Genomic DNA, 55628 nt, shown 5'->3' on the forward strand with positions numbered 1-55628 from the left:
CGCCGCGTCAGCACGACCAGCACCAGCACTCCGCCCAGGGTGGAGCAGACCTCCAGCATGAAGAAGCCCACGGAAAGCAGGGCGTAACCGGGCGTGCCCAGGTCGAGCGTGGCGACCATGCGCCATGTCATGTAGATCAGGATCGATCCGATCGCGGCGCCGCTGACGATCAGCCGATGCAGCGGGTTGGCCGGCCTGAGTTTGGGAAAGATCAGCAGGCAGAGGCCAAGGGTGGCGAGGCCCCAGAAATAGGACGGGATCTCGGCGGGGTTCATGGCCGCGTTACAGCACCACCCGGCCCGCCGTGCCGACCGGGCACTGCTTCTTGCCCTTCGCGTCCAGCATGATCCGCGCGCCGATCAGATATTCGCCTGCGGCGGGATTGGGGACATGGCTGGTGACGCGGAGCTGGGACGGATCGCTGACCCCCATGTTGACGACGGTTCCCGGCCAGCGATCGCCGTTCGAAAAGGCGATGAACGTCACGGGCGAACCGATGGTGAGCCTGCTATAGGCGCTGCGGCCCACGGTGAAATAGGCGAAGAAGGACGAACAGTCGGCCAGCATGTAGATCGGATCGCCTTCACGCAGCGACTCCCCGGGGGCGGCGACCTTCGCCCAGACCCGGCCGTCGATGCTCGCCTGCAACGGAAGCTGCAGCCGCCGCATGGCGCCGGCCTTGCCATCGCCGCTCAGCTTTTGCGCCTTGGCCAGCGCTGCGGTCAGGTTCTCCCTTTCGCCCCGCAATTCGCTCAACGCCAGATTGAGATCGCTCAGTCGCTGGGTCGAATATTGGACATTGCTGTAGCCGTTGTTGAGGAACAGCCCTTGGCCCGCGGCATGCGCCTCGATCAGGTTCGTGCGTCGGCGTGCCATCGCCGCATTCCTGTCCGCCAGGGCGGCGCGCTGATCCTGTTCCGCCTTCTCAAGTCCGGCTGCGCTGATGAAGCCGCGGCCAGCGAGGGCGCGGGTGCGGTCCAACTGTTTCTGCGCAAAGGCCAATCGAGCCTGCGCGGCCGACAGTTGGGCGGAGCTTTCGTCCGCGACGGCATCCATCTGCACCAGCTTTTCAGATCGGTAGACGCCCGATTCGCGGCGGATATGGTCGGCGTCAGCCCTGAGGGCCGCCATCCGGCCGTCGATACTGGCCAGCTTCGCCTTGAGCTGGTCCACATCTTCCGATCCGGCGCGGACGGCCGCCGACAGGCCCACCGGCGCGGCGAAGCTCCCCAGCAATTGGTTCCGCGTCACGCGGTCGCCGACGTTCGCGCCCAGCCGGTCGACTTCGCCGGAGATCGGCGCCCTGACCAGGCCCATGTCCGCCACCAAAGTGGTATTGTAACCCGCCGTGAAGATAAAGCTGCGCACCAGCACTGCGAAGGCCATGATCAGCAGAAGGCCGCCGACCAGCATTCGCCGCGGAAGGTGGAACCATTGCCGCCCGTCGCCCTCGGCCAGCCGCAATTCCTTTGCACCATCGGATGGAAATTTGGCTTCTACGCTCATTTCGCCCCCAATCTGATGGGCGAATCATATATGGACATGGTTAAGAAAGGTTGGAGGCGCCGCCCGCCGGCTTCATGCCCCGGCCGGCGCCGGGCCGGAACTATCGCGCTGCACCAGCCTGAAGGTGAAGTGCGGCGCATCGGCGGAGCCGCCCGCGAGCGCGTCGATCACGGCGCTGCCCATCGCCTCCAGCGGCTGGCTGACGGTGGTGAGGGGCGGCCAGGCCGTGAGGCCGGCGGGTGTGTCGTCGAAACCGACAACAGACAGGTCCTCCGGCACGCGCAGCTTCAGCCGGTGCGCGACGGTCAGCGTGCCCAGCGCCATGTCGTCATTGGTCGCGAAGATCGCGGTGGGGCGCTTGCCTCGGGACAGCAGATGCTCACCAGCCTTTATGCCTGACTCGAAATCGAAGGCGCCTTCGACGAACAGGGACTCCTCCAGCGGCAGGTTCGCCGCGGCCATGCCGTCGCGAAAGCCCTCGACGCGCTGCATCGCCGCCTTGTGGCTGGCGGGTGGGGTGATCACGCCGATGCGGCGATGGCCAAGGCCGATCAGATGATCCGCGATCATCCGACCGGCCGCGCGCTCCGGCGTGGGGATGTTGAAGCTTTCCGCCATCACCGATCCGGCGATGCGGGCGCAGGGCAGCTTCAGTTCGGACAGCCGCTGGAGCAATTGCGCGTCGTCCGACAGGGGCGGCACCAGGAAGACGCCATCGGGCCGCAATGCTGCGACCAGGCGGTCGAGAATGGCGAACCGTTCTTCCCCTGTCAGCGGCATCGGCTCCACCACCAGATGATAGCCCAGATCCCGGCACCGGTTCGCCGCACCCGACTGTATGCCGCCATTATAGGAGGGCGCGGGGTTGTTGTAGAGGAAGGCGATCATGAAGGATCGCCCGCCAGCCAGCCGCCGCGCGGACTGGTTGGGCCGGTATCCAAGCTGGCGGATCGCCGCCGTCACCCTTTCGCGCAGCTCCTCGCTGACATTGGGCGCCTGGTTGACCACCCGGGAGACGGTCTTGATCGATACGCGAGCCAGTGCCGCAACGTCATGGATGCTGGGCATCAGCGGGGTTGAGCGAAAGAAAGGACGGTCATGCACCGGTCTTGCCATGGAAGGCCGATGGAGGAAACAACGTTTACCCGGATAACGGCACCGCCAGACGCCGATATTCATGCCGGAATCGTAAATATGGTGCGTAAATCAGGGGAAATGGTCGCGGGATCCGTGAAAATTGTCCTTGATCCGGCATCGGTAACGGTCTAGAGCGGCAAGACAACGTTGTCATACTCTCCAAGCAAGGCAACGGCTGTCATCCCGGGCGGCGGTCGGATGAACTGCACGCTTCAGGCCGTTGCCCGGGATGCGCTTTTCACGGTCGGCGCAGGGTCAGCAGGACTTTGAGGCCGGGACCGTTATCCGCCAGCGTCACCATGCCATGATGCAGCCGCGCCACCGCTTCCACCAGGGACAGGCCTAACCCCGATCCCGGCTTGCCGCGCGCCGGGTCGAGCCGGCCGAAGCGCTTCAAGGCTGCGGGACGGCTTTCCGCCGGGATACCCGGGCCATTGTCCGCCACGGCGATGAGAAGGTCGCCACCCTCGATCGCCGCACTCAGTTCGATGCGGTCGCCGTTTTCCGCATAATAGAGCGCGTTTTCGATGAGATTGGCGAGCGACTGGCTCACCAGTTCGCGATGGAGCGGAAAGGTCAGCGCGTCAGGCGCGGAAATGGCCAGCGCAAAGCCGCTATCCTCCACCAGCGGGCCATAGATTTCGCCCACGTCGCGCAGCAATTCCGCAACATGGGTGTCGCGCCGCTGGTCGCCCCCGAAGCCCGCCTCGGTCCGGCTGATGAGCAGCGCCGTGGTCAACATGGAACGGAGCGTCTGCGCTTCATGATGCACCTTTTCCAAGGCATCGAGCGCGGTGTCGTCCCGCGTCTGGGCGCTGGCCTGCTCGACCACGGAGATCAGCCGCGTCACCGGGGATTTAAGGTCGTGGGCAAGGCCGTCTGTCATCATGCGAAGCTGCGTCACCAGCGCGTCGATCCGTTCCAGCATGGCGTTGATCGACTGGCCGAGCCGGTCGAAGGCGTCGCCGCTGCCATCGGTCGGCACCCGCCGGTCCAGCGCGCCCACGGCGACGTCGTTGGCGGTTTCCGCTATGTCGGAAACCTGCCGCGCCAATATGCGGCCCAGCATGATCGCGATGCCCAGCGCCAGCACCAGGCTCATGACGAAGGCGACGGTCAGCGCCTCCTCATAGATGCGGGTAAGTTGCAGGCTGTTGGAAACGACCATGCCGGTCAGCAATTGCCCGCCGCCGCGCAGCTTCACGGGAATGACGCCCATCGGTTCCGGCGCGTCGCGGCCGATGCGGTAGAGCGACATGATCTGCCAGCGCCCGTCTGCCGCCAGCCCGGCGGGCCAGGCGCCCAGATTGCCGCTGACGGGCCGTCCCGCCCTGTCGGTCAGCAGCAGCACGGCGCGCTCCCCCTCTATGGCGCGGAAACGCCGGGCGATCTCTGACCGCAGAGCCGCCGTACCGCCGCTGCGATGGAGCGCGAGCAGGTCGTCGCGGGCGTCCTCCACCGCCTGCCGGTCGGCGGCCACAACGGTGCGCTGGCTCGCCTGCTGCACGAACAGCAGCACGCCGCCGGTCACCAGGAACTGGCAGAGGAAGGCCAGCCCGACGAAGCGCCCGATGGTCGAACGGGCAAAGCCGAACCAGCGGCGGGAGGGGAGGGTCTTAGGATGGCCGGAAGCAGTCATGGATGCCATCCCGCACGCCCTGGAGCCAATCGGCATTCAGCCCTGACGGCCTGCAAATGACGCTTTTCCGTGCTTCCGGTGCTCACATACCTTGAGTACGCTGCGCTCCGGGTCACGGAAAACCACCATTTTCGGCTCGTCATCATCTGAATGTCGATTGGCTCTAACTCTCCGGTCCCAGCCGATAGCCCATGCCGCGCACCGTATGCAGCAAGGGCTTGTCCCCGCCTTCGTCCAGCTTGCGGCGCAGGCGGCTGACATGCACGTCGATGACGTTGGTGCCCGGATCGAAATGATAGTCCCAGACGCCCTCCAGCAGCATGGTCCGCGTCACCACCTGATCGGGATGGCGCAGGAAATATTCCAGCAGGCGGAACTCGCGCGGTTGCAGGTCGATGGTGCGCGATCCCCGCTTCACCCGGCGGGAAAGCAGGTCCATCTCCAGGTCCCCGTGCCGCAAATGGGTGACGACCGCGCTGCCGCCGCCGCCCCGGCGCAGCAGCAACTGGACGCGGGCCATCAGCTCGGCAAAGGCGAAGGGCTTCACCAGATAATCGTCCGCGCCGCTGGTCAGCCCTTCCACCCGGTCCTCCGGCGTGCCGAGGGCGGAAAGGATGATGACCGGCGTCTCGATCGCCGCCGCGCGCAGGGCCTTCAGCATCGCCATGCCGTCCATCGCCGGCATCATCCGGTCGAGGATGATCGCGCCATAGCTGCCGTCGCTCGCCAGGAACAGGCCGTCGCGGCCATTGTCCGCCCGGTCGACGGTGAAGCCCGCCTCGCCCATGCCCTTGGCCACATAGGCGGCGGTCGCCGCGTCGTCCTCCACCACCAATATCTTGTGGCTCATCTTTCCCCTTCCGGCCGGTCCAGCATCACCACGCGCATATGGTCTGCATGTTTCAGCCCCAGCATGATCCTCGGCTGGGGATGGTGTAGCAGATAGGCGCTGGCCTGATCCAGCGAGCGGATCGGCATGCCGTCCAGGCTGACGACGCCGTCCCCGACGCGGATGCCCAGGCGCGCCGCCTGGCCGTCGGTTTCCATGCTGGTGACGACCACGCCCGATCCCGCCGGCATGCCGTTGCTGAGGGTGATGCCGGGCAGGGCGCGGGCCTGCGCGGCCGCCACCTCCATCCGGTCGTCGCCGGCATGGCGCACGTGCAGGAAAAAGGCGCCGCTCATGACCAGCGCGCAGAGCGCCAGCGCCGCCAGAAGGACGCCCGATGCCGCGTGGCTCAGCCTCTGCCTGTCCATGCACCCGCTTTCATGGGCGGAAGGATGATCCATGGGCGCCGCCATGTCATGTTAAGCTTTGTTCATGCCGGGGCCGCGCCTTCGTGGACGGCGACGCGTCCCGTCCGCTCCAGCTTGCCCCAGCCGACGACCCAGCCGCCAATGGCCGATGCGATGGCGCGCACCACGACCCAATACATGATCTGGCGATAGACGAAGCGCTGCGCCACCAGCAGATGCGGCGGATAGCGCATGTCCCGGTTGTCGAGCGCATAGGCGGCCCAGCCGCAGAGGATGTCGACGCCGGTGAAGGCCAGCCAGTATAGCGCCATGGTCCACACATCGTTGCTGGTCTGCGCCCAGCCATGCTGGTTCACCCGGACGATGGTGCCCAGGATCGAGGTGACGAGCGCCAGGTCGATCAGCGGGGAGATGGCGGCGAACAGGATCTGGAACAGCCAGGCCTGCGGCAATCCGACCAATGCCAGCCCCGTCGGCCGCCGTTCGCGCAGGATGCGGCCATGTTTCCACAGGCATTGCAGCGTGCCGAAGGCCCAGCGGTAGCGCTGCCGGGCGAGCGCCCGGAAGCTTTCGGGCGCTTCGGTCCAGGCGACGGCTTCGGGATCGTAGGTGACGCGCCAGCCTGACCGCTGGATCGCGATGGTGAGGTCCTGATCCTCCGCCAGCGTGTCTTCGGGATAGCCGCCCACCGCGTCCAGCGCGGCGCGGCGCCACGCGCCGACCGCGCCGGGCACCACGGTCATGGCGTCGAAGCCGGCGAGCGCCCGCCGCTCCAGATTCTGCGCGGTGATATATTCGACTGCCTGCCAGCGGGTGACGAGGTTCACGCGATTGCCCACCCGCGCATCCCCCGCCACCGCGCCGAGCGCGGGATCGGCGAACCAGCGGGCGAGGCGGCGGATCGTCTGCGGCTCGAACTGGGTGTCGGCGTCGAGCGCGATGATGACTTCCCCCGTCGCATCGCGCAGCGCCCGGTTCAGCGCCGCCGCCTTGCCGCCATTCCGAAGCGTCAGCAGCGTCACGCGCGGATCGTCGGCAAAGGCCCGCGCCACGATGGCGCTGGTCGCGTCCTTAGACCCATCATCCGCGACGATCAGTTGCAGGCCCGGATAGTCGCTGGCCAGCACGCGGCGCACCGACGCCTCGATCACGCGGGCTTCGTTATAGGCGGGGATGATGACCGACACGCTGGGCCGATAGTCCGGCGGTGTGGGACGTCCCCGCCGCGCCTGGAACCAGGCGAGCAGCGTCATCAGCACCGCCCGCGCTAGCCCCAGCGCAATCGCGACATAGAATATCCAGCCGAGCAGCGCCGAAAGCGTCGCCAGCGCCACGAAGGCGGCGACGTCGACGCGCACCGCCAGCAGGTCGCCGGCCTTCACCGGCGGCATGGCGGCCTGCTGCGGCAGCCCGGCAAGCTGCGACACCGGCACGAAGCGATAGCCCTCCGCCCTCAGTCCAGCGATGATGCGGGGCAGCGCCGCCACGGTCTGCGACCGGTCGCCCCCGCCATCGTGCAGCAGGATGATGTTGCCGGAGCGGTCGGTGCTGGCCGCATGCACCTGATCGATCACCTGCCGCACTATGGCGTCGGTGCCCGGCTGCTGCCAGTCATTGGGATCGACGTGCAGGCCGACCACCGTATAGCCCAGCTTCTGCGCCGCCAGCGCGGGGCCCAGCTCGTCCGCCGTGGTCGGCTCCGCATCCCCGAAATAGGGCGCGCGGAACAGCCGCATGCTGCGCCCGGTATAGGCCTGCACCAGCCGCTGCGTGGCGTTGAGCTGCAACCGCGTCGGCTCCTCCGACCAGGTGGCGAGGTTGGGATGGTCGTAGGTGTGATTGCCGATCTCGTCCCCGTCAGCGACGATCCGTTGAAGCAGCCCCGGATGCTCCAGCGCATTTTCCCCGATGACGAAGAAGGTCGCCGGCGTGCGGGTCCGTTCCAGCACCTTCAATATCTTCGGCGTCCATACCGCATCCGGCCCATCGTCGAAGGTCAGGGCCAGCATCTTGCGGTTCTGCCCGCCGGTGCGCTCCACCTGATAGGGGGTGGGCAGCGCGCCATAGCTTTCCTGTTCAATCGTTCCCAGCGGCTCGAAGGCGACGGCGCGATGGCCCTGCGTCGGCGTGGCGGTGATGCGCAGGATCTCGCCCGACCCCTCGACATCGGTGTTGAGCGTGCTCGCCACGGTGCCGAGCCTGGGCCGGCCGCCGGTGCGCCAGGCGGTCAGATCCGCCCAGATGCCGGGGTCCTCGCTGCCCAGCCGCCACAGCGCGACGCTCTGGACGCCCAGGCGCTTCAGCACCAGCAGCTCGTTCCAGCTCGCGGCGGCATCCAGCATCCAGACCTGATGCCGCTGCCGCGCCTCGTCATAGGCGAAGCCCGCATTGCCGCTCGCCGCGTCGTAGAGCGGGCGCGCGGCGCTGTCATGCGCGGCGAGCCAGGCTTCATCGAGCGACAGCGCGTCGGCGGTCCCGCCATGCCAGTCATAGGCATAGCTGCCGAGCGCGACGATGATATGGTCCGCACCGATGGCGCGCAGCGCGACCTCCGCCTGCCGCGCGAACCAGTCCTGGGCGGCGATGGGACCGGGCTGGCCGCCCTGCCAATGCTGGTCGTAATCCATCAGGATCACCCGGTCCGCCACGGCGGCGAAGCGGGCCAGCGGCCAGCCCTGTTCCCCGGCGGGAACGGTGAGCGCGATCTTCGCGCCGTGCGGCAGGGTGGCGCGCAATATGCGGAGGAAGCGCAGATAGCCGGGCATGGCGCTGTCCGGCAGGGATTCCAGGTCCATGACCAGCCCCGCCTCATGGCGGCGGGCGACATAGCCGCTCAGCTGCCGGGCAAGCGCCAGCGCCGCTGCGGGATCGCGCAACAGCCGCGCCGCGCCCGCGCCGTCCCAGCTTTCGCTGCCGATATTCTGCACCATGGGCAGCACCCTGGGTGGACGGGGCATGGCGGCGATCATGCGGTCGAACGCCGCGTCCGTCGCGACATGGATCGGCTTGCCGGGACCGGGCACGGTGATCAAGGCCGGCACCACCCAGTCGAGCTGTCCGACATGGCGGCGCAGGGAGGCGATGCTGCTTTCATCGCCCGGAATATAGAAACCGACGTTCAGCGGACGGGCCTGCACGCGATGCTTGCCCCAATGCGGCAGCCATTTGGCGATGTCGCGCCGCAGCGAGGAGATGCCCGACAGGCGGGCCGCATGCGGCTGGGGCAGGGGCAGGGCGAGGTCGCCTTCCGACGGCACGGCGACCAATGTGGTGGCGAAGGCGATGGCGGCGAGCAGGATCAACAGCAGCGCGCCCGCCAGCAGGCGCCGCGCCCAAAGTCCCCTGCGGCCGGTGGGATCGAAGAATATGGGTCTGGTCATCGTTCGCGCTGTCGCCCTGTTTCGGGCCAGCCTTTACGCGTCCGGCCTTGCCGGGCCGATGGGCCATGCATGAACTATTGGTCATGATTGAACGGGCTGAACGAGGTCGCCCCGTCGCGCTGCCTCTCGCGCTGCCTTCCACGCTGCTCCTGCCAGGTCCGTCATCCCGCCTTCCCGGGAAGCAGGGCGGCAAACAGGCTTCCCCCTCGGTCAAGCTTTTCTACCCCGCCGATCAGCAAAGCTTGAAAGACAAATCTCTACCGGCAAACTAGATAACGGCCCGTCTCGATTCGGCAGGGAGAGGACATATGGAGTGGCGATCGGCGATCGGCCGGCACTGGGGTCGCTGGAGCGACGCCGTGAAACGCGAATTGCTGCGGGAGCCGGATCGCATCCTCATCGACCGTGGGCCCGAAGCGGTCGCGCCGCCCGCGGAACAGGCCGAACGGCTGGAACGCTCGCTCGAACTGCGGTGAACATGCCGGGCGGGGCTTGCCCTTTCCGTCCCTGCCTCCAATATTCCGGCCGCTTCTTGTTCTGGAGATCATATGTCAGCCACCGCCCGCGTCGCCACCCGTGCCGTCGAACCGCTTTTCCTCGACCGCTGGTCACCGCGCGCCTTCGATTCCTCCCTCATCCCGCAGGAGGATCTGGACACGATCTTCGAAGGCGCGCGCTGGGCGCCCTCCGCCTTCAACTATCAGCCCTGGCGCCTGCTGTACGCCACGCGGGGCAGCGCCGACTGGAGCCGCTTCCTGGGCGTGCTGCTGCCCTTCAACCAGAGCTGGGTGCAAAATGCATCGGTGCTGCTCTACATCCTGTCGGACACGCTGATCGCCGCGCCCGGATCGGAAGATTTCAAGCCGTCGCACAGCCACAGCTTCGATGCCGGCGCGGCCTGGGCGCTGCTGGCGTTGCAGGCGACGCGGCTGGGCTATCATGCCCATGCGATGTCGGGCGTGGATTTCGACAAGGCGCGCGTGGAACTGGCCGTGCCCGACCGTTTCCGTATCGAGGCCGCCGTCGCGATCGGCCGCATCGCGGACAAGTCCATCCTGTCCGAATCGCTCCAGGCGCGCGAGGTGCCGAGCGGCCGCAAGGATATTTCGGAATTCGTCACGGCTGGCAATTTCCCGGCTTGAGGCGGGAAGGGAATGGCCTTCTCCTGTTCCGTCATGCTGAAACAGGTGGGCATGACGGTTCCCGAATGACGCCCGCCGGTCCGCCCCGAATTCAGGTCCGAGCCAGCGCCTCCGCCGTGGCGTCCATCGTTCCCGGCTCCTGGTCGCCGGTCAGGGCATAGGACATGTCGCCGCGCCGCCAATAGGCCACGGATTGTTCCCCTTCGCGCACCGCGTCGGGATGTTCGGGCGCGGCGGTCTTCTCATGCACGGCGAAGATCGTCATCCTGTGCCCCGTATCGGTGCGCACCGCCATCAGCAGCGCGGGGGCCTTGTCGGTCGGGAAGAGCTGGACGTCGGTCACATGCCAGTCGTCGGGCAGTTGCGGCATGGCGATGCGGGTGTTGAGCGCGACTTCCCGCGCATCGAAGCGGGGCGCCTCGATCTGCGAATTCATGTCGGCGCGCAGCATCGCGATCCGGTGCGAGGCGACCGCGTAGCTGACATAGGCGGGCGGACGCTCGAACCCCACCAACCAGACCGCCAGCGCCGCCGCCAGTCCCGATGTCGCCAGCCCCGCCGGCATCAACCGGCGCCACCGGCTTTTCTGCGGTTGCGCCAATCGTTCGGCCCTGTCGGCCAGCCCGGCGGGCACCGGCCGCCTGTCCTGCGTCAACATGCGGAGCGCACTGCGGACGCTGAGGTCGCCCATCACCCGGGCAGCCAGTTCGGGCTGGCGCGAAAGGCGGGTTTCGACGACGAAACGCCGCTCCACATCCAGTTCGCCGTCAATATAGGCGTCAATCTCCAGATCGGTAATTTCCGGATCGGTCGGACGATCAGTCATCGCTTCCTCCTATCAGCCGGAGGCCCGTTGCCCCCTGCTGCCCCTGTTCCCGCTCCCTCAATGCAGCCCGCGCCCGCGCCAGCCGCGACATCACCGTCCCCACCGGCACCCCCAATGTCTCCGCCGCCTGCTGATAGCTGAGGCCCTCTATCGCCGTCAGGTGCAGCACGGCGCGATGATGCTCCGGCAAGGCCGCGAATTGCCGCGCGATCTGGACCAGCCGGGCATGTTCCTCCTGCCCCGGTTCCAGCCGGTCGGCCAGCGTCTCGGCAAAGCGGCTGTTGCGCCGCGCCTCCGACGCCTCGCGCCGCTTGGCGGAGAAGAAGACATTGTGGACGATCGCCAGCAGCCAGCGGCGGCGGTCGCGGTCGGGCTGGAACGTCTCCTGCCGCTCTATGGCGCGGACGATCGCGTCCTGCACGACATCGTCGGCGTCCTGATCGTCGCGGGTCAGCGACCGGGCATAGCGCCGCATCGCGACCAGATCGTCCCTGATGCCGGAACCCTCGTCCATCATCGCCATGTCATGCCGCCTGCGCGGCGGGCGTGGCAAGCGGGATGTGCAGCGCCCCGGCATAGCTGCGCGCCACATCCTCCAGCACATCGTCCCAGGCGAAGCGCGCCGCCGCCTCCGCCGCCGCAGCGCCCAGCGCGGCGCGGCGGGCGGGCTGGCGGATCAACCCCGCCACCGCCGCCGCATAGGCCCCGACATCCTTGGGCGGCACCAGCAGGCCGGTGCGCCCGTCAGCGATCAGGGCCGACGCGCTGGGCACATTGGCGGAGACGATGGCGAGGCCCGATGCCATCGCCTCCAGATTGACATTGCCGAACGCCTCCGTGACGGAGGGGTTGATGAGGATGTCGGCGCTGGCGACGGCGCGGCCCAGCATTTCTCCCGACAAATGGCCCATGAAGGTGGCGTTGGGCAGCCGCTCGGCCAGCCAGTTCCGCGCCGGTCCTTCGCCCACGATCAGCGGGCGGACGGCCAGGCCCTGGGCGCGGACGGCGCCGATGGTCTCGGCAAAGACGCGCAGCCCCTTTTCCAGCACCAGCCGACCGAAGAACAGCGGCACCATGTCCGCCGCATCATAGCCAAGCCCGGACCGGAAGGCCGGGTCGCGCAGCGTCGGACGGAAGCAGGCGGGGTCGATGCCGCGCCCCCAAATGGCGATCCGCTCTCCGCCAAGCCGCGCCGCCATATCCCGCGCTATGGGCAGGGTAGGGCAGAGGATGCGGTCGCAATCGCCGTAGAAGCGGTCGAGATAGCGTTCCACCGGCCCGCGCAGGAGGGACAGGCGATAATAGTCGAGATAGGTCTCGAAGCGGGTGTGCAGGCTGGCGACCACCGGAATGCCCAGCGCGCGGGCATGGTTCTGCGCCTGCCGCCCCAGCAGGTCCGGGGCGGAGAGGTGGACGATGTCGGGCGCGAAATCCTCGAAATCCTGACGGGCGGCGCGGGTGAAGCCCAGGGCGATGCGATATTCCGGGCGGCCGGGAATGCTGATCGATCGGACGGAGCGCACCTCGCCCACCGACGCGAACGCCTTGCGCGGCGCGGTGGGCGAATAGATCCGCACCTCCGCCCGCACGCGATGCAGCAGATAGGCGACCAGCCGGTTGAGCGCCTGGTTGGCGCCGTCGCGCACGCAATCATAATTGCCGGAAAACAGCGCGACCCGCAGCGGACGGCCCAGCGCCGCCGCCAGCGCAAGGCGGGATTGGGAAAGGCGCATGGGGTCGGCACGAAGGTCGGCGGCATGGTTCATGCCTGGTATACGCGGGGGGAGGATGGTCTATTCCCTCCGTTTACAGCAGGCGGGTCGGCGCTAGATTGAAGAGGTGACTCCCGCCCCCCAACCATCGCCGCGACCACTCGTCATGCTGAACTTGTTTCAGCATCCATTTGTCCCCACGAACCGCGGTCTCCGAAGGCGCGATGGATGCTGAAACAAGTTCAGCATGACGGAAGGAGGCGGGCTTCACGCCGACTTCGCACAACCCTGATACTAGCCTTCCTCGCGGCGCTCAGCGCAGGCGCCGCCGGCTATTGCCATTATCTGGGCTATCCCAACGGGCGAATCTTCACCCCGGTCCCCGCTGCCGCACCCAGGGAAGACGGCACCGTCGCGGTCTTCTTTTCCGGCGACATGGGGTTCAACGCAGGCATGGGCCCGGTGATCGCCCACCACATGGCGCAAGGCGGCGTCCCGGTGCTGGGCGTCAATTCGCTGGCCGCCTTCGCCCGCCGCCAATCGCCGGAGGAAAGCGGCAGACTGGTGGAGACGGCGGCCAGGCGCGCCCTGGCTCAGCCCGGCGCGCGCAGGCTGGTGCTGGCCGGGCAATCCTTCGGCGCGAACATGCTGCTCGCCGGGCTGGAGCGCCTGCCGCCCAGCCTGCGCGCCCGCGTCGCCATGGTCGCGCTGATCGTCCCCGCCGACACCATGCTGTTCCGCGCCACGCCCGGCGGCCTGTTCGACTTCGGGGACGACGGCCCGGCCGCGCCCGCAGCCCGTGCGCTCGACTGGGCCCCGGTACTATGCATCCATGGCGTCAAGGAAAGCGGCAGCCTCTGCCCCGGCTGGCGCCAGCCCAATGTCCGCGTCGTCGGCCTGCCCGGCGGCCATTTCCTGGAGGATGATTCGGAACGGATGGCGAAGACCCTGTTGCGCGCCTTGCCGGACCCGGCCCCGAACATTGCCAAAAATTCAGACAGCGCAGAGCCTCCCGCAATCTGAACGGGCCTAGAAGCCGTGATCGTTCCGGGAAAGGATGGGTCATATGGCGATAGGGAGGCTTTGGGCGGCGCTGGCGCTTCTGGTTGCAGCCGCCCCCGTCCTCGCGGCCAAGGTGCCCGTCGCGCAGCCAGAAGGATTGTGGCTCAGCCCGCACAATAATGTCGCCGTGCGCACCGGAGCGTGCGGCGACCGGCTGTGCGGCTGGATCGTCTGGGCCGACCGCGAGGCGCAGGCCGACGCCCGCGACGGCGGCACCCCCCGGCTGGTCGGCACCGAATTGCTAGAGGATTATCGCGCCGAGGGTAAAGGGCAATGGCGCGGCACCGTCTTCGTCCCCGATCTGGGCCGCCGCTTCAGCTCGCAGATCAGCCAGCTTTCGCCGGGCCAGTTGCGGGTCAAGGGCTGCATATTGGGCGGCCTCATCTGCAAGTCGCAGCTCTGGACCCGGATAGACCGGTTGCCGGGGCAGTCATGATCCGGTTCCGCCGCGTCCGTCTCTGGCTGATACCCGGCCTGCTCGCGGCGGCAGCGCTGCTGCTGTCGACCTCCAACGCCAGCAATCCGGCGCGGGCAGCGGCCGATCCGGTGCCCGGCGCGACCGGTCCGGTCGCGGAAAGCCAATATAGCCTCCCGCCGCTGGGCCGGATCGCCGTTTACCGGCCCGCAGGCGCGCCGAGCGGCGTCGTGCTGGCGCTGTCCGACCGCCATGGCTGGGACGATGACAGCGCCGACACCGCGCGCCTGTTGGCGGCCCGCGGCGCGCTGGTGGCGGGTATCTCCACGCCCGCCTTCCTGCGGGCGTTGCAGGCTTCGCGCCGCTGCATCAACCCCAATTACGGCATCATCGCGCTGGCCCGCGACCTGCAGCACCGGCTGGCGCTGCCCATGTACGACAAGCCGGTCCTGATCGGCCGGGGCGAGGGGGCGGCGCTGGCCTATGCGACGCTCGCCGCCGGACCCAATGGCGCGTACAAGGCAGTGGTCTCGCGGGACTTCACGCCATTTCTCGACGGCAGGCGGCCCTGGTGCCGGTCAGGCAGCCTGAAGGCCGCACCCGTGCATCATGGCTTGGCCTTCGCTCCCAGCCGCAAGCTCCCTTCGCCGTGGATCGTGCTGTCCGACGTCCGCCCCCGCCCGGCCCTGCAACGCTTCGTCGCCCGCACCGGCAGCGGCAGGCTGGTGACGGCCGCCAAGGGGCAGGGGGAAGTCGCGCTGCTCTCCCAGCTAAGGCCTTTCCTGGCCGCGCCGCCCGCCGACGCCGCTTTGCCCAGCGGGTTGCCGCTCAACATCGTCACCGACGCCGCCGCGCCGCGCACCGGCATGATGGCGGTCCTCTATTCGGGGGACGGCGGCTGGGTCGGGCTGGACAAGGATGTCGCGGGCCAACTCGCCCATGCGGGCATCCCGGTCGTCGGCATGGACAGCCTGTCCTATTTCTGGAGCCAGCGCACGCCCCAGGGCGCGGCCCGGGACCTGAGCGCGATCATCCGCGGCTATTCGCGCCATTGGCATCGCCCCCGCGTCCTGCTGGTGGGCTACAGCTTCGGCGCGGACGTGCTGCCCTATATCGTCGGCGGCCTGCCCGCCCCCCAGCGCACCCAGGTGCAGCGCCTGTCGCTGCTGGGCCTCAGCCCCAGCGCCGATTTCCAGTTCCACATGAGCAGTTGGCTGAACATGGATTCGAACCGTCAATATCCGACCATTCCCGCCATAAAGCGGCTGCGCGGCCTGCCGATGCTCTGCGTGCGCGGAACGCTGGAAGATGACAGCGCCTGCCCCTCCATCCCCCAAGGGTTGGCGCAGATGGTGGTCGTGCCCGGCGGCCATCATTTCGACCGCAACGCCCCGCTGTTGGTGACTCATATGCTGAAGGGGCTGACGATATGATCCTGGTCGAGCGGATCAAGGCCTGGAAAGCGCCGCTGACGGTCGCCGTCATGCTGGCGGTGGCGGCGCTGGGGCTGGTGGCGCTGCACGGCCTGTTGGCGGAAGTGCGGCTGAAGGACATCCGCCATGCCGTGCATCTGATCGCCGGCTGGCGGCTGGCGGCGGCGCTGGCGCTGACGGCGGCGAGCTACATTGCGCTCACCTTCTACGACTATGTCGCGCTGCGGATCGTCGGGCGGCCCCTGCCGTGGCGGACGGCGGCGCTGGCGTCCTTCTGCAGCTACACGCTCAGCCACAATCTCGGCCTCTCGCTGCTGACCGGCGGGTCGGCGCGCTACCGCATCTACACCGCCGCCGGGCTGGAGGGCGGCGACATCGCCCGCATCATCGCCTCGGCGGGCCTGTCCTTCTGGGGCGGGGTGTTCGTGCTGGCGGGCGCGCTGATGCTGGTCCATCCGGCCGGCATCGGCATCATGGGATGGACGATCGGCATGCCGTGGCAAAGGCTGGCGGGGGGCGCGATCCTGCTGACGGCGGCGGCGGTCCTGCTCCTCCTCGCCCGCCCCGCCCGCGCCCCGCGCCTGTTCGGCTGGCGGCTGGCCCTGCCGACCCAGGGGCAGGCGCTCGCCCAGATCGGCGTCGCCTGCATCGACCTTGCCGCCGCCAGCGCCGCGCTGTTCATCCTGGTGCCCGGCATCGCCCCGGCGCTCTATCCCACTTTGTTCCTGGCCTACGGGCTGGCGGTCATCGTCACTCTGGTCAGCCATGTGCCCGGCGGCCTGGGCATATTCGAGGCGGTGATCGTCGCCACCCTGCCCGATGTGGACAGGCCCAGCCTGCTCGCCGCGCTGATCGCCTATCGCCTGATCTATTATCTGATCCCGCTGCTGCTGGGCGTCGTCGCCATCGCCCTGCACGAAGGCAATGGCTGGCGCCATCCGGTCAGCCGGGTGCTGGACGGCGCGCAGGCCGCCGCGTCCGGCATGGCGCCGGTCATGCTGTCGCTGCTGGTGGCGGTGGGCGGCGTGATCCTGCTGATCTCTGGCGCGCTGCCCGCGATCCAGCACCGCATGCGCATCGTCACCGGCTGGCTGCCGCTGACCTTCATCGAAGCGTCCCATTTCGCCGCCAGCGTCATCGGCACGCTGCTGATCCTGCTGGCATCGGGCCTCTATCGCAGGCTGGACGCCGCCTTCTGGATGACGCGGGCGCTGCTGCTGGCGGGCGCGCTCTTCTCGCTGATCAAGGGGCTGGATTATGAGGAGGCGAGCGCGCTGCTGTTGATCGCCGCGCTGCTGCAATGGACGCGGGGCGCCTTCTACCGCCGCACCAGCTTCACCGCCGAAGCGCTGACCCCCGCCTGGATCGCGACGCTGGCCGTGGCGGTCGGCCTGTCGATCTGGATCGGCTTCTTCGCCTATAAGCATGTCGATTATCAGAACGACCTGTGGTGGCATTTCGGCCCGCACGCCAACGCCGCCCGCTTCCTGCGCGCCGGCCTTGCGACCGCGGTGCTGGCGGTCGGCGCCGCCTTCTGGCGCATGTTCCGCCCCGCGACCGCGCCGCGTCCCGCCGACCGCCGGTCCATCACGGCCAGCGCGGACGCACTGGCGCTGGCCCAACGGACCGACGCGCTGCTCGCGACTACCGGCGACAAGCTGTTCCTGATCTCCGGCACCGGCCGCGCCTTCGTCATGTACCAGGTGCAGGGACATAGCTGGATCGTGATGGGCGACCCCGTGGGCGACCAGTCGGAATGGCCCGACCTGCTGTGGCAGTTGCGCGAAAGGGCGGATGCAGAACAGGGCCGCCTGCTGCTCTACCAACTGAGCCTCGACGCCCTGCCGCTGGCGATCGACCTTGGCCTCGCCATCGTCAAATATGGCGAGGAAGCCCGCGTCGACCTGCATCATTTCACGCTCGACGGGCCGGACGCCAAGCCGCTGCGCTATGCCGAACGCCGCGCCATGCGCGAAGGGGCGACGTTCGAGATCGTGCCGGCGGGCCGGGTGCCGATGCTGCTGGCGGAATTGAAGGCGATCTCCGACCAATGGCTCGCCGCCAAGGGCCATGGCGAAAAGGCGTTCAGCGTCGGCCGCTTCGACCCCGCCTATATCGCCGCCTGCGACTGCGCCCTCGTCCGGCAGGAGGGACGGATCGTCGCCTTTGCCAATATCTGGGCCACCGCCAATCGCCGCGAACTGTCGGTCGACCTGATGCGCCATGCGGATGAGATGCCCTATGGCACGATGGATTTCCTGTTCATCCGCCTGATGCAATGGGGCCGCGAACAGGGCTATGACTGGTTCACCCTGGGCCTCGCGCCGCTGTCGGGCATAGAGGCGCGCCGTCTGTCGCCCTTCTGGGCCAAGGCGGGCGCCTTCTTCTTCCGCCATGGCGAAAGCTTCTACGGTTTCGAGGGGCTGCGCGCCTATAAGGACAAATATGCCCCGCGCTGGGAACCGCGCTTCATCGCCGGGCCAAGCGGCATATCCCTGTCTCGCGCGATGATCGACCTGCAAAAGCTGGTCGGCGGCGGACCGGGCAGCGCAGCGACAAGGACGCGGCGGCGCAGGACGCATGCACCGCCGGCGGCGGGCCTGGATGATGAGGGAGGCCAGTCATCGGGACGGCTGGCAGGGGCGGATGTGGGTTGAGATTTTCGGCTTGCCGGCTCGGAAGCGGGTGACGCAGAGGGGATGGCCGACGGTCTGAACGCTGCCCTTTCCGGAAGGAGCGCTGCGCGGCCTGATGGCGACGCTCGACCAAAACATCTTCCGCACATATCGCAAAAATCACGTGATGATATGTTGTAACTTTGCTCGGCCTCGCTTATGTAGCACGCACCATGCCGATCAGCCTTCGCCAGCATCTGCTCAACGGCCGGATCGATCGCATCGCGATCGCTCTGTCGGGCGTGTGCGTGGCGCATTGCTTCGGTACGGCCGTGCTGCTCGGCGTGCTCGCCTCCGCCGGAGGGATTTTCGAAAGCCCGATCTTCCATGAGGCCGGCTTGGTGCTGGCGATCCTGCTGGGCGCGGTAGCGCTCGGCCATGGCGCGGTGGCGCATGGCTTCATGATGCCGGCCGCCATCGGATCGCTGGGCCTGGGAATCATGGCGGGCGCGCTCACCATGGATCATGGCTGGCAGGAAAGCGCCTATACGCTGCTGGGCGTCGCGATCCTGGCGCTTGGCCACGATCTCAATCACCGCGCGGGGCGATAGCCGCTCCAACATCCCGCATGAAAAAAGGGGGCCGGCAAGCCCCCTTTTGCCTGGCCGCTGATTCCGGCTCAGATCGGTTTACGGTCCAGCCGATGTTCGCCCTTCACCCAGCGCACCGTGCCGGTGCTGGCGCGCATCACGACGCTGTCGGTGGTGAGCTTGCCGCCCGGCAGCCGCTTGACGCCGGCCAGCAACGATCCGTCGGTGACGCCGGTCGCCGCGAAGATGCAGTCGCCCTTGGCCAGTTCGTTGAGGTCATAGACCTTGTCCAGGTCGGCAATGCCCCATTTGCGGGCGCGTGCGCGCTCGTCATCGTTGCGGAACAGCAGCTTGCCCTTGAACTGCCCGCCGACGCAGCGGAGCGCCGCGCAGGCCAGAACGCCCTCCGGCGCGCCGCCCGATCCCATGTACATGTCGATATTGGTTTCGGGATTGGTGGTGGCGATCACGCCCGCCACGTCCCCGTCCGGGATCAGCATGATGCCGCAGCCGATGGCGCGCAGCTCCGCGATCAGCTTCTCATGGCGCGGCCGGTCCAGCACGCAGACGATGATCTCATGCGCGTCGACGCCCTTGGCGCGGGCGACCGCCTCGACATTCTCCTTCACCGACCTGTTGAGGTCGATGACGCCGTCGGGCAGGCCCGGGCCGACCGCCAGCTTCTCCATATAGACGTCGGGCGCGTTGAGCAGGCCGCCCTCTTCGGAAATCGCCAGCACGGCCAGCGCGTTGGGACCGGCCTTGGCGGTGATGGTGGTGCCCTCCAGCGGATCGAGCGCGATGTCGATCCGCGGGCCGGTGCCGATCGCGTTGCCGACCTTCTCCCCGATATAGAGCATCGGCGCTTCGTCGCGTTCGCCTTCACCGATGACGACGGTGCCGTCCATATAGAGGTCGTTGAAGGCCAGGCGCATCGCTTCGACCGCGGCGGCATCGGCGGCCTTCTCATCGCCGCGGCCGATCAGCTTCGACGCGGCGATCGCGGCCGCTTCGGTCACGCGCACCATCTCCAGCACCAGCACACGATCGAGTATCGAGCTTGCCTGCACCATGTCGTTTCCTCTTCAGCCGCTATTTTGGAGAGCGCGATAGGATGTCGCTCGAACATTGTCGAGGGTGCGCTTTTCGCGAGGGGGATGCAACGGAAGCGCGTTTGTGGCGTTCGCAGCAGGACAAGACCAAGGGCCGCTCCGATGATCCTTCTGCTGATTGCCGCCAGCCTCGCCGCGCAGCCCGATGGCGCGCCGCGCCGGATCGCCAGGGTTCGGCCTGCGCCATGCCAGGCCGTGCCGGCGCTGTGCCTGACCGAAACGGTCGCGCAGGAACCGCGTCTGGGACGAAGCGCGGCTTCAGCGGGCGACGGGAAGATGAGCGCCTACCGCTTCGATGCGCGGCCATGCCGGATCGTGGGCAATATGGGCTGCCCCAAGCGCGCCAATCGGCAGATATTCCGGCTGGGCGAACCCATCGGCCAGACGCTGGCCCGCAGTTTCGGGCTGGATTGAGCGTGCGGAACGAAGAGGGGTGTCGAAGCCCTGCCCCTCCCGCCTGTGGAAGGGATAAGGGGGGGGCGCAAGCGGCGAGCTTACAAGCTGGCTGTTGAAAACCGCCGCCGATGTCGCGCCAGCCACCCCTCTGTCGAAGGTCCTGGATGGGCCAATACCAGCGCCATGCCTTACACCTGCATTTCAATCCAGGATATGCATCACCATCGGCGTTTGCAGCAGGCTGTCCGACCCCGCCAGCCGGTCCAGCGTCTCCCTTACGCAGCGTTCCTCGCCTGCATGGGTGACGATCGCCACCAGCACGCCGTCCGTCTGGCTGGCGCCGCGCTGGATCATGCTCTCGATGGACACGCCGGCGTCGCGGGTCGCCGCCGCGATCTCCGCCAGCACGCCGGGCCGGTCCTGCACCTTGAAGCGCAGATAGGCGCGACCCACGCGCTTGCCCGCATCGGCCGGCTTCTGCTGGGCCAGGGCGGCCACGGGCATGGCGAGCGCGTCGCCATATTCGTCACGCGCCACGTCGATCAGGTCGGCGACCACCGCCGATGCGGTCGGCCCGTCGCCCGCGCCGCGTCCCTGGAAGAAAAGGCGGCCGACGAAATTGCCCTCCGCCACCACGGCGTTCAGCGACCCGTCGACATGGGCCAGCGGATGGTCGAGCGGCACCAGCATCGGGTGGACGCGCTGGAACAGGCCGTCGGGGCCATTTTCCGCCATGCCGACCAGCCGGATGCGATAGCCGAGCGCTGCCGCCTCCGCGATGTCCGCGGCGATGACATGGCGGATGCCGGTGGTCGCGACCGCATCGAAATCCAGTTCCGTGCCGAAGGCGAGGCTGGCGAGGATGGTCAGCTTGTGCGCGGCGTCGACACCGTCGATGTCGAAGCTGGGATCGGCCTCGGCATAGCCCAGTTCCTGCGCTTCCTTCAGCACCTCGTCGAAGCCGCGCCCTTCTTTCTCCATCGTGGTCAGGATGTAGTTGCAGGTGCCGTTGAGGATGCCGTAGACACGCGCAATCTCGTTCGCGGCCGCGCCTTCGCGCATGCCCTTGATGACCGGGATGCCGCCCGCGACCGCTGCTTCATATTTGAGGGCGACGCCCGCCTTCTCCGCCAGCCCGGCAAGGTCGAGGCCATGATGGGCCAGCATCGCCTTGTTCGCGGTGACGAAGGGCTTGCCGACGCTCAGGCACTGGCGGGCGAGGGTGAGGGCAGGGCCGTCCGCCCCGCCGATCAGTTCCACCACCACGTCGATGTCGTCGCGGGTCGCCAGCGTGGTCATGTCGTCGACCCATTCATAGGGGGAGAGGTCGACGCCGCGATCCTTGTTGCGGTCGCGCGCGGAGATGGCGACGATCTGGATCGGGCAACCGGCGCGGCGGGCGATCAGGTCGGCATTGGTCTGGAGCAGCCGAATGACCCCACCGCCCACCGTGCCGAGGCCGACCAGCGCGACGCGCAGCGGGGCATGGCGGTGCAGATTGGTCATGGCTTCCGTTCATCCTTCCTGATCACGAGACGCCGCGCTGATAGCGGCGTCTGCGCTTCTGTCCAAGAAAAAGGAGCCGGCCGCGGAACCGGAAGGCTGCCGCCATCGCGCAATCAGCGCGCCGTCCTTGTCCGCCCGCAGGGGCCCAGGGCGTCCAGGACCATCTGATAATCCGCGCGCGCCAGCTCGGCGTCCTGGGGCGAAAGCGCCCGCACGGACCGGGCCGGCAGCGCGTTGGGCAGGCCGCAGGCCAGGCGGTACCAGAGCAGGCTGCCCGGCGCCGGGGGCCGGGCAGCCTCATCCACGATCTCGCCCAGCGCCACGGCCCAGCGCGGTTGTTGCCCGGGCCGGCGCAGGATGGACAGCGAGACGGGGTCGCCATTTTCCGTGCGCAGGAAAATCTGCGTCTCCCCTTCGCCGGCGATCGTGCCCGCGACATGGAAGGCATCGCCCAGTCCGATGATGCGGGGCGGCGCATCGACGGCGACCAGTTCGGACAGGATCGCCTTCACCCGCTCGGTCTCCGCAGGGGATGCGACGATCTGCGCATCGCGTGCGACGAGCTGGATTTCGCCGGGGCGCCCGCCGGGACGCGCGAACAGGATGACCTGCGCTTTCTTCAGCTTGGGCATCTTGCCCCGCGCATTGAGCGGCGCGTCGTAGAGGTAACGGACGATGGGGCTGATTCCCCCCTCGCCGCGAATCAGATTGGCGACATTCGCCTCCACATAGACCCTTTGATACCCTGCCGGGACGGTGCCGGCCTGCGCGGGTTTCAATTTGATGATGTTGCCAATCCGCGCCTGTGCCACCAGCGGCGCGGCGTCCGCGAGGTCCGCGATGTCCGCATAGGAGAGTCCCGCCACGCGTTCCGATGGTTGCGTTACCATCCGGCCCGAACCCGTCTGAGCCACGGAAATCTGCGATTGTACGGCGGAAATGAGGCAGAGCAGGGCGAGCTTCCGCAGGGGCATGGTGGATTTCTTTTTCATCTTCGTCCTAATGATGGCAGTCCGTGACATGTTTGTCACATGCAAGTCTTTCCGGTGTGTAATGGCGGTCGCAAATGATCATATCGATAAAGCGTTTGCGTGCCACGATGCGCCGCGATAGGAGTTCGCACGGTAGCAAATGGACGGATAGGGGCCAAGATGACCGGGGTAGCCCGGCCAGCTCGGGCCGTTTTTGGCTTATTTGCCGATAATCAACTGGTAAGCTGAGTTAAGGAGTGTCGTTGCCGAATGGCCTATGCTGACCACTCGCAAGGATCGAGTCGCACGATCTCGATCATTATCGTCGCCCTGATTCACGCTGTTCTGGGTTATGCCTTCGTCACCGGTCTTGGCATGAAATATGTCAAAAAGGCGGCGGAACAGCTGAACGTGATCGACGTCAAGGAGGAACCGCCGCCACCGGACGAGGAGCCGCCGCCGCCGCCGCCAGACCAGCCGGTCGAACCGCCGCCGGTCGTCGCACCGCCGCCGATCGTTCAGACCCCGGCCCCCGCACCGCCGATCCAGACGGTCCGGACTCCGCCGCCGGTCTTCAACCCGGTTCCGGTTGCCGCTCCGCCGCCGCCGCCGGCTCCCCCGCCGCCGGAGGTGCCCGCATCCCGTGCGTCGCCGCGCAGCAGCCCGGGCAGCTGGCTCAGCGATGCCGACTATCCGAGCCGCGCGCAGCGTGAAGAACGCTCGGGTACGGCCGGGTTCCGGCTGGAAATCGGCCCGGACGGTCGCGTGACCAACTGCACCATCACCTCTTCGACCGGCCATGCCGACCTCGACGAGGCGACGTGCCGCCTGCTTCCGAAGCGTGCGAGGTTCAAGCCCGCGACGGCAGCCGGAGGTGGTCCGATGTCGGACACGTACAATGGCCGGATCACCTGGCGTCTGCCGGAATGATTTTGAAAAGGGCGGGCGAGCGCCTCCGGATGACTGGACGCCGCCTACCCTTGTTTATTGATCCTTTGAGAGGGAAGTCTTGAACATGTTGATGTATCTCGCAGCAGCTGCCGCGCCCAAGGCGGAGAACCCGTATGGCCTGATGGAGGCCCTTGAGCAGGGCGGCACCATCGCCTGGACCGTCTTCATCATCCTTTGCGGTATGTCGATCGGCACCTTCTACATTCTGTTCACCAAGCTGATCGAACAGCAGAAGGTGATCAACCAGGGCAAGAAGGTTCGTGCGACCTTCTGGCGCGCCGCCACCCTGAAGGAAGGCACCGCCAAGCTGGAAAAGAACTCGGCCTACAAGCAGATCGTCGACGACGGCATCAAGGCCCAGGAAGAACACACCAAGCTGACCGACCCGGTCGAAGCCCATGACTGGCTGCACGGCTCGCTCGCCCGTTCGGAAGCCTCGATCAATTCGAAGCTCGGCGGCGGCCTGGCGTTCCTCGCCACCGTCGGTTCGACCTCGCCGTTCATCGGTCTGTTCGGTACGGTTATCGGTATCTACCGCGCGCTCATCAAGATCGGTGCTGCCGGTCAGGCCTCGATCGACGCCGTCGCCGGCCCGGTCGGTGAAGCTCTGATCATGACCGCCCTGGGTCTGGCCGTGGCCGTTCCCGCGGTGCTGGCCTACAACTTCCTGCAGCGCCGCAACAAGTCGATCGCGGAACAGCTCAACGGCTTCACCGTCGACCTGCTGGCTCACCTGGTGTCGAACGGCGCCGTGAAGCCGACGATCGCCGCTGCCCCGGCCGCTCCGGCCGCCAAGCCGGCCGCTGCGCCGACCAAGGCCTGATAGGCTGAGATGCCGGCAAGGGGGCCGGCGGCGGCTGCGACGCCCGGTCCCCTTATCGGACGTGGGTCCCGGAATGCCGGGGCGCCATCGACAAGCATGTTAGGAAATAATCAATGGCAATGAGTGTTGGCTCTGACGGCGGTGAAGACAAGCCGATGTCCGACATCAACACGACGCCGCTCGTCGACGTCATGCTGGTGTTGCTCATCATCTTCCTCATCGCGGTCCCGGTCGTCGTCCAGACGGTTCAGCTGCAGCTCCCCAAGGTCGCGTTCGAGCCGACGACGACGAAACCGGAAAACGTCTCCCTGTCGATCACGCAGGGCTCCGACGGTAGCTGTGCGGTCTACTGGAACCTGACCCGCGTCTCCTCCGACGAGCTGCTCGACCGTGCGGTCGCGAAGCTGGAGGCGGACATCAAGAAGGCGGGCGGCGTTGAGAATCTGACGCCCGAGGATCTGCCCGAAGTGCATATCCGCGGCGACATCAACGTTCCCTATCGGTGCATCGGCGGTACCATCTACACGATGCAGCGCGCCGGTTTCCCGAAGGTCGGCTTCATATCCGAGCCCGAGCCGGGTTCGCATACGCAGCGGCTTTAAGTTACAGCCCTTTGTGCCGCATTTTCAGACCTGATGGCCGGTCCACGTCCATCGATGAAAATGCTCTAGGAGTATCGCCATGGCAATGAGTGCCGGAAGAGACGATGGCGAACCGATGGTGGAAATGAACACGACGCCGTTGATCGACGTCATGCTCGTTCTCCTCATCATGTTCATCATCACCATCCCGATCCAGACCCACGCGGTCAAGATCGACCTGCCGCAGAACGCGCCGCCGACCGACAGCGTCATCGACCCTGTCAAGAACAAGGTGGCGATCGATCCCAGCGGCGTCATCACCTGGAACGGTTCGGCCATCGACCTGCTGACCCTGCGTCAGTATCTGCAGCAGTCGCTGCGGTTGCCGGTCGAACCCGAATTGCAGTTCCAGCCCAATGCCGCCACCCGCTACGTCGTCGTCGACGAAGTGCTGGCGGAGATCAAGCGCGCTGGCGTGACGAAGCTGGGCTTCGTCGGCAACGAACAGTACGGCAATTTCTAAGGCCGTCAGAACCGGAGCCGGCATAACGCCGGAACCGGTTCGGTAGGATTTGCGCATCGAAAGGGGCGCAGGACGGGCGTTCGCTGGATCATCGGACGTCCGTGCGCCCCCAGGGCACGAATACGCCGCCGCCGTCTGGCCGGGAATGTTCGACTTCCCGTTTCCGGGCGCGGGCTGGGGTGACGCAATCGGGCGCGTGATGCGCGGACCTGCATGGGGGCTGCTTCGGCGGCCCCTTATTTTTGCCCGGCCAGGTTCGGCTTAATGCTTTCTTCACCGCGACGGGCGATGATGCGGCCGGTCAAATCGGCATGGGATCATGGGCGCCAAAGTTCAGACAAACCCGTATCACGGCAATAATCGTCTGGCGGATCGCCGCACGGCTGTGATCGGCGTTCGGGTCCGACGCCCGGGCGAGACCTGGTTCAAGAGCCACATCACCGATGTCTCCGAAGTCGGCTTCCGCTTGAAAAGCTTCATGAAACTGGCGGCGGACGATGATCTGTGGATCATGCTGCCGGGCTTCGAAGGCCGCCGGGCGCGTGTGTTGTGGAGCCGGTCGCATGAATCGGGCTGCGTCTTCGAACGCCCGCTGCATCCGGCGATTCTCGATCACATCATCCAGATCAGCCAGTAAACCGGCGGCGATTCGCTTGCTGGCGCGCTTAGTTCAAAGGCCGCCATCACGCCGATGATTGGCGCCGATGGGGACGCCGGCCCATCGTCTCCTCCACGGCTGCGGTTACCCGCTGACGGTGCCGCTGGCCCGCTCCGGACCATCCCATCCGCGTCTCCATCCGCGTCGTCCTCGACCGGCGCGATGAACTTCGCTGCCGTCCATGCGATCTTCGCCTTGTTTTGGCAGCGGCCGCAGCATTGCCGATGCCGGGCGGTGATGGGCGCGGCGTCGCATCGGACTGGAGAGCATGATGACGCGACAAGCCTTCATGTCCACGGCCTCAACCCTCCCGTCCATGGCGGCTTCGAGTGTATTGGCGGCGCTCCGACGCAGCCGGGTGGCACTATATCCTGCTCGTCATGAATGGTGCTTCGACCGCCTGTTCTGCGCCTGCCGAAGCGTCATTCCGATCCATCGCGCATCGCCATCAATCCGTCAGAAGAACAGCTTGCGGAAGCTGATCGTCACCGCGCGCCCCAGCGGGTCCAGATAACCCGGCTGGTACCGGACCGGCGTGGTCCCGTTCGCATCGGTCACGCTGCGCCGCTGGTTGAAGAGATTGTCGATGCCGATCGATATGCGCGCCCCGCGCAGGAACGGATGGTTCTTCACCAGCGAAGGCATCTGCCCCAGATTGGCGAACAGGCGCAGGTCCACCGTCGCCAGGCTGCCGAAGTCCAGCCGCGACGCGCCGCCTGCCGTGCCGTTCAGGGCGCCGTCGACATGGGTGCCGCTTTCCCAATCCACGCTCAACCGCGCGCCGAGGCCGTTATTGGTATAGCCTATCCGTGCATTCAGCTCATGCCGTGGCTGGCCGCCCGACGACCCCGTGGCGTCGCCGTTCAGCAGGTCCAGTTCCGGCACGCCGGGCGCGATCAGGATGCTCTCCGTGAAATGCCAGCTGTGATAGAGGCTGAAGCTGAGCCGGCCGCCGCCCCCGCCGCCACGGCCGCCGCCGAAACCTCCCGGCCCGCCAAAGCCGCCGCCGGGACCGCGCGGACCTCCGCCAAAGCCTCCGTCCGGGCCGCCCCGACTGCCTTCGCCGCGTGGCCGCTCGCCGCCATCCTGTCCTTGAGGGGGCTGTCCGCCCTGGCCGCCGCCCGGCCCGCGATTGCCGAACAGGCTGCGCAGGTCCTGCAACTCCTTGGGCCGCTCCTCGGGCCTGGCGCCGGCGGCACGCCAGGCTTCCACCACCTTCTGGATGTGCGATTTCAGCGGAATGGAAAGGTCGAAACCCCAGCGGAGCTGCTCGCTCCGCGATCGCAGATAATTGATCGGCCGCGCATCGACCTGCACCAGATTGCCGTCTTCGTCCCGCAGGAAGCGCTTGGGGAAGGCGTCCTCAATGGCGGGGCTCGGCGTCGGGAAGGCCGAGATCGGGTTGCTCGTCCGGCTGTTGGTGTAGGTCGCCGTCAGCGTAAGGTTGGGTTTGTCGAACGGCTTGATATTGGCGCTGAGGCGGAACTGGTCGCGCACGCTCTCCTTGAGGGCGGCATTGCCTCCGCTCAGTTGCGTCACGAAGACGGTCTGCCCGGTCGCATAGTCGAACACCGACACATTGGGCGTGGACACCAGCGGATCGGTGATCTGCGTGCCCGTGGGCGCGGCGCGATCCTGGTTGGCCGACATCAGCAACTGCACGGCGGGCACCGGCCGCCAGCGCATGCCGTACCCCAGGGTCGAAAGCGTGCCGAAGTCGGAATAATGCTGCGCCGCCGCGTTCACATTGACGCCGATGTCGCCCACCGCGCCCAGCACGCCCTTCGACCGGCTGGTGATCGGCAGGTCGACGCTGATCTGCCCGCTGCCGATTTCCCGGCTGTAGCTGTTGTCGCGCTCCTCGCCCGAACGGATCGACCAGCTATCGAAGCCATTGGCCGATCCGCCCACGCGCACCGCGGTCGTCACCGCCCCGGCCGGCAGGTCGAACAGCGGACCCGACAGCAGCAGGTCGCCCTGCACCGCCTTCGATTCCGCCTCCGCCCGGTCGATCACCCGCGTCGACAGCAGGTCGGACGAAAAGCCGCCGAACGGGTCCGCGCCTGCATCGATCGCGCTCTGGATCGCTCCGGTCGCAAACCCCCGGTCGGTCGAAGTCCGGGTGTTCGAATAATCGCCATTGCCGGTGAACGACCATTGCCAGCCGCCGCCCAGCAGGCCGTTCAGCGTCACGCCGACATGGCCGGTCGTGCCCTTGATCTGCTGTCCCAACTCGCCCGCCTGGCGCAGATAGCGATAGAAGCTCGTCGGCGTGGCGAAGGGCGAGAAGGGGTTGCCGGCGGGCAGGTCGAACGCGGCTGCCTGAAACCCTTGCAGGCTGTCATTGTCGGACAGTTCCAGCCGCCCGTTGACGGTCACGGACACCTTGCCCAGCGCGCGGGCCAGCGTCGCATTGGCGGCGAAGCTCTCCGTCGCCGGGCTGAGCGTGCGATGATGGGCCAGTTCGCCGCCGGTCATGCCATTCCCGCCCACCAGAAAGGCGTCGAGGCCCGATTGCCGGTTGGCCTGCTCACCCTGCACGGTCGGCACCACGCCGCGCTCGCTCTCCAGCAGGGATGCGGCGGTCTTGTACTGCAGGTTGAGGGTGAAGCGATTATCGCCCCGGATGCGCAGCAGCCCGCCTTCCGCCGAGCCATTCTCCCGCCCGCCCTGCGTCGTCGTGCCCGCGCGCAGGTCCACCGTTTCGGCGCGGAACCGCTGGCGCAGCACGATGTTCACCACCTTCTGCGTCGGCGCATAGCCATAGCTGAGCGCCACCTGTTCGGGCAGGATGTCGACCCGCGCCACCGCTTCGGACGGGATGTCCTGAATTTCCGAAAAGCTGGAGATCCGCTTGCCGTTCAGCAGGATCACCGGCGTCCCATTGGTCTGAGGCGACAGTTCGGAGATCATTTCGGATATGGACGTGACGCCCAGGGCGCGGACATCGGCGGGGGAAAGCTGCTGCTCCGGCTTGACATTGCCGACCACCGCGCCGCGTTCGGGCTGGCCGGTGACGACGATCTCATCGGCATCGTCCATCTGCCCGGCCGGGCCCCTCGGCTCCTCGGTCTGCGCCATCAGCGCCCCCGGCGCCGCACTCATCATCAACGGAAACAGAAGACAGGCAAAGGAACGGCGCACTGTTTACCCCTTAGGATCAAACCCTGAATGCCCTCCCTCTAGGGGGAAGTTGTCGCAAGACTCTGGCAATGCCCATAAAGATTTGTCGCAAAATGTAATCCGGCATCGTGCCGCCCGGGTCGGGGCCGCATCGCAAAAGGCCCTGGCGGCGGGACTGCGACCTGCCATGCCGGAGGGGGATCGCGCGTCTGCCGATTGCATTGCCCGCCAGACTTTCTACACCTTTGCGCATGCGCACGCTCTATCCCGCCATCGAACCCTTCGCTTCCGGACATCTCGACATGGGGGATGGCCACCGCGTCTATTGGGAGCGGGCCGGGACGCCGGGCGCCAAGCCGGCCGTCTTCCTGCATGGCGGGCCGGGCGGCGGCATATCGCCCGACCACCGCCGCCTGTTCGATCCGGAACGCTACGACGTCCTCCTCTTCGACCAGCGTGGCTGCGGTCGCTCGACGCCCCATGCGGAGCTGGAGGCGAACACGAGCTGGCACCTGGTCGCGGACATCGAACGCCTGCGGCAGATGATGGGCGTCGACCGATGGCTGGTCTTCGGCGGAAGCTGGGGGTCCACGCTGGCGCTGGCCTATGCCCAGAGCCATGCCGACCGCGTGACCGAACTGGTGCTGCGCGGCATCTTCACCATCCGCAAGCAGGAGATCGACTGGTATTATCAGCAGGGCGCCAGCCGCATCTATCCGGACAAATGGGAACGTTTCGTCGCGCCCATTCCGGAGGCGGAGCGTGGCGACCTGCTCCACGCCTATCGGCGCATCCTGACCGGCGACGATCGCGCGCGGCAGATCGCCGCGGCCAAGGCCTGGAGCGTCTGGGAGGGCGAGACCATCCGCCTGCTGCCCGACGAAGCGCTGTCCGCCACGCATGAGGCCGATGATTTCGCGCTCGCCTTCGCGCGGATCGAAAATCATTACTTCGTCCATGGCGGCTGGCTGGAGGAGGGGCAGCTCATCCGGGACGCCGGGAAACTGGCGGGCATCCCCGGCGTCATCGTGCAGGGCCGCTATGACATGGCCTGCCCCGCCGAAACCGCCTGGGCGCTGCACAGGGCCTGGCCCGGGGCGCGCTTCGAGATGATCGAAGGGGCGGGCCATGCGTTCAACGAACCCGGCATATTGGACGCGCTCATCCGGGCGACGGACGGGTTTGCCGCTCAAGCGAAAGGATAAGCATGCGCATATGGATGGTGCTGGCGGGGGTCATCACCCTGATGGGCTGTGGCGAGAGCAGCGACCGGATCACCGCGGTCGACCGCCGGGATACGCCCGAAACCGGCGCCGCGGCCGCCGTCGCGAAGCTTGACGAGGCCCAGCGCAACGGCGTGCTGGAACGTGCGGTGCGGGCGTCGGGAGCGGCTTGCCCGACCGTCATCCGGTCGGAGCGGACCGAGGTGCGGCCCGGCGTCAAGGGCTGGAAGGCCGCGTGCAATGACGGCACGGCGCATCTGATCGAAATTCAGGCCGACGGCACCGCCAACGTCACCAGCCGCACCCACTGACCGTCGGCTTGGCGCATGTCCCCGTGCGAGGCATGGCGGTCCATGCCGTCAGCCTGCGGCGACATCCTGGAACTGGAGGTTGGCCAGCCGCGCATAGAGGCCCTTCTGCCGCATCAGCGTGGCATGGTCGCCCTGTTCGACCAGCCGCCCTTCGTCCAGCACGAGGATGCGGTCGGCGGCCCTGACCGTGGCCAGCCGGTGGGCGATGACGATGGTGGTGCGGCCCTGCATCAGCCGGCCGAGGGCATCCTGCACCAGCCGTTCCGATTCGGCGTCGAGGGCGGAGGTCGCTTCGTCCAGCAGCAGGATCGGCGCATCGCGCAGAAGGGCGCGGGCGATGGACAGGCGCTGGCGCTGGCCGCCCGAAAGGCGCGCGCCGCCTTCGCCCAGAAAGCTGTCAAGGCCCTGCGGCAGGGCGCGCAGGAAACCCTCCGCATTGGCGGCGCGGGCTGCGGCCCAGATCTGCTCGTCGCTGGCGTCCCATCGCCCGTAGCGAAGATTGTCGCGCGCGGAGGCGGCGAAGATGATGCTTTCCTGCGGCACCATGGCCATCATGCCGCGCACCTCGGCCGGATCGGCCTGGGGCAGAGGCACGTCGTTCAGGCGGATCACGCCCGAATCCGGATCGTAGAAGCGCAGCGCCAACTGGATCAGGGTGGACTTCCCCGCGCCGGAAGGGCCGACGATGGCGACCGTTTCGCCCGGCGCGATGTCGACGGAAATGCCATGCAGGGCCGCCTGGTCGGGCCGTGTGGGATAGCGGAAATGCACGTCCTCGAACTGGAGATGCGCGCCATGCTCGGTTCGCGGCACCGGGACGGGACGGGGCGGCGGGGTTATCTGCGGCACGGCGCTCATCAGTTCATGCAGCCGTCCAGCGGCGCCCGCTCCGCGCAGCAGGTCGCCCCAGGTCTCCGACAACGCGCCGAACGCGCCTGCGACAAGCCCGCCGGTCAGCACGAAGGCGGCGATGCTGCCGCCCGACAGGCGTCCGGCGGCGACATCCAGCGCGCCCTGCCACATGACCGCCGTGATCGACCCGAAGACCAGTGCGATGACGATGGCGGTCATCGCCGCGCGCAGGGCGATCCGGCGGCGCGCCGTGGCGAAACCCGCCTCGACCGTGCTGTCGAATCGCGCCGCTTCCCGTCCTTCCTGACCGAAGGCCTGCACGATCTTCATCGCGCCCAGCGTTTCCGACGTGACGCTGCCGACATCGGCCAGCCGGTCCTGGCTTGCCCGCGACAGGGCGCGCACGCGGCGGCCAAGGCCGATGATCGCCACCAATATGACCGGAATGCCCAGCAGCAGCAGCCCGGCAAGCTTGGGCGCCAGCGCGAAAAGATAGATGAGGCCGCCGGTGCCCGTCACCACATTGCGCAGCGCGATCGACACGGTCGATCCCACCACCTGGTCGATGATGGCCGTGTCGGCGGTCATGCGCGACGCGATTTCGGAGGGGCGGTTTTCCTCGAAGAAGCGGGGTTCCTGCCGCAGCAGATTGGCCTGGGTGGCCGACCGGATGTCAGCGACGACGCGCTCCCCCAGCCAGGACACGAAATAGAAGCGGGCGGCCGTCGCCAATGCCAGGACCACCACGATCAGGAACAGATATTCGAACCAGCGGCTGATGTCGCCGCCGCCCATGAAGCCGCGGTCGATGACCAGCCGGAACCCGCTGGGAATCGCCAGCGTCGCGGCGGACGAGATCAGCAGCGCGGCGAGCGCCCCGGCGATGCGGCCCGGATAGCGGCTGGCGAAGCGCCAGATCATCGCCAGGCTGCCGAGTGGGGGGCGCGCCTTGTCGCGCGGCGATGGTTGGTCCACATCCTCCATGGCGCCGCGCTCTAAAGGGATTTTGCGTGAAAGGGAACATTTCCCGGTTCCGAAATCCGACCGGGGGCTAACCGGCGGGCGCGATCTCCGCCGCCAGCGCCATGATGCGCTGCGGTCCGGCACGGCCGGTCAGGGCATAGGCCATGTCGCCCGCTTCCCAATAAGCGATGACGTCATCGGCGCGCCGCGCGAGCAGCGGCCTCGCCTCCGCCGGGGTTTCGGCCCGGTCCGCGAAGAAGGAGAGCTGCTCGCCCTCCGGCGTGGTGATCGACACGGCGACGGCGGGGCTGTCCGGCGTCGGGTAAAGCTGCACGTCATGGATGCGCCACCGGGCCGGTAGCGCCGGCAGGACGATGCCGGTCGAACGCTGTATCTCGCCAGGGTTGAGCGTGGCGCTTTCCACCTGCGACGCCATGCTCTGGCGCAGCAGCACGGTGCGGTGCGATGCGGCGGCTTCGTCCAGGAAGGTGGTGGCCTGCGCCGCCTGCGGAAATTCGCCCAGCTCGCCCCGCGCGATCCAGCCGGTGGCGACCAGCGCGGCGATGCCCGCCGCCCGGCCGAGATGACGCCATGCCCGGCCATGATCATTGTCATTGGCGACGGGGATCGATGTGTCGCGGCGGCGGCCCACCAGCGTGCCCTTGGTCCCGTCATGCTTCAGGCGGAAGTCGATATGCGGCCAGCGCTTGCGCCAGCGCCGGGCGACGAGCCGCTCGCCGGGGCGGGCCGCGTCGTCCAGCAGCACGACCGCGCCTGGGGACAGGCGCGCGAACAGGCTGTCCGCCGCGCCGCGCACCAACGGGTGCACCGCCCAGGGCGGACCGTCGATGATCAGCAGGTCGATGCTGTCGGGCAGGCTGTCCATGTCGTACCAGCGGCCCGGCCAGTCCTCGCTTTCCGCAACCAGCGGCGCGTGGCGCAGATCGGCCGTCAGCCCATGGTCGGCCAGCCAGTTGCGGGTCGCCTGCACGAAGCCGTCATGCTGGTCGAAGCTGGTCAGCCGCCCCCCGCCGTGCAGCGCCAGCGCACGCGCGGCGATCAGCGTCGATGCGCCCGCCCCCAGTTCCACCACATGGGCGGGCCGCAACCGGGCGATTTCCCGCACGATATGGCGGAGGAAACCGACATCGGCCTTCCAGCTCCCCAGATGCGGCAGGGCGTCATGGGGCAGGCCGAGCTCGTCCAGCAGGGCGCGCTTGTCCGCCTTGCGCCCGCCCGACAGGCTGGCCAGCAGCCAGGGCCAGGTGATCGCGCCGAAGCCGACGCGCCAGATCATGTCGGACAGGCGGCGCCGGGCCGCCACGGCATCGGCTTCGCCGAGGGACAGGAAACCGGTCAATTCTCTGGAGGTCACGGGTGCGCCTATCCTTTATCTGCGGGTCGAGACTGGTTATGCGGCGGGATAGCCGGTTCGCTTGGACCCGTATATCGCCAGCACAGGGAACGCCGATGACACGCATCATATCCGCGACTGTTGAACGTTGGCCGGTCGCGGGGGCCTTCATCATCAGCCGGGGCGCAAAGACGTCGGTGGATGTCGTGGTCTGCACGGTGGGCGATGGCACGCATGTCGGCCGGGGCGAGGGCACGGCGATCTATTATGAGGGCGAGACGGCGGAAGGCTGCGCGGCGGCGATCGACGCCTATGCCGGGCCGCTGGAGCGGGAGGCGCTGCTGAGCGCCATGCCGCGCGGTGCCGCCCGCAACGCGCTGGACTGCGCGCTCTGGGACTTGGAGGCGAAGCGCGCCGGGGTGCCGGTGTGGAAGCTGGCGGGGCTGGAGGAGCCCAAGCCCCTGCCGACCGCCTTCACCATCAGCCTGGGCGATCCGGAGAAGATGGAGGCGGATGCGCGGGCCGCGGCGGGGCGCGGCTTCGGCCTGCTCAAATGCAAGTTGACCGGGGAGGGCGACCGGGCGAGGATCGCGGCGGTGCGGGCGGGCGCGCCGGACGTCCGGCTGATCGTCGACGCCAATGAAAGCTGGCATGATCTGGACATTGTGGCGCAGGCGCAGGCGCTGGCGGAACTGGGCGTGGAGATGGTCGAACAGCCGGTCTTCCATGGCAGGGAAGAGCGGCTGGCGGGGATCAGGTCGCCGTTGCCGCTCTGCGCGGACGAGAGCTGTCATACGCGGGCCGATCTCGACCGGCTGGCGGATTTCGACGCAGTGAACATCAAGCTCGACAAGGCGGGTGGGCTGACCGAGGCGCTGGCCCTGTCGCGAGAGGCGCGGGCGCGGGGATTCCGCGTGATGGTCGGCTGCATGCTGGGCACGTCGCTGGGCATGGCTCCGGCCGCGCTGGTGGCGCAGGGGGCGGACTGGATCGATCTGGATGGCGCGCTGCTGCTGGCGAAGGATCGGGAAGGGGGGCTGGAACTGCGCGACGGGCTGCTGCTGCCTGGCGGGCTATGGGGCTTGGATTAAGTTATCTCCCAGCATGACGAAGGAGGAGGGGGGGGCGACCCTCAATAACCCAGCGTCAATCCCACCACATAATATTTCGGCCCCACATTGGCCTTGGCGCGCAGCTTGGGGATCAGCGGCATGGCGAGCGTCGCATAGGGCCGCATATTGTCGCCGCTGAAGCGCACGCCCGCGCCGATGGTGGCGGAAGCGGGGAGGGTGTAAGTCGCCTCGACGCGCCCATAGAGCTTCGTGTCGCCATCGCGCAGATAGACGCCGCCGCCCGGCGTCAGGCTGAAGCCGGCAATATCCATCGCATAGCCAGCGCCGATTTCCGTGCCCCAATGCCCGTCCGCGCGTCCGTAATTTACCTCGGCCCCGATCCCTTCGGCATGGGCGGCAGGGGTGAAGGCGAGCGCAGCGGCGGCCAGCAAATAAAAGGATTTCATGGCTGTTCCGAAATGTCCGTTCGTCATTGCACCCGCCTGACTCCGGCCGATGCGCCGGGCAAGCGGGAGCAGGCAAGGCGAGTCCGATATGCGATCAGGCGAGTCAGGCGGGGGCGCTGCCCCCCGGCTGGTCGACACGCACCACGGGCTGCACCTCAGGATAGGGCATGATCGCCCGGCCGTCGGGCGCGGCGGTAAAGCTGGTCTGCGTTGGATAGGCGAATTCGATCCCCTCCGCATTGAAGCGCTTCCAGATGGCCAGGCCCACGCGGTGCCGTGAGAGGAAATAATCATGGGTGTCGGGGTCGGGCACGTCGAAATTGAGCTGATAGTCGAGCGAACTGGCGCCGAAGCTGACCAGCCCCGCATTGACGAAGATATGCCCCTCCGCCTCCACGATCTCCTTCAGCATGGCGGGGATGGCGTCGGCCTTGTCCTCCGGCGTCTGGTAGATGATGCCGATGGCGAAGGTCACGCGCCGCTGCGCCAGCGTCTGCAGGCTGGTGATCTCCTTCTGGAGGAGGTTGGCGTTGGAGATGACCTTCTTCTCGCCGCTCATCGCGCGCAGATGCGTGCTCTTAAGGCCGATGCGCTCCACGCGGGCGGTGGTCTGGTCATAGGTGATGACCTCGCCCTGCCGGAAGGGTTTGTCGAAGATGATCGACAAGGCGGCGAACAGGTCGGAAAAGATGCCCTGCGCCGCAAGGCCGATGGCGATGCCGCCGATGCCCAGGCCCGCGACGAGGCCGGTGACGTTCACCCCCAGATTGTCCAGCACGACGATCAGCGCGATGGCGAACAGGGCGAAGGTCACGAGCACGCGGATCAGGCCCATGGCGTTGGCCAGGCTCTGGCTCTCGTCCGCCGAGGTGCGCCGTTCCACCAGACCCAATATGATTTCCCGCGCCCAGATGGCGCATTGGAAGACGGCGGCGATGGTGAAGAGGAAGACGACGGTCTTCAGCACCATCTCCGGCGGCCGGGCATAGCTCACCACCAGCCGTGCGGCGACCATCGCCATGAAGAAATGGGTGGTGCGGGCAAAGGCGCGGCCGGCGACGTTGGCAAGGCCCAGAGTGTCGCCGGGATGCCCCTTCAACCGTCCGCCCACGCTGCGCAGCGCCGTCAAAAGGCTGTAGATGGCCACAGCCGCGCCGATGGCGATCAGGATCTGCAGATAGTGGAGCGAGAACCAGTGGACCGTCGACTGCCACATCTCGGCCAGATTGGGCGGGCGGACGTCGATCTGCGGCAGGGTGGCGGTATCTTTCTTGGCGGCCATGAATATCCTTGCGGTTCTGGATGCGGATCAGGCCGCCAGGGGAAGGGCGGTCGAGCCGCCGGCCTCCTCCAGAAAAGCGATCAGTCCGCGTTCGTAACGGGAAAGATAGCGGGTTGCGCGCGGCAGGCGAAGCCCCTGTCGCCATGCATCCTGTCCGTTGCGGCAAAGCTCGATCAGCGCGGGGTGGATATAGCTTTTGCGGCTGATCGCCGGGGTGTTGCCCAGCGCGGCGGCGACCGGCTCGATCATCTGCTTGAGCGACACGCTGCCCGCCGCCAGCGTTTCGAAGGCAATGACGGAAGCGCCCCAGGTGCGGAAATGCTTGGCGGTGAAATCGCCGCCCATGGCTTCGGCTATATAGGCGTTGACGTCGCCCGAGGTGATGGGCCGGGCGACGCCTTCCTCATCCAGATATTGGAACAGATGCTGTCCCGGCAAATCCTGTACGGCGCGAACGAAGCGGACGAGGCGGCGGTCGGTGACGGTCAACTCATGCTCCCGCCCCGACTTGGCCCGGTAACGCAGGCGCAGCGCCTGTCCGCGCAGGTCGACATGGCGGCGGCGCAGCGTGGTCGCGCCGAAGCTCTTGTTCGCGGCGGCATATTGCTCGTTGCCGACGCGCACCTTGGCCAGGTCGAGCAGGCGCACGACGGCGGCCAGCGTCTTTTCCTTGCGCAGGCCGCGCCTGGACAGGTCGGCTTCGATCCGGGCGCGCAGCCTGGGCAGGGCGCGGCCGAAGGCGGGGCAGCCGGCATATTTCTCCGCCTCCCGCGCGGCGCGGAAATCGAGATGATAGCGATATTGCTTGCGGCCCCGGTCGTCATAGCCGGTCGCCTGGATATGGCCGTGCGGATGGGGACAGAACCAGCAGTCGCGATAGGCGGGCGGCATGGCGATGGCGTTCAGCCGGTCGATCTCTTCCCGGTCGGTGATGCGCGCGCCGCTGGCGTCGAAATAGGCCCATCCCCTTTTCATGGCCCGGCGCGTGATGCCCGGCAGGCTGTCATTGGCATGGACGAGGGAATCGGGCGGCATGGTTTTTCCTCAACCCGCCGCCAATCGCTTCGTTCCGCGACGGGCTGCCCAGAGGGAACCGGTGGAGGGCGAACGGTCCAATCGCGGCGCTCCGCCCACGATTCGCTGAATGGGCCAATCGATCCGTCACCCCCTTACCGGCGCGCCTTCCGGCGCCGCTCGCTAAAGCCGCTTGAATCGCATGCCGCCGGACAGTTGCCAGTGCTGCGGATGCCGGCGCATCACCGACAGATGGGCAAGGGTCAGCGTCAGGCACAGGATGGCGGCGGGGATCGCCACCGCCTGCGCCATTGGCGCCAGCAGGGCAACCGCCGTCGCGACGATCGTTCCGCCCAGCGCCATCAGGGTCGCGCCCGGTTCCCCATCCGGGCCGCGCATCCAGAACACGCACCCGCCGATGCCAAGCGCAAAGGCCATGGCGAATCGCGCCGTCTGCCCCTGTTCCGCCAGGCCGCAGCCGATCAGCAGCAGCAGGATCGCTCCCGTCAGGCCCCGACGCGGCAGTCGGCCCAGCAGATGGGCGATGACCGGATAGATCAGCAATTCGCCCATGGCGACGGCGGTGAGGATTGCGGTGGCGAGCCGGGCCTGCTCCGGTCCCGCGATCAGCGCCACGACCGCCGTCCCGGCCCAGGGCACCAGTCGAAACGGCGCCATGCGGATGTGGCTGATCCACCCCTGCAACCCCGCGCGGGTCTCCCAGCGCCGGTCGGCCAGCCGCAACTGGAAGGCGGCGATGATGAACAGCGCTTCGGCGCCCCATGGCAGCAGCGCCGGCGCAATCAGCGGCGCGGCGAGCACCAGCCCCAGCAGCAGGCCGTGGGCCGCGCCCAATATCTTCAACTCGCCCTTCATGCGGCGCTCCCTTGCGCGACGGGTGTTGCGGGAAATAACGGCTGGCGCGCGGCCAACTTGCGCTTCCGGGTCAAATAGGTGTCGAGGCCGATCTGCAAGGACAGCATCATGAAGATGAAGGGCTGATAGGCGATGCCCACGAACAGCGATCCCACCATATAGATGACATGGCCCTGTTGCAGGGCGAGCGCGAAGGGCGACACCCAGGCTTCATCGCCTTCCCGGTTCCGGTACATGCGCCGGATCGCCTCCGTCCGGATGAAGCAGATGAGGTGCAGCAGCGCCCACAGGAAGAAGCCGAAATAGCCCTGTTCCCCCAGCATTTCGAAATAGGCGCTGTGATAGGCGCGGCCATGGTCGGTGACGATGCGCTTTTCCATGCGCGATCCGGCGGCGTCGATCACCCGCTCCTGCATGACATAGGTGAACCTGTTCTGCAGATAATTGTCGAAACCGCCGCCGCCCGGATGCTCGCCCACATAGTCCAGCGTCCATTTCCACACGGCCAGCCGGGTGGAGGCGCTTTCGTCCTGGCTGTGATTCTCTATGGTCGACATGCGCTGCGTGAAGCTGGCCGGCAGGAAGGGGATGGTCGCCAGCGCCGCCAGCGCCATCAGCGGGCCGTAGAGGAACCGCCGCTTCGACCGCATCAGCATCAGCCCCGCCAGCACGGCTATGCAGACAAGGCCCGTGCGCGCCTCCGTGCCGATGGGCATCAGAAGGCAGGCGAAACAGAGCGCATAGGCGAACAGCCTGACCCGCCAGTCGGGCGGAAAGACGGTGCCATGTTGCGACAGCCAGAGGATCAGCGGGATCAGCGAAATGGCGACGGTCGAAATGATGCTGCCTTCATAAAGGCCGCTATTGTTGTCGACCATCAGGTTCAGCACGCCATAGCCGCCCCCCGACAGCGCCGTCTTCATGCCGCCGTTGATGATGATCGTGCTGGCGCAGAGCACCATGAACAGGGCCAATGCCTCGATCCGCAGGCGGGTGCGCAGGGTGACGGGCAGGAAAATGGCGAACAGCATCGCCTTCCACACCCAGCCCCATTTGGTCGCGGCGTTGATCGGAAAGTCCGCCGTCGCCGTGGTATAGCCGCACCAGACTAACAACAGCAGCAGGATCGCCTGCCGCGCAGACAGGCGGCAATCCTTCTTGTCGTCGACCAATATCCACGATCCCACCGCTGCCACGAAGGCGATGAAGGAGATGGGGACGCTGTTCAGCAGGAAATAGGAGAGGCGCTGGGGCGATACGATGTCGATATAGGCATAGACGGCGATCAGCAGGAATGGTCGTCGCAAGCCTGTAAGGAAGAAGGCGCCAAGGAAGGCGACGAAGAACAGGTCACGCATCGCCGCTCTCCGCCTCCAGGCCGGAGGGGGGATCGCGATCCAGGTCGGGCCGCGACAGCAGGCGCCAAGCCGCCAGCAGAATGACGCCATGGCTGATGAGAAGGGAAAGGGCGTCGATCATCGCGTGCTTGAGCTATCCGTCACTTCCAACATGCTCCTGCGAAGGCAGAAGCCCAGTCCGGACGGCAGGACTTAGGCTCCTGCCTTCGCAGGAGCATGTTGTACTGAAGCCCGAACCCTCCCACCCCTAACCCAACAGAGTTGACGGCCCGTTAAACCTTTTTCGGCAAGACTCGTCGCCATGACACGGATTCTCCATGTGCTGGACCACAGCCTGCCGATGCACAGCGGATACACTTTCCGCACCCGCGCGATCCTGCGGGCGCAATTGGCGAAGGGCTGGGAGGTGCGCGGCATCACCGGTCATCGCCATGCCGCGCCGGGGCCGCTGGAGGAGGTGGTCGACGGCCTGCATTTCCACCGCACGCCCGGCGAATCGACCGGCGGCCATGCGTTGCTGCGGGAATGGCGCGACATTTCCGCTCATGCCGACGCCATCGAATCGCTGGTGCGCCGGTGGCGGCCCGACATCATCCACGCCCACTCGCCGGTGCTGAACGCCATCGCCGCGCAGAAAGTGGCGAAGCGTCACGCTATCCCCATGATCTACGAGATTCGCGCCTTCTGGGAGGATGCGGCGGTCGGCAACGGCACCGGGACGGAGGGCAGTCCGCGCTACTGGCTGACACGGCAACTGGAAACCCATGCCGTCCGCGCCGCCGATGCGGTTGCCGTGATCTGCGAAGGCCTGCGCGGCGATCTGGTGGCGCGGGGAATCGACGCGGCCAAGATCATCGTCTCGCCCAATGGCGTCGACATGGACCAGTTCGGCACGCCCGTTCCCCGCGACCCCGCGCTGACCGCGCAACTGGGGCTGGAGGGCGCCGACGTCGTCGGCTTCATCGGCAGCTTCTACGATTATGAGGGGCTGGACGACCTGATCGCCGGCCTGCCGAAACTCGTGCGCGCCCGCCCGAAGGCGAAGCTGCTGCTGGTCGGCGGCGGCCCGTGCGAGCAGGCGTTGCGCGACCGGGCCATGGCCTCGCCCTTTGCCGACCATATCGTCTTCGTTGGCCGCGTGCCGCACGATCAGGTCGAGGATTATTATGCGCAGGTCGACATCCTCGCCTATCCGCGCAAGTCGATGCGCCTCACCGATCTGGTGACGCCGTTGAAGCCGCTGGAGGCCATGGCGCAGGGCCGGCTGGTCGCCGCGTCCAGCGTCGGCGGCCATCGCGAACTGATCGAACATGGCGTCACCGGCACGCTGTTCGCGCCTGACGATCCGCCCGCCCTTGCCGCCGCGCTGGCGGGGATGTTCGCGGATCGCGGCTTCTGGGAAGAGCGGCGCGCGGCGGCGCGCGCCTTTGTGGAGCGGGAGCGTAACTGGTCGTCAAACATTCTTCGCTACGAACCCGTCTATCGGCAATTGCTGGCGCGCCCTGAAGGGGCGCGGGCGGCGGCGTGAGAAGAATGCCTGGGCTGCTGAAGGCGCTTTCGGGCGCGCTCGGGCCCGGGCTGCTCCTCTTCTCGCTGCCCACAGGGCTGGTCGAAACGGTCGTGGCGTCGAGTGGCCTTAGCGAAGCCATTCCGGCCGCCGCGCCGCCGCTGGGGCTGAAGGCCCGGCTGCTGCTGGCGGGTTTCGGCGCGGCGATGGTCTTGGGCCTGATCTGGGCGGGGCAAAGGGAAAAGCGCGTCGCTCTGCTGACGCATGACAAGCAAGGGCGCGGGAACGGCGCCGCAGGAGTGAGTGAAATGGGTTTTGCATTGTCGAAGCTGAACTGGCTGTCGCGTGACCGGAGCAGGTCGGGTCCGGCGCTGCGCCGTGCCGACGCCCATCCCGATGCCCCCGCGCGTCCGCCGATCTTCGCCAGCCGCGACTTTGGCGGCCTCGACATTTTCGCCCGCACCGCACCCGGACGCGAAGATGGGGAGGCGGAAGCCGCTGTCGAGGCGCCCATCACCGCGCCGGGCAGCCTTTCCATTCCCGGCATGCCGGACAAGATGACGGAGGAAACGGCCTTCGCACGCCTGCAGCGCGCGTTTTCGCCGGAGACCGTCGATGCCGACCCTCAGGAGATCACGCAGCCGGCGCAGCCCGAGACCGCTCCCGCGCCTGCCCCCATCGCGCATCTTTCATTGGCGGAGCTGACCCAAAGGCTGGAACAGGGTCTTGCCCAGCGCAAACGCATGGGCCGGCCCGCCTCCGTTCTGGCCGACATGCCGGTCGAAGCCGCCGTGCCCGTGCGCGATAAGGTGGAGCAGGGCGTCGATGAAGCCCTGCGCGCCGCTCTGGGGACTTTGCGGACCATGGCCGGCCGCGCCCGCTGAACCGGCAGGCGAGAGCGCGCTGAAGGGCGCTCTCCCTTGATGGCTCTCACCAGTCCTCTATGGTGAGCGCCGACAATTCGACCCACTCGCCGCCCGGCACCGGACGGCGGCAGTCGATGCTGATGTCCGCGACGAAATGGCCGGACAGGCTCCATTCCGCTTCCTCGATTCCCTGGACGAAGGCTGCGCGCCGCTCGGCCGCATCGGGCCCGGCGAGGGTCAGCGCGACGACATGGCGCCGCCCCTGGAACAGCGCGCTCGCCCAGGGACGGCTGACGGCGCGCTCCACCATGACGGTTCCACCCGCCCGCGCGATCAGTTGCGACAGCAGACGGGGCAGGGGGTCGCGCGCTTTCGCCGCACCTTCATTTTGGAGCAGATTCCGGATGGGAGCGTTCACGTGGATGCTTGTCATTCGCCCATGCTCCTGCGATATGTGTTCATGAAATGTTCTACTCGCCTCTTCATTCTCATCCCGGGTTCGCGGCCCCTGCGCAGGTCGAAGACCAGCCGGGGATCGCGCACGCTCTCGCGGCCGAACCGGGTCGCGGGAATGCCGTTTTCCCGCAGAAATTTTTCGACCTCTCGCAACAGCATAGTCCCGCTTCTCCTCTGTCGATTCGATCCGCCTGCGCGAATCCCTCAGGTGATTTTCATGTTGCCTAATTTCCTACTTGTCTAGGAAAATTCCTATCAGTAATGGATGAGATATGGTCGGTATTGGAGAAGATCCGCGCATGGTGCTGGAGCGGCTGATTGCCGAGCGGGGCGACAGCTATTCCGATCTTTCGCGCCTGCTGAACCGCAATCCCGCCTATATCCAGCAGTTCATTAAAAGGGGCACGCCGCGGAAGCTGGATGAGGAGGACCGGCGCATATTGGCCCGCTATTTCGGCGTGGCGGAGGAAATGCTGGGCGGGTCGGTCCCGCGCGGAACCCCGCCGGTCAGGGTGCGGTCGCTGCCTTCGGTGGTCAGCGTGCCGCGGCTTTCGCTGGGCGCTTCGGCTGGGCCGGGTTCGCTGGACGAGGATGAGCGGGCGGCCGGCCTGATGGCCTTCGACGCCAACTGGCTGCGTCATCTGGGCGTTCGGCCGCAGAAAATATCGATCATCCGCGTCGATGGCGAATCCATGGCTCCCACGCTCAGCGATGGCGATGAGATCATGGTCAATCATGACGATGATGCGGCGCGGCTGCGCGACGGCGTCTATGTGCTGCGGCTCGACGGGGTGCTCATGGTGAAGCGCGTGGCCATGGGGCCGCGCAGGGGTTTTTTCTCCGTGCTCAGCGACAATCCCCATTATCCCGACTGGATCGACATCGATCCAGCGCTGGTCGTGATCGTGGGTCGGGTGGTATGGACAGGAAGACGGCTGGTTTAGAGCGGGTTTCGATGTGATTGAATCAGATCGCCGCTATAATCTCTTTATTGTCCGCGATTTCTTGACCAGCGATCGGTTCGATTGCTGGAAATCGCTCTGGGAGGCAGGCTGTTGAACGACAATGGCGCGGTCATCCGCAAGGCCACCGAATGGCGTGGGGCGCGGCTGGCGCTGGCGACGGTGGTGTCGACATGGGGCTCCGCGCCCCGGCCGCGCGGCAGCCATATGATCGTGCATGAGGACGGCCGGTTCGAAGGCAGCATATCCGGCGGATGCGTCGAGACCGACGTGCTCCAGCGCGCGGCGGAGGTGATCGGGGGACGGCCGGCGAATCTGGAAACCTATGGCGTGGCCGATGGCGACGCCTGGGCGGTAGGCCTGCCCTGCGGCGGGGAAATCAGCGTGCTGGTCCAGCCGGTCAGCCCGGAAGGCTTCGACCCCGCATTGTTCGAGCGGATCGCGGCGGAAAGCGAGAAGGGCAGGGCGCTCACCCTGTCGACGGATCTTGCGACCGGCCTCACGCGGGAAGGGACGGGGGAGGGGCAGTTCCACAACCGCTACGATCCGCCCCGCAGATTGCTGATCGTCGGTGCTGTGCAGATCGCCCAGTCGCTTAGCGCACTGGCGCGGGCAATCGGCGTCACTCCCGTCGTCATCGATCCCCGCGGCCGTTTCCTGACGGAGGAGCGCTTCCCTGGCGTCGAACTGGACGACCGCTGGCCGGACGAAGCGGTTGCGGCCCGTTTTCCCGGCGAATCCACCGCGGTCGTGACGCTCAGCCACGACATCAAGATCGATGATCCCGCCTTGGCGGCGGCGCTGCGTGGGCCGACGGGCTACATCGCCGCGCTGGGATCGCGCAAAAGCCATGCGGCGCGGTTAGAACGGCTGGCTGCTCTGGGCTTTTCGGCGGAAGAACTGGCGCGCATAGACGGCCCCGCTGGCCTTGACATAGGAGCGATAGGCGCGGCGGAAATCGCCCTCTCCATCGCCGCGGGCATGGTCGCGGGCTTCAACGCCAAGCGCTAGAGCCAATCGACATTCAGATGATGACGAGCCGAGCCGAAGACCACCGAAGGTAAAATGGTGGTTTTCCGTGACCCGGCGCGCAGCCTACTCAAAGTAGGTGAGCACCGGAAGCACGGAAAAGCGTCATTTGCAGGCCGTCAGGGCTGAATGTCGATTGGCTCTAAGCCAAGCCTCCCCATCGACGAAGGGGAGGGCGGCCAGCCCTAGCAGCACTTCCCCCCATTTCTGCCCCCATAGCGTGCCTCCTGCCGCTCCCGGAAGAAGGCTGTCCGGTCCATCGGCGCACGCTCGGGATGATGCGCCCGCATATGGCGCAGATAGGCGTCATAATCCGGCACCCCGACCATCATATGCGCCATCTGCCGCAGCCGGTGGAGGAAGATGCTCATTCCGCCGGGACCAGTTGCGCCGGAATTTCCCGTGCGGTCGGCGCCGCCACCTTCCGCGCGGCGAGGCAGGTGCGGATGGTGAACAGCAGCACCGCCAACACCACGAACAGGAAGACCGCGACCAGCGCCGCGTCGATCCGGTCGTTGAAGATGATCTGCCGCATCTCCGCCATCGACTTGGCGGGGGCCAGCACCTCTCCCTCGCCCGCCGCGGCGCTGAACCGGGCGGCATGCGCCAGGAAACCGACCTTCGCATCGGCCGAAAACAGCTTGAGGAAGCCCGCCGACAGGGTGCAGATCAGCAGCCAGGCGGTCGGGATCAGCGTCACCCAGGCGAAGCGGTCCCGCTTCATCCGGAACAGCACCGCCGTTCCCAGCATCAGTGCGATGGCCGCCAGCATCTGGTTGGAAATGCCGAACACCGGCCAGAGCGTGTTCACCCCGCCCAGCGGATCGGTCACGCCCTGATAGAGGAAGAAGCCCCAGGCCGCGACGGTCAGCGCCGTTGCGACGACCCCGGGAGCCATGCTCTTGCTGTCCTTGAAGGCGGGCACCGCCAGCGCGATCAGATCCTGCAACATGAAGCGTCCGGCGCGCGTCCCCGCATCCACGGCTGTCAGGATGAACAATGCCTCGAACAGGATCGCGAAATGATACCAGAAGGCCTTCATCGCCGGCCCGCCCATGATATGGGAGAATATCTCCGCCATCGCCACCGCCAGCGTCGGCGCCCCGCCCGCGCGGGAGATGATGCTGTGCTCGCCCACATCCTTCGCGGTCTGCAGGATCAGATCGGGCGAGATGGGGAAGCCCATGGCCGTCACCGCCGCCGCCGCGCTGGCCGCGTCCTTGCCGATCACCGCCGCGGGGCTGTTCATCGTGAAATAGATGCCCGGATCGAGGATCGACGCGCCCACCAGCGCCATGATCGCCACGAACGCCTCCATCAGCATCGCGCCATAGCCGATCATCGGCGCATGGGCTTCGCTCGCGATCAGCTTGGGCGTGGTGCCGCTGGCGATCAGGGCATGGAAGCCCGAAACCGCCCCGCAGGCGATGGTGATGAACAGGAAAGGGAACAATCCGCCCGACCAGACCGGCCCGTTGCCGTTCACGAACTGGGTCACGGCATGCATTTTGAGCGGCGGCGCCATGATGACGATGCCGATCGCCAGCGCTGCGATCGCCCCGATCTTGAGGAAGGTCGACAGATAATCGCGCGGCGCCAGCAACAGCCACACCGGCAATACCGACGCTACCGCGCCATAGCCGATCAAGATCCAGCAAAGCTGCACCGGCGTGAAGGTGAAGGCCGGCCCCCAGACCGGCGAAGCGGCGATGTTCTGCCCATAGACGATGGCGGCGAGCAGCCCGACCAGTCCCAGCAGCGACACTTCACCGATGCGCCCCGGTCTGATCCAGCGCGTATAGGCGCCCATGGCCATCGCCAGCGGCACCGTCGCCGCCACGGTGAACATGCCCCAGGGGCTTTCCGCCAGCGCCTTCACCACGATCAGCGCCAGCACGGCGAGGATGATGACCATGATCATGAAGGCGCCGAACAGTGCGATGGTCCCGGCAACCTGCCCCATTTCCATGCGGATCAGCTCGCCCAGCGACTTGCCGTCGCGGCGCATGGAGATGAAGAGGACCATGAAGTCCTGCACCGCGCCCGCCAGCACCACGCCCGCAATGATCCAGAGCGTTCCGGGCAGATAGCCCATCTGCGCCGCCAGCACCGGTCCCACCAGCGGGCCCGCGCCCGCAATGGCGGCGAAATGATGCCCGAACAGCACCGTCCGGTCGGTCGCCACATAGTCGAGGCCATCGGCCCGCCGGATCGCGGGCGTGGGCCGCGACGGGTCGAGCCGCATCACATTTCGCGCGATGTAGAGCCCATAATAGCGATAGGCGACGAGGAAGCTGCTGACCGCCGCCACCACGATCCACAGCGCATTGACCGCCTCGCCGCGGGATACAGCCACCACCGACAGCGCCACCGCGCCCATAATCGCTATCATTATCCAGGGAATATGCCGGGTCATCGCTCTCTGATCGCTTGTTCGTTGGAAAGTGCGCACAGTAGAGCCGCAATCTTCAAAGACAATCATCTTGTCCGGAAACCGGACTGCGCGCCCGCTGCCGTTTGAACGGCCAGTCCGTTACTCCGCCTGCCCAGAGCGCCCACCATATGATCACCGGCTGCGCAGCCAGGCGCGGTCCGTGATACCACCAGCTCAGATGCACGCCGCCCAGCGGAATGTCGTTCAGGGCATGGTGGAAATTGGCGGGCCACACGCACAGGGCGTAGAGCGCGAGACCCATGCCTGCCGCCCTGCGCAGCGGCGTCAGCATCAGGCCGATGGCGCCGGCGATCTCGGCCACGCCGGTCAGCGCGATCGTCATATGGGGTGCGGGAACCCAGTCAGGCGTGATCGCGACGAAGCCGCCGGGCCGGGTCAGGTGCAGGGTTCCGGCCAGGCCAAAAGCCAAGGCCAGGACCATTTGCGCGACCCGTCTCCCTCTGCCGTGCGGCCTCGCGCCGTCGCGAATCATCCAAGCTCCAGTTCAGCCTCATTCTCGCCGTCCCAGATATGGGCGCGCTGCGCATGGACCTTTATCATGACAAGGCCGGGCGTGTCCGGCCCTTCCTCGAACCAGTCCTGCAACTGGCTGTTCCAATGCGCGCGGAACGCATCGCGATCGCGGATCAGGTCGGCGCGGCCCTCCACGGCGATGAACAGCGGGTTCTGCTTCAGCAACCCGGTACGCCCCTGAAAGGACAGGCCGACGCGCGGATCGCGTTCGATGTCCTTTACCATCAGCGTGTCTTCCGTGGTGAAATAAAAGCTGTCGCCGCCATAGGCGACATCCTGGTTGTTGCTCATCGGCCTTGCGCCGATCTGGCCGCCGTCGGCATGGGTCGACAGCATCGCGAAATCGATGTCCTTCATCTTCTCCGCCAGACTGTCGAGCGTCAATTGCATCATCGTCACTCTCCTTGTCCCCTATCGCGCAAACGCATGAAATCAGGGGCGGCTCCACCGGATTCGCCTTGGGAAAGAAAAGAACATATCATGAACATAATCGACCGATTCGCATGGAGCGCAATGTCATGGAAAACCAGCCCGGCAAGACCCTCTTCCGCCTGTTCTTCGCCCTGAAGCCCACATTGCTGATCGCCCGCCAGACGGATCATTTCGCGGAGGCCATCGCCGGCGGCGCCCGGCGCATCGCCGTGGATCACCAGCATGTGACGCTGGCGATCACCTGCGATTATGTCGAATATCCCTATGCGGTGATCAAGGCGCTGATGCGCGCCGGGACGGGCGTGATGGCGGAACCGTTCGACCTGCGGCTGGACCGGCTCAGCATCGGCAACCGGTCCGCCGCCCTGCGTCCGTCCCATAGCGTGCCGTTGCTCGGTACGCTTCAGAAGCAGATCGCGGCGGGCATGAAAGGCGCGGGGGTGATGCTGCGTCCCGGCTGGAGCTTCAGCCCGCACCAGACGCTGTTCTATCGCGACGGCCAGCCGGAACAGCGTCGGGTCGATGGCTTTGGCTGGCATGTCGACCGGTTCATGCTGATATGCAGCCATGTCGGGCGCACGCATCATGAGACCCTGGCCACCTGGACTCTGAAAGGAAGTGGGCAGTACAGCCTTTTTTAACCGCTCGGCTCCCGCGAGGAAAGCCTGCCGGGGATCAGCCGGAACTTGCGTCCTTGCCGATGATCCGGGGCGCCCGCACATAGCCGAAGTCGCCCGTGCCCGACCAGGACCGCCCGTCAGGATAGCGCAGTTCGATTCCCGCCAGATCGCGTTCGTCGGCCAGACGCATGTTGACGCCCATCATGCCGTTTCCGAACCGGGATACCGCGCTGGCGGATAGGGTGAAATGGGTGGTCGATCCGCATCGACCGCAAAACTGGATCTCCGCTGCCGGATCGTCCTTGTCCTCCCGGCAATAGCTTTGCGTGGCGCCCTCGACACGCACCTCGCGGGGGTGGAGATAGGCCCAGTGCGCGCCCGTTTTGCTGCACAGCGTGCAGTTGCATGCATTGATGAACGCCGGGCGTTTCTCGATCGTCAGGCCGATCCGACCGCAGAGGCAGGTGATCCTCACCATTGGCCGGGCCTCACCCTTGGGTCACGCTTTCCAGCACGGCGGCGCGCAATTCGGGAAGTCCCATGCCCTTTTCGCTCGACGTCGCGATGATGTCCGGATGCGCGGCGGGCCGTTTGCGGATCGCCTCGGCCACGGCCTCGTGGACTTCCGCAAGATGGCTGGCCTTCACCTTGTCCGCCTTGGTCAGGACGATGCGATAGCTGACCGCCGCAGCGTCCAGCATGTCGAGGATGTCGGTATCCACATCCTTGATGCCGTGGCGGCTGTCGATCAGCACCAGCGTGCGCTTCAGCTTCGCCCGCCCGCGCAGATAGTCGTTCACCAGGAACCGCCATTTGCGCACCATGTCCTTGGGCGCGCGGGCATAGCCGTAGCCCGGCATGTCGACCAGCCGGAAGCGCAATGGATCGCCCACATCGAAGAAATTCAGCTCCTGCGTCCGCCCCGGCGTATTGGACGTGCGGGCAAGGCCGTTGCGGTTCGTCAGCGCATTCAGCAACGATGATTTGCCGACATTGGACCGCCCCGCAAATGCCACCTCGTTCACCGCCATGTCTGGCAGGAATTTGAGGTCGGGCGCGGATTTGAGGAAGGCGATGGGGCCGGCAAAGACCTTGCGCGCTTCCTCGATCAATTCAGCCTGTTCCTGTTCGGTCAACGCCCCGGCCTTATTTCGCGGTCGCGGCGCTGAGTTGCGGGTGGCGCTTGTAGAGCCACCATTGCTGCAACATCGACAGGCAGTTGTTGGTGATCCAGTAGACCAGCAGGCCCGCCGCGAAGGGCGCCATGATGAACATCATCATCCACGGCATGATCGCGAACACCTGCTGCTGCATCGGGTCCATCTGCGCCGGGTTCAGCTTGAACTGGAAGTACATGCTGATGCCCAGCAGCAGCGCCAGCACGCCGATCCCCAGGAAGGCGGGCGGGGTGAAGGGCAACAGGCCGAACAGGTTGACGATGTGCAGCGGATCGGGCGCGCTCAGATCCTTGATCCACAACACGAAGGGCTGGTGGCGCATTTCGATGGTGAGCTGCAACACCTTGTAGAGCGCGAAGAAGATCGGGATCTGGATGAAGATCGGCAGACAGCCCGCGAGCGGATTCACCTTCTCGCGCTTGTAGAGCTCCATCATCTCCTGCTGGAGCTTGGGCTTGTCGTCCTTATATTTCTCCTGCAGCGCCTTCATCTTGGGCTGCACCGCGCGCATCGCCGCCATGCTGGCGAACTGGCGCTGGGCGACGGGGAACATCAGGCCGCGCACCACGAAGGTCAGGCAGATGATCGCCACGCCGAAATTGCCGATATGCTCGAACAGCCAGTGGAGCAGGGCGAAGATCGGCTTTTCGAACCAGTAGAACCAGCCCCAGTCGATCGCCCGGTCGAACAGCGGGACGCCGGCGTCCTGATAGGCTTCCAGCGTCTTCACCTCCTTGGCGCCGACGAACAGCCGGTTGGTCTGCGTCACTGCCTTGCCCGGCGCGACCATGATGGGGGCCAGCGACACGTCGGTCTGGAACTGCGTGCCGGCACCTTTACGCATCTGGCCGGTGAAGGCGGCCTTCTGGTCGGGAATCAGGGCGGAGAGCCAATATTTGTCGGTGAAGCCGATCCAGCCGCCGGTCGACTGGAAGCTCTGCGTCGCCGGACCCTTTTCCAGATCCTTGTAGTTCACGTCATAATTGGCCGCGCCGTTGAACACCCCCATCGGGCCGACATGGATCGTCCAGGTGTCGGGATCGGCCGAGGGAGTCGCCCGGCTGACATAGCCGTAGCTCTTGACGCCCACCGCGCCGGCGCCGCTGTTCGACACCTTCTGCTGCGCGGTGATCATGTAATTTTCGTCGATGGAATAGCGGATCTCGAAGGTCTGGCCCGCGCCATTGTTCCAGGTCAGCGTGACCGGGCTGGACGGGGTCAGTTCCTTGGCCGACGCCGTCCACAGCGTGCTGCCGTCCGGGGTCTTCACCCCTTCGCCCTGCCAGCCGAAGCCGGCGAAATAGGCGTGCTGGGTGCCGCTGGGGCTGTAGAGGCGAATGGCCGGCGACGCCTTGGCGATCGTTTCCTTGTAGGTCGGCAGCACGATGTCGTCGATGCGCGCGCCCTTCAGGTTGATCGATCCGGTGATCTTGGGCGTGCGGATGGGCACGCGCGGGCTGTCCTTCAGCGCCAGCGCCAGGTCGCGGACCGCAGCGGACCCTTCCGCCGCGGGGGCGGCGCCGGACGGGGTGAGCGGCGTGGTCTTGCCGCCCTCGATCTTCGTGGCCGGCGGATTGGCGGCGGGGAAGAAATATTTGGCGACATAGGGCCAGCCGAACAGGATCGCCGCGGTCAGCAGCACCGCCAGGATGATATTCTTCTTGTCGTCCACGCTTGTCGGCTCCGCCGTATCTCGAAAATTCGTATCAGGGGACCGGATCGTAACCCGAACCGCCCCATGGGTGGCATCGCATTAGCCGCTTCGTGGCCAGCCAGCTACCCTTCACCGCACCATATTTGCCGATCGCCTGAATCGCATATTCGGAACAGGAGGGCGCATAGCGGCAGGAAGGAGGCAAAATGCGCGAAGGCCCAAGCTGCCAGAAGCGCGCGATCAGGATGAAAAGGCGGGCGATCACGGCCTATCCCTGCCATGTCTGTCCCTGCCATGTCTGTCCCCGCCATGTTCTTGCGAGGGCGGGAAGCCCGTTCCGCCGCTGCCTTCCGTCGCCACCTCGAATCCGGGTTCCTGCCTGCGCAGGGGCGCCCTATCTTTCGGAGGGGAAGGCCGCCCCTTCCTGCGCGGCGCCTCATCAACAGGCCGGCTCATCACCTTGCCCAGCGCCTTTTCCAGCTCCCGGCGAAGCAGGCCGAAGTCGCGCTCGATCCCTTCGGCGCGCCCGATCAGCACATGATCCGCTCCGGCTATGCCATGCGCCGGCAACAGCTCCCGCGCCAGAACGCGAAAGCGGCGCTTCATCCGGTTGCGGATGACAGCGCCGCCAATCTTTTTCGTGACCGTGATGCCGTACCGCATCGCCGGATCGCCGTCGCCGCGTTCGCGCACCAACAGGACAAAGCCTGGCATGGGCGCGCGCCGCCCGCGATTCGCCGCCAGAAAATCAGCGCGCCGGGTCATGACCGCAGGCGCGCGCTCAAGCGGCGCGTCGTTCAGGCGCTCAGGCTCTTGCGGCCGCGTGCACGACGAGCGCGCAGCACGTTGCGGCCGCCGGGGGTCGCCATGCGAGCGCGGAAACCGTGACGGCGCTTCCGAACCAGATTGCTCGGCTGATAGGTGCGCTTCATCGTTCATTCCTCAAAAAACTAAAAGAATCGGGCGTGACAAAAAAGGGCCGCCGGGCGGGCGGCCGCATGTCAGGGGGCGTCCGATAGGCAAAAGGGAGAGGCGAGTCAATGGCGGAGGAGAAGGTCGTGATGGTTTCGAGGACGGTTGAGCGCGATGTCGGATTCCGGTCAAGCGCTGTCGTCCGTGGATCATCATACCGCGGGAACCTGGCTCTCATGAGCCGCCTGTCTCATTCGAGTGCTTCGCAGAAGTACGGGGCACCTCAAGAGACGCACTTCAAGGAAAACGGAAAGTCAGCAAACCGCGCGGAAGCCGCCGCTTACTTCCCCCGCGCGGACGCCACCGCGGCCTTCAGGGCGTCATAGCCCACGGCCCCGTTCAGCACCTGACCCCCGATGACGAAGGTCGGCGTGCCGCTTGCCTGCAGTTTCTGCGCCAGCCCGATATTGGACTGGATCTCCGCATCATATTTGCCCCCCGCGATCGCCGCCTGCGCCGCCTTTGCGTCGATCCCGACCTTCGCCGCCGCCGCGAGGATCGTCTCATGCGTTACCTTGCCCGCTGCATAGAGCGCCCGGTGGAAGGGCATATACTGGTTCTTCTCCGCCGCCAGCAGCGACACCTTCGCGGCATCGATGCTCTCGTCGGACAGGATCGGCAGTTCGCGATAGACGACCTTCACTCTCTTGTCCTCACCCACCAGCCTGGCGAGATCGGGCAGCGACGCCCGGCAATAGCCGCAGGCATAGTCGAAAAATTCGACCACGGTCACATCGCCATTGGCGGCCCCTTCCCACGCGCCGGCATAGGGGGTCTCGATCGTCTTGCGACTGGCGTCGATCATGCCCGACATCCGCTTCGCCTGCAGCTTCTCGACGGCTTGCGGGATGATCTCGGGATGTTCCAGGATATAGTCGTGCACGATCTGCTCGATGGCGGCCTTGTCCCCGGCGTCGACGCGGCCCGTGCTCTGGGTGCCGAGCGCCGCGCCCGTCGCGGTGGCGGCGATGAAGGCGAAAACGCCAAGGGTCATCATGATGGTCCTGTTGGAAAGCGCTGCGCGAAAGCTGGGCCGCCTTTGGTCTGTCATCGTTTCTTTCGCTTCTGCTCGACGGCTGCGCGGGAAACCATGGCGATATCCTGCGCGCGCAGATAGTCAACCGTGCCCGGCTTCAATCCCTGCATCGCGGCGTCGGCGCTGCGCAGCGCCATCTGGTCCTCGCCCATCATCGAATAGCGTTCCGCCGTCGCCAGCGCGGCGCGGGGCAGGTCGCCGCGATGTTCATAGACCACGCCCAACTGGTACCAGGCGAAGGGATTTTCCCGGTCCCGCGCAATGGCGTTGCGCAGCACCTTTTCCGCCTCCGCGAAATTCGCGTCATTTTCCGTCGCGATCAGCGCATGGCCAAGCAGCGTGGCGATCAGCGGCTGGTTGGTGAGCTGCACGGCCTCCCGCAGCGGCGGGATGGCGTCGGCGGGCTTGCCGCTTTCCAGCAGCACCTGCCCCTTCAGTTCCAGAAAATAGGGATCGTGCGGCGCGGCGGCCAGCAGGGCGTCGACCTCCGCCAGCGCCTTGTCCGGATAGGCGCTCTTGTGCCAGGCATAGGCGCGGGCATAATGCGCCGGCAGCGACTGGTCGCTTTCGGGATATTTGAGCAGGGTCTGGCTGGGTTCCGACACGAAGCCCACCAGCTTCGCCTTGATCCTTTCGAACCGCGCCTCCAGCTTCGGGTCCATCGGCTTGTCCCAGGCGGGATCGACCGTATAGACTTCCCGCAGCACATTGATGCGCTCGCCTGAAAGGGGGTGGGTGCGGCCGTAACTGTCGTCCTGCGGAATGGCGAGGCGATATTCCTGGTTCTGCAGCTTCTTGAAGAATTCCAGGCTGCCCTTGCCCGAAACCCCCGCCTTGCTGAGATAGCGCGCGCCGGCAAGGTCGGCGGAGCTTTCCTGCGCCCGCGAAAAGGCCAGGAACTTGCCCATCGCCGCCTGCTGCCCCATGCCCAATATGCCCATGCCCGCTTCCGCGCCGCCCGCCGCGATCGCCGCCGCGCCCAGCACCAGGCTGAGCAGGGTGATGCCGGTCGCCTCCTTCATCCCTTCCCCGTAACGGATGACATGGCCGCCCTCGATATGGCCGAGTTCATGCGCGACCACGCCCTGCACCTGGTTCACATTGTCGGCGGCCGCGATCAGCCCGCTATGCACCCAGACATATTGGCCGCCCGCCACGAAGGCGTTGATATTGGGATCGTTGATGACCAGCACCTGGACATTGCGCGGCTCCATGCCGGCCGCCTGGACCAGCGGCGCTGACATGTCGGCCATGAACGCCTCTGTCTCCGCGTCCCGCAGGATCTGCTGCGCCGCGGCCGGGCGCGACAAGAGGGCGAGCGATGCGGCGGCGATGGCCGCGAAACGAAGCCAGCGCGCGGTCATGCGAGGATGGTTCGGCGTGCAGGGGCGGTGCGGGGCAGGGGAAGAGGCTCCATCGCTGACTGTCAATGCCGTCCAGGGGATGAACGGCAACTGAAAGGCGTTATGTAGCCCATAAAGCGGCAGGTCCAATAGGGGCTTTGGCGGGAAGCGAACACCCACTTTATCCCTCTCCCTGGAGGGAGAGGGCTGCGCAGACTTGGCAGCTTGCTGCCTAGTCGTAGCTGGGTGAGGGGGTGCGATCCAAAGGATCGCGTGGGCCGCAGGCCCGCTCCCCTCTCATCCAGATCAGCCCCGGCTCCTTCGTCGCCAAAGCTTCCCATCCTTCTCCTTCCACGGATAAGGAAGGTCCTGAAATAGCTGCAAAATCCCACCCGGGACTTCAGCCTTCCGAAAATGAAAACGCCGCCGTCCGGCCGCCCGAAGCGGCAAGACAGCGGCGTCTTTCCATCGCCTGTCGGCTTACTGGCCGAAGGT

The 55628-nt window shown here is 66.6% G+C and carries 57 protein-coding genes and 1 pseudogene (2 of these 58 running past the window's edge); 21 read left to right on the forward strand and 37 right to left on the reverse strand.

What is annotated here, in order from left to right; genetic code table 11:
• The 7 genes from EGM87_RS17440 to EGM87_RS17470 form a co-directional block, all read right to left on the reverse strand.
• A protein-coding gene (locus EGM87_RS17440; RefSeq protein WP_137709450.1) for a glycosyltransferase crosses the window boundary here: on the reverse strand, positions 1-275 show its 5' portion. It extends 1672 nt beyond the left edge of the window; the window shows 275 of its 1947 coding nt (coding positions 1-275); its start codon is at positions 273-275; its stop codon lies beyond the left edge, outside the window.
• Positions 276-282: 7 nt separating this feature from the next.
• Entirely contained in the window at positions 283-1506 is a 1224-nt protein-coding gene (locus EGM87_RS17445) for an HlyD family secretion protein (RefSeq protein WP_253719098.1), read from the reverse strand.
• Between the two features lie 72 nt (positions 1507-1578).
• On the reverse strand, positions 1579-2574 hold the full coding sequence (locus EGM87_RS17450; protein ID WP_137709449.1) for a LacI family DNA-binding transcriptional regulator: 996 nt from the start codon (positions 2572-2574) through the stop codon (positions 1579-1581).
• Between the two features lie 307 nt (positions 2575-2881).
• Positions 2882-4174 carry a sensor histidine kinase gene (locus tag EGM87_RS17455; RefSeq protein WP_137709717.1) on the reverse strand — a complete coding sequence of 431 codons (1293 nt, stop codon included), beginning with the start codon at positions 4172-4174 and terminating at the stop codon, positions 2882-2884.
• A gap of 271 nt (positions 4175-4445) precedes the next feature.
• The gene (locus tag EGM87_RS17460) at positions 4446-5132 is read right to left on the reverse strand and encodes a response regulator transcription factor (protein WP_025549336.1); all 687 of its coding nucleotides are present in this window, start codon (positions 5130-5132) and stop codon (positions 4446-4448) included.
• The gene (locus tag EGM87_RS17465; RefSeq protein ID WP_025549335.1) at positions 5129-5539 is read right to left on the reverse strand and encodes a PDZ domain-containing protein; all 411 of its coding nucleotides are present in this window, start codon (positions 5537-5539) and stop codon (positions 5129-5131) included. Before EGM87_RS17465 ends, EGM87_RS17460 begins: the two co-directional genes overlap by 4 nt.
• Before the next feature lie 62 nt (positions 5540-5601).
• Positions 5602-8919, reverse strand: coding sequence for a trifunctional glycoside hydrolase family 18/polysaccharide deacetylase/glycosyltransferase family 2 protein (locus tag EGM87_RS17470; protein WP_137709448.1), 3318 nt, complete (start codon positions 8917-8919; stop codon positions 5602-5604).
• A gap of 308 nt (positions 8920-9227) precedes the next feature.
• Here EGM87_RS17470 and EGM87_RS17475 point away from each other — a divergent pair, with 308 nt between their 5' ends.
• Positions 9228-9395: a hypothetical protein gene (locus EGM87_RS17475; protein ID WP_165363332.1), complete on the forward strand. Its 168-nt coding sequence runs from the start codon at positions 9228-9230 to the stop codon at positions 9393-9395.
• A gap of 72 nt (positions 9396-9467) precedes the next feature.
• Positions 9468-10061 carry a nitroreductase family protein gene (locus EGM87_RS17480; protein ID WP_137709447.1) on the forward strand — a complete coding sequence of 198 codons (594 nt, stop codon included), beginning with the start codon at positions 9468-9470 and terminating at the stop codon, positions 10059-10061.
• A gap of 91 nt (positions 10062-10152) precedes the next feature.
• On the opposite strand, the gene EGM87_RS17485 is transcribed toward EGM87_RS17480, so the two are convergent.
• Genes EGM87_RS17485 through EGM87_RS17495 form a run of 3 tightly spaced genes read right to left on the reverse strand, consistent with a single transcriptional unit; the run spans position 10153 to position 12653 of the window.
• Positions 10153-10887, reverse strand: a complete 735-nt coding sequence (locus tag EGM87_RS17485) for an anti-sigma factor family protein (protein WP_137709446.1) — start codon at positions 10885-10887, stop codon at positions 10153-10155.
• A complete protein-coding gene (locus EGM87_RS17490) occupies positions 10880-11410 on the reverse strand; it encodes a sigma-70 family RNA polymerase sigma factor (protein WP_244309645.1) in 531 nt (176 codons plus the stop codon). Before EGM87_RS17490 ends, EGM87_RS17485 begins: the two co-directional genes overlap by 8 nt.
• Position 11411: 1 nt before the next feature.
• The gene (locus EGM87_RS17495; RefSeq protein WP_137709445.1) at positions 11412-12653 is read right to left on the reverse strand and encodes a glycosyltransferase family 4 protein; all 1242 of its coding nucleotides are present in this window, start codon (positions 12651-12653) and stop codon (positions 11412-11414) included.
• 174 nt (positions 12654-12827) lie between these two features.
• Between EGM87_RS17495 and EGM87_RS17500 the strand changes: the two genes are divergently transcribed.
• The 5 genes from EGM87_RS17500 (at position 12828) to EGM87_RS17520 (ending at position 18735) form a co-directional block, all read left to right on the forward strand.
• Entirely contained in the window at positions 12828-13622 is a 795-nt protein-coding gene (locus tag EGM87_RS17500; RefSeq protein ID WP_137709444.1) for an AcvB/VirJ family lysyl-phosphatidylglycerol hydrolase, read from the forward strand.
• 43 nt (positions 13623-13665) lie between these two features.
• The gene (locus tag EGM87_RS17505) at positions 13666-14097 is read left to right on the forward strand and encodes a DUF2147 domain-containing protein (RefSeq protein ID WP_137709443.1); all 432 of its coding nucleotides are present in this window, start codon (positions 13666-13668) and stop codon (positions 14095-14097) included.
• Positions 14094-15509 carry a virulence factor family protein gene (locus tag EGM87_RS17510; RefSeq protein ID WP_244309646.1) on the forward strand — a complete coding sequence of 472 codons (1416 nt, stop codon included), beginning with the start codon at positions 14094-14096 and terminating at the stop codon, positions 15507-15509. Before EGM87_RS17505 ends, EGM87_RS17510 begins: the two co-directional genes overlap by 4 nt.
• Positions 15506-18166 carry a bifunctional lysylphosphatidylglycerol flippase/synthetase MprF gene (mprF, locus tag EGM87_RS17515; protein ID WP_253719099.1) on the forward strand — a complete coding sequence of 887 codons (2661 nt, stop codon included), beginning with the start codon at positions 15506-15508 and terminating at the stop codon, positions 18164-18166. The genes EGM87_RS17510 and mprF overlap by 4 nt, the downstream gene beginning before the upstream one ends.
• A 191-nt stretch (positions 18167-18357) precedes the next feature.
• Entirely contained in the window at positions 18358-18735 is a 378-nt protein-coding gene (locus tag EGM87_RS17520) for a MerC domain-containing protein (protein ID WP_025549324.1), read from the forward strand.
• Between the two features lie 68 nt (positions 18736-18803).
• On the opposite strand, the gene glpX is transcribed toward EGM87_RS17520, so the two are convergent.
• Positions 18804-19787: a class II fructose-bisphosphatase gene (glpX, locus tag EGM87_RS17525; RefSeq protein WP_025549323.1), complete on the reverse strand. Its 984-nt coding sequence runs from the start codon at positions 19785-19787 to the stop codon at positions 18804-18806.
• A 141-nt stretch (positions 19788-19928) separates the two neighbouring features.
• On the opposite strand from glpX, the gene EGM87_RS17530 reads away from it, so the two are divergent.
• Positions 19929-20240 (forward strand): hypothetical protein, encoded by a 312-nt coding sequence (locus EGM87_RS17530; protein ID WP_048577062.1) that lies wholly within the window; start codon positions 19929-19931, stop codon positions 20238-20240.
• A 183-nt stretch (positions 20241-20423) separates the two neighbouring features.
• Here EGM87_RS17530 and EGM87_RS17535 read toward each other — a convergent pair whose 3' ends face one another.
• Positions 20424-21728 (reverse strand): homoserine dehydrogenase, encoded by a 1305-nt coding sequence (locus EGM87_RS17535; RefSeq protein WP_025549321.1) that lies wholly within the window; start codon positions 21726-21728, stop codon positions 20424-20426.
• Between the two features lie 113 nt (positions 21729-21841).
• Positions 21842-22702, reverse strand: coding sequence for a hypothetical protein (locus tag EGM87_RS17540; RefSeq protein ID WP_137709442.1), 861 nt, complete (start codon positions 22700-22702; stop codon positions 21842-21844).
• 267 nt (positions 22703-22969) lie between these two features.
• Here EGM87_RS17540 and EGM87_RS17545 point away from each other — a divergent pair, with 267 nt between their 5' ends.
• The 5 genes from EGM87_RS17545 (at position 22970) to EGM87_RS17565 (ending at position 26214) form a co-directional block, all read left to right on the forward strand.
• Positions 22970-23629: an energy transducer TonB gene (locus EGM87_RS17545; RefSeq protein ID WP_025549319.1), complete on the forward strand. Its 660-nt coding sequence runs from the start codon at positions 22970-22972 to the stop codon at positions 23627-23629.
• An 85-nt stretch (positions 23630-23714) separates the two neighbouring features.
• Positions 23715-24473, forward strand: coding sequence for a MotA/TolQ/ExbB proton channel family protein (locus EGM87_RS17550; protein WP_025549317.1), 759 nt, complete (start codon positions 23715-23717; stop codon positions 24471-24473).
• A 113-nt stretch (positions 24474-24586) separates the two neighbouring features.
• Complete coding sequence (locus tag EGM87_RS17555) at positions 24587-25075, forward strand: ExbD/TolR family protein (RefSeq protein WP_025549316.1); 489 nt, start codon at positions 24587-24589, stop codon at positions 25073-25075.
• A 79-nt stretch (positions 25076-25154) separates the two neighbouring features.
• On the forward strand, positions 25155-25577 hold the full coding sequence (locus tag EGM87_RS17560) for an ExbD/TolR family protein (RefSeq protein WP_025549315.1): 423 nt from the start codon (positions 25155-25157) through the stop codon (positions 25575-25577).
• A gap of 319 nt (positions 25578-25896) precedes the next feature.
• On the forward strand, positions 25897-26214 hold the full coding sequence (locus EGM87_RS17565; RefSeq protein ID WP_137709441.1) for a PilZ domain-containing protein: 318 nt from the start codon (positions 25897-25899) through the stop codon (positions 26212-26214).
• A gap of 477 nt (positions 26215-26691) precedes the next feature.
• On the opposite strand, the gene EGM87_RS17570 is transcribed toward EGM87_RS17565, so the two are convergent.
• Positions 26692-29379 (reverse strand): TonB-dependent receptor, encoded by a 2688-nt coding sequence (locus EGM87_RS17570; protein ID WP_171009993.1) that lies wholly within the window; start codon positions 29377-29379, stop codon positions 26692-26694.
• A 230-nt stretch (positions 29380-29609) separates the two neighbouring features.
• Here EGM87_RS17570 and pip point away from each other — a divergent pair, with 230 nt between their 5' ends.
• Entirely contained in the window at positions 29610-30563 is a 954-nt protein-coding gene (gene pip, locus EGM87_RS17575) for a prolyl aminopeptidase (RefSeq protein WP_025549311.1), read from the forward strand.
• A 2-nt stretch (positions 30564-30565) separates the two neighbouring features.
• A complete protein-coding gene (locus EGM87_RS17580; RefSeq protein WP_037482609.1) occupies positions 30566-30892 on the forward strand; it encodes a hypothetical protein in 327 nt (108 codons plus the stop codon).
• Positions 30893-30940: 48 nt separating this feature from the next.
• Here EGM87_RS17580 and EGM87_RS17585 read toward each other — a convergent pair whose 3' ends face one another.
• Both EGM87_RS17585 and EGM87_RS17590 read right to left on the reverse strand, forming a co-directional pair.
• Positions 30941-32728 (reverse strand): ABC transporter transmembrane domain-containing protein, encoded by a 1788-nt coding sequence (locus EGM87_RS17585; protein ID WP_048577058.1) that lies wholly within the window; start codon positions 32726-32728, stop codon positions 30941-30943.
• A gap of 67 nt (positions 32729-32795) precedes the next feature.
• Positions 32796-34082 (reverse strand): class I SAM-dependent methyltransferase, encoded by a 1287-nt coding sequence (locus EGM87_RS17590; RefSeq protein ID WP_137709440.1) that lies wholly within the window; start codon positions 34080-34082, stop codon positions 32796-32798.
• Positions 34083-34177: 95 nt separating this feature from the next.
• On the opposite strand from EGM87_RS17590, the gene dgcA reads away from it, so the two are divergent.
• Positions 34178-35152 carry an N-acetyl-D-Glu racemase DgcA gene (gene dgcA, locus EGM87_RS17595; protein ID WP_137709439.1) on the forward strand — a complete coding sequence of 325 codons (975 nt, stop codon included), beginning with the start codon at positions 34178-34180 and terminating at the stop codon, positions 35150-35152.
• Positions 35153-35193: 41 nt separating this feature from the next.
• On the opposite strand, the gene EGM87_RS17600 is transcribed toward dgcA, so the two are convergent.
• The 6 genes from EGM87_RS17600 to EGM87_RS17625 all read right to left on the reverse strand — a co-directional run bounded on the left by EGM87_RS17600 (position 35194) and on the right by EGM87_RS17625 (position 40231).
• A complete protein-coding gene (locus EGM87_RS17600) occupies positions 35194-35580 on the reverse strand; it encodes a hypothetical protein (RefSeq protein WP_137709438.1) in 387 nt (128 codons plus the stop codon).
• 103 nt (positions 35581-35683) lie between these two features.
• A complete protein-coding gene (locus EGM87_RS17605; RefSeq protein ID WP_044661506.1) occupies positions 35684-36862 on the reverse strand; it encodes a mechanosensitive ion channel family protein in 1179 nt (392 codons plus the stop codon).
• 27 nt (positions 36863-36889) lie between these two features.
• The gene (locus tag EGM87_RS17610; RefSeq protein ID WP_048577055.1) at positions 36890-37897 is read right to left on the reverse strand and encodes a DNA topoisomerase IB; all 1008 of its coding nucleotides are present in this window, start codon (positions 37895-37897) and stop codon (positions 36890-36892) included.
• A gap of 162 nt (positions 37898-38059) precedes the next feature.
• Positions 38060-38752: a hypothetical protein gene (locus EGM87_RS17615; protein ID WP_137709437.1), complete on the reverse strand. Its 693-nt coding sequence runs from the start codon at positions 38750-38752 to the stop codon at positions 38060-38062.
• Complete coding sequence (locus EGM87_RS17620; protein WP_137709436.1) at positions 38749-40110, reverse strand: putative O-glycosylation ligase, exosortase A system-associated; 1362 nt, start codon at positions 40108-40110, stop codon at positions 38749-38751. The genes EGM87_RS17615 and EGM87_RS17620 overlap by 4 nt, the downstream gene beginning before the upstream one ends.
• Positions 40103-40231, reverse strand: a complete 129-nt coding sequence (locus tag EGM87_RS17625) for a hypothetical protein (RefSeq protein WP_255308758.1) — start codon at positions 40229-40231, stop codon at positions 40103-40105. Before EGM87_RS17625 ends, EGM87_RS17620 begins: the two co-directional genes overlap by 8 nt.
• 180 nt (positions 40232-40411) lie before the next feature.
• Between EGM87_RS17625 and EGM87_RS17630 the strand changes: the two genes are divergently transcribed.
• On the forward strand, positions 40412-41638 hold the full coding sequence (locus EGM87_RS17630; protein WP_137709435.1) for a TIGR04063 family PEP-CTERM/XrtA system glycosyltransferase: 1227 nt from the start codon (positions 40412-40414) through the stop codon (positions 41636-41638).
• Between the two features lie 5 nt (positions 41639-41643).
• Positions 41644-42501, forward strand: coding sequence for a hypothetical protein (locus EGM87_RS17635; protein ID WP_137709714.1), 858 nt, complete (start codon positions 41644-41646; stop codon positions 42499-42501).
• Positions 42502-42547: 46 nt separating this feature from the next.
• Here the strand turns inward: EGM87_RS17635 and EGM87_RS17640 are convergent, their stop codons facing one another.
• Positions 42548-42916: a hypothetical protein gene (locus EGM87_RS17640; RefSeq protein ID WP_044661512.1), complete on the reverse strand. Its 369-nt coding sequence runs from the start codon at positions 42914-42916 to the stop codon at positions 42548-42550.
• Complete coding sequence (locus EGM87_RS17645; protein ID WP_025549299.1) at positions 42913-43098, reverse strand: hypothetical protein; 186 nt, start codon at positions 43096-43098, stop codon at positions 42913-42915. Before EGM87_RS17645 ends, EGM87_RS17640 begins: the two co-directional genes overlap by 4 nt.
• A gap of 113 nt (positions 43099-43211) precedes the next feature.
• Between EGM87_RS17645 and EGM87_RS17650 the strand changes: the two genes are divergently transcribed.
• Positions 43212-43883, forward strand: coding sequence for a S24 family peptidase (locus EGM87_RS17650; protein WP_137709434.1), 672 nt, complete (start codon positions 43212-43214; stop codon positions 43881-43883).
• 111 nt (positions 43884-43994) lie between these two features.
• The gene (locus EGM87_RS17655) at positions 43995-44912 is read left to right on the forward strand and encodes an XdhC family protein (protein WP_137709433.1); all 918 of its coding nucleotides are present in this window, start codon (positions 43995-43997) and stop codon (positions 44910-44912) included.
• Between the two features lie 203 nt (positions 44913-45115).
• Here EGM87_RS17655 and EGM87_RS17660 read toward each other — a convergent pair whose 3' ends face one another.
• From EGM87_RS17660 to EGM87_RS17675, 4 genes are read right to left on the reverse strand one after another with little or no spacing between them, the layout of a single operon-like run.
• On the reverse strand, positions 45116-45301 hold the full coding sequence (locus tag EGM87_RS17660) for a YbdD/YjiX family protein (protein WP_137709432.1): 186 nt from the start codon (positions 45299-45301) through the stop codon (positions 45116-45118).
• Positions 45298-47346, reverse strand: a complete 2049-nt coding sequence (locus EGM87_RS17665) for a carbon starvation CstA family protein (protein ID WP_137709431.1) — start codon at positions 47344-47346, stop codon at positions 45298-45300. Before EGM87_RS17665 ends, EGM87_RS17660 begins: the two co-directional genes overlap by 4 nt.
• 52 nt (positions 47347-47398) lie before the next feature.
• A complete protein-coding gene (locus EGM87_RS17670; RefSeq protein WP_137709430.1) occupies positions 47399-47806 on the reverse strand; it encodes a DoxX family protein in 408 nt (135 codons plus the stop codon).
• 47 nt (positions 47807-47853) lie between these two features.
• Positions 47854-48288: a pyridoxamine 5'-phosphate oxidase family protein gene (locus EGM87_RS17675; RefSeq protein ID WP_410483119.1), complete on the reverse strand. Its 435-nt coding sequence runs from the start codon at positions 48286-48288 to the stop codon at positions 47854-47856.
• Positions 48289-48416: 128 nt separating this feature from the next.
• On the opposite strand from EGM87_RS17675, the gene EGM87_RS17680 reads away from it, so the two are divergent.
• The gene (locus EGM87_RS17680; RefSeq protein ID WP_137709429.1) at positions 48417-48971 is read left to right on the forward strand and encodes a 2'-5' RNA ligase family protein; all 555 of its coding nucleotides are present in this window, start codon (positions 48417-48419) and stop codon (positions 48969-48971) included.
• Between the two features lie 34 nt (positions 48972-49005).
• On the opposite strand, the gene EGM87_RS17685 is transcribed toward EGM87_RS17680, so the two are convergent.
• The 9 genes and pseudogenes from EGM87_RS17685 to EGM87_RS17725 all read right to left on the reverse strand — a co-directional run.
• Entirely contained in the window at positions 49006-49428 is a 423-nt protein-coding gene (locus EGM87_RS17685) for a GFA family protein (protein ID WP_137709428.1), read from the reverse strand.
• Positions 49429-49438: 10 nt separating this feature from the next.
• Entirely contained in the window at positions 49439-50086 is a 648-nt protein-coding gene (gene yihA / locus EGM87_RS17690; protein WP_025551804.1) for a ribosome biogenesis GTP-binding protein YihA/YsxC, read from the reverse strand.
• 10 nt (positions 50087-50096) lie between these two features.
• The gene (yidC, locus tag EGM87_RS17695) at positions 50097-51800 is read right to left on the reverse strand and encodes a membrane protein insertase YidC (protein ID WP_137709427.1); all 1704 of its coding nucleotides are present in this window, start codon (positions 51798-51800) and stop codon (positions 50097-50099) included.
• 34 nt (positions 51801-51834) lie between these two features.
• Positions 51835-52047: a membrane protein insertion efficiency factor YidD gene (yidD, locus tag EGM87_RS17700; RefSeq protein ID WP_025551802.1), complete on the reverse strand. Its 213-nt coding sequence runs from the start codon at positions 52045-52047 to the stop codon at positions 51835-51837.
• 125 nt (positions 52048-52172) lie between these two features.
• Positions 52173-52547 (reverse strand): annotated as a pseudogene (gene rnpA / locus EGM87_RS17705) (ribonuclease P protein component); the annotation flags it as partial.
• A gap of 32 nt (positions 52548-52579) precedes the next feature.
• A complete protein-coding gene (rpmH, locus tag EGM87_RS17710; RefSeq protein WP_007683189.1) occupies positions 52580-52714 on the reverse strand; it encodes a 50S ribosomal protein L34 in 135 nt (44 codons plus the stop codon).
• A 320-nt stretch (positions 52715-53034) separates the two neighbouring features.
• A complete protein-coding gene (locus tag EGM87_RS17715) occupies positions 53035-53805 on the reverse strand; it encodes a DsbA family protein (RefSeq protein WP_025551798.1) in 771 nt (256 codons plus the stop codon).
• Positions 53802-55154, reverse strand: coding sequence for a M48 family metalloprotease (locus EGM87_RS17720; RefSeq protein ID WP_048577045.1), 1353 nt, complete (start codon positions 55152-55154; stop codon positions 53802-53804). Before EGM87_RS17720 ends, EGM87_RS17715 begins: the two co-directional genes overlap by 4 nt.
• 459 nt (positions 55155-55613) lie before the next feature.
• Positions 55614-55628 carry the 3' end of an Rne/Rng family ribonuclease gene (locus EGM87_RS17725; protein ID WP_216614568.1) on the reverse strand. 2691 nt of this gene lie beyond the right edge of the window, so the window shows 15 of its 2706 coding nt (coding positions 2692-2706); the start codon falls outside the window, past its right edge — the gene reads right to left on this strand; it ends in the stop codon at positions 55614-55616.

The sequence above is a fragment of the Sphingobium sp. RSMS genome (genome assembly GCF_005406185.4).
Taxonomy (GTDB): Bacteria; Pseudomonadota; Alphaproteobacteria; order Sphingomonadales; family Sphingomonadaceae; genus Sphingobium; species Sphingobium fuliginis.

Excerpts from the sequence above, each read along its gene's own strand:
- EGM87_RS17675 (WP_410483119.1), bottom strand. The coding sequence starts at position 48,288 with ATGCAATTGACGCTCGACAGTCTGGCGGAGAAGATGAAGGACATCGAT.
- EGM87_RS17505 (WP_137709443.1), top strand. The coding sequence starts at position 13,666 with ATGGCGATAGGGAGGCTTTGGGCGGCGCTGGCGCTTCTGGTTGCAGCC.
- EGM87_RS17720 (WP_048577045.1), bottom strand. The coding sequence starts at position 55,154 with ATGACCGCGCGCTGGCTTCGTTTCGCGGCCATCGCCGCCGCATCGCTC.
- EGM87_RS17560 (WP_025549315.1), top strand. The coding sequence starts at position 25,155 with ATGGCAATGAGTGCCGGAAGAGACGATGGCGAACCGATGGTGGAAATG.
- EGM87_RS17445 (WP_253719098.1), bottom strand. The coding sequence starts at position 1,506 with ATGAGCGTAGAAGCCAAATTTCCATCCGATGGTGCAAAGGAATTGCGG.
- dgcA (WP_137709439.1), top strand. The coding sequence starts at position 34,178 with ATGACACGCATCATATCCGCGACTGTTGAACGTTGGCCGGTCGCGGGG.
- EGM87_RS17670 (WP_137709430.1), bottom strand. The coding sequence starts at position 47,806 with ATGGTCCTGGCCTTGGCTTTTGGCCTGGCCGGAACCCTGCACCTGACC.
- EGM87_RS17480 (WP_137709447.1), top strand. The coding sequence starts at position 9,468 with ATGTCAGCCACCGCCCGCGTCGCCACCCGTGCCGTCGAACCGCTTTTC.
- EGM87_RS17550 (WP_025549317.1), top strand. The coding sequence starts at position 23,715 with ATGTTGATGTATCTCGCAGCAGCTGCCGCGCCCAAGGCGGAGAACCCG.
- glpX (WP_025549323.1), bottom strand. The coding sequence starts at position 19,787 with ATGGTGCAGGCAAGCTCGATACTCGATCGTGTGCTGGTGCTGGAGATG.
- pip (WP_025549311.1), top strand. The coding sequence starts at position 29,610 with ATGCGCACGCTCTATCCCGCCATCGAACCCTTCGCTTCCGGACATCTC.
- EGM87_RS17580 (WP_037482609.1), top strand. The coding sequence starts at position 30,566 with ATGCGCATATGGATGGTGCTGGCGGGGGTCATCACCCTGATGGGCTGT.
- EGM87_RS17660 (WP_137709432.1), bottom strand. The coding sequence starts at position 45,301 with ATGAGCATCTTCCTCCACCGGCTGCGGCAGATGGCGCATATGATGGTC.
- EGM87_RS17605 (WP_044661506.1), bottom strand. The coding sequence starts at position 36,862 with ATGGCCGCCAAGAAAGATACCGCCACCCTGCCGCAGATCGACGTCCGC.
- EGM87_RS17610 (WP_048577055.1), bottom strand. The coding sequence starts at position 37,897 with ATGCCGCCCGATTCCCTCGTCCATGCCAATGACAGCCTGCCGGGCATC.
- EGM87_RS17585 (WP_048577058.1), bottom strand. The coding sequence starts at position 32,728 with ATGGAGGATGTGGACCAACCATCGCCGCGCGACAAGGCGCGCCCCCCA.
- EGM87_RS17640 (WP_044661512.1), bottom strand. The coding sequence starts at position 42,916 with ATGACAAGCATCCACGTGAACGCTCCCATCCGGAATCTGCTCCAAAAT.
- EGM87_RS17520 (WP_025549324.1), top strand. The coding sequence starts at position 18,358 with ATGCCGATCAGCCTTCGCCAGCATCTGCTCAACGGCCGGATCGATCGC.
- EGM87_RS17545 (WP_025549319.1), top strand. The coding sequence starts at position 22,970 with ATGGCCTATGCTGACCACTCGCAAGGATCGAGTCGCACGATCTCGATC.
- EGM87_RS17485 (WP_137709446.1), bottom strand. The coding sequence starts at position 10,887 with ATGACTGATCGTCCGACCGATCCGGAAATTACCGATCTGGAGATTGAC.
- EGM87_RS17645 (WP_025549299.1), bottom strand. The coding sequence starts at position 43,098 with ATGCTGTTGCGAGAGGTCGAAAAATTTCTGCGGGAAAACGGCATTCCC.
- rpmH (WP_007683189.1), bottom strand. The coding sequence starts at position 52,714 with ATGAAGCGCACCTATCAGCCGAGCAATCTGGTTCGGAAGCGCCGTCAC.
- EGM87_RS17500 (WP_137709444.1), top strand. The coding sequence starts at position 12,828 with ATGCTGAAACAAGTTCAGCATGACGGAAGGAGGCGGGCTTCACGCCGA.
- EGM87_RS17475 (WP_165363332.1), top strand. The coding sequence starts at position 9,228 with ATGGAGTGGCGATCGGCGATCGGCCGGCACTGGGGTCGCTGGAGCGAC.
- EGM87_RS17460 (WP_025549336.1), bottom strand. The coding sequence starts at position 5,132 with ATGAGCCACAAGATATTGGTGGTGGAGGACGACGCGGCGACCGCCGCC.
- EGM87_RS17715 (WP_025551798.1), bottom strand. The coding sequence starts at position 53,805 with ATGACAGACCAAAGGCGGCCCAGCTTTCGCGCAGCGCTTTCCAACAGG.
- EGM87_RS17540 (WP_137709442.1), bottom strand. The coding sequence starts at position 22,702 with ATGCCCCTGCGGAAGCTCGCCCTGCTCTGCCTCATTTCCGCCGTACAA.
- mprF (WP_253719099.1), top strand. The coding sequence starts at position 15,506 with ATGATCCTGGTCGAGCGGATCAAGGCCTGGAAAGCGCCGCTGACGGTC.
- EGM87_RS17470 (WP_137709448.1), bottom strand. The coding sequence starts at position 8,919 with ATGACCAGACCCATATTCTTCGATCCCACCGGCCGCAGGGGACTTTGG.
- EGM87_RS17685 (WP_137709428.1), bottom strand. The coding sequence starts at position 49,428 with ATGGTGAGGATCACCTGCCTCTGCGGTCGGATCGGCCTGACGATCGAG.
- EGM87_RS17665 (WP_137709431.1), bottom strand. The coding sequence starts at position 47,346 with ATGACCCGGCATATTCCCTGGATAATGATAGCGATTATGGGCGCGGTG.
- EGM87_RS17650 (WP_137709434.1), top strand. The coding sequence starts at position 43,212 with ATGGTCGGTATTGGAGAAGATCCGCGCATGGTGCTGGAGCGGCTGATT.
- EGM87_RS17635 (WP_137709714.1), top strand. The coding sequence starts at position 41,644 with ATGCCTGGGCTGCTGAAGGCGCTTTCGGGCGCGCTCGGGCCCGGGCTG.
- EGM87_RS17555 (WP_025549316.1), top strand. The coding sequence starts at position 24,587 with ATGGCAATGAGTGTTGGCTCTGACGGCGGTGAAGACAAGCCGATGTCC.
- EGM87_RS17510 (WP_244309646.1), top strand. The coding sequence starts at position 14,094 with ATGATCCGGTTCCGCCGCGTCCGTCTCTGGCTGATACCCGGCCTGCTC.
- EGM87_RS17490 (WP_244309645.1), bottom strand. The coding sequence starts at position 11,410 with ATGGCGATGATGGACGAGGGTTCCGGCATCAGGGACGATCTGGTCGCG.
- EGM87_RS17565 (WP_137709441.1), top strand. The coding sequence starts at position 25,897 with ATGGGCGCCAAAGTTCAGACAAACCCGTATCACGGCAATAATCGTCTG.
- EGM87_RS17680 (WP_137709429.1), top strand. The coding sequence starts at position 48,417 with ATGGAAAACCAGCCCGGCAAGACCCTCTTCCGCCTGTTCTTCGCCCTG.
- EGM87_RS17530 (WP_048577062.1), top strand. The coding sequence starts at position 19,929 with ATGATCCTTCTGCTGATTGCCGCCAGCCTCGCCGCGCAGCCCGATGGC.
- EGM87_RS17535 (WP_025549321.1), bottom strand. The coding sequence starts at position 21,728 with ATGACCAATCTGCACCGCCATGCCCCGCTGCGCGTCGCGCTGGTCGGC.
- EGM87_RS17465 (WP_025549335.1), bottom strand. The coding sequence starts at position 5,539 with ATGGACAGGCAGAGGCTGAGCCACGCGGCATCGGGCGTCCTTCTGGCG.
- EGM87_RS17625 (WP_255308758.1), bottom strand. The coding sequence starts at position 40,231 with ATGATCGACGCCCTTTCCCTTCTCATCAGCCATGGCGTCATTCTGCTG.
- EGM87_RS17495 (WP_137709445.1), bottom strand. The coding sequence starts at position 12,653 with ATGAACCATGCCGCCGACCTTCGTGCCGACCCCATGCGCCTTTCCCAA.
- EGM87_RS17615 (WP_137709437.1), bottom strand. The coding sequence starts at position 38,752 with ATGAAGGGCGAGTTGAAGATATTGGGCGCGGCCCACGGCCTGCTGCTG.
- EGM87_RS17630 (WP_137709435.1), top strand. The coding sequence starts at position 40,412 with ATGACACGGATTCTCCATGTGCTGGACCACAGCCTGCCGATGCACAGC.
- EGM87_RS17620 (WP_137709436.1), bottom strand. The coding sequence starts at position 40,110 with ATGCGTGACCTGTTCTTCGTCGCCTTCCTTGGCGCCTTCTTCCTTACA.
- EGM87_RS17600 (WP_137709438.1), bottom strand. The coding sequence starts at position 35,580 with ATGAAATCCTTTTATTTGCTGGCCGCCGCTGCGCTCGCCTTCACCCCT.
- EGM87_RS17450 (WP_137709449.1), bottom strand. The coding sequence starts at position 2,574 with ATGCCCAGCATCCATGACGTTGCGGCACTGGCTCGCGTATCGATCAAG.